Source organism: Aquabacterium sp. (assembly GCF_050725395.1).
Taxonomy (GTDB): Bacteria; Pseudomonadota; Gammaproteobacteria; order Burkholderiales; family Burkholderiaceae_C; genus Aquabacterium.
On sequence record NZ_JBOHHL010000006.1, the window covers coordinates 1 to 57671 of the forward strand.

Genomic DNA, 57671 nt, shown 5'->3' on the forward strand with positions numbered 1-57671 from the left:
CAAGCACGCCGTGGTCATCGGCCGCAGCAACATCGTGGGCAAGCCCATGGCCATGATGCTCTTGCAATCCAGCGCCACCGTCACCATCTGCCACAGTGCAACACCGGATCTGGCCTACCACACGCGACAAGCCGACGTGGTGGTGGCGGCGGTGGGCAAGCGCAATGTGCTCACTGCCGACATGGTCAAGCCCGGCGCCGTCGTCATCGACGTCGGCATGAACCGCGATGATGAAGGCAAGCTGTGTGGCGACGTCGATTTTGCCGGCGTCAAGGAAGTGGCCAGCTGGATCACCCCCGTGCCGGGCGGTGTCGGCCCCATGACCATCACCATGCTGCTGGTCAACACCATCGAAGCCGCTGAGCGCCTGTAACCGTCTTTAATCCAAACACGCCCATGACCACCCCCAACCCGCTGCTCGACACCTCCGGCCTGCCGGCCTTCTCGACCATCCAGCCGGCGCACGTCACGCCCGCCATGGACGTGCTGCTGAAGGAAGCCGAGGCGGCATTGGACAAGGTCACCGGCCCGGACGTGCCGCCCGACTACGACACCTTGTCGCTGCTGCTGGACGTGGCCACCGAGCGCCTGGGCCGGGCCTGGGGCGCCGTGGGCCACCTCAATGCCGTGGCCGACACGCCTGAAATCCGCGCCGCATTCAACGAGAACCTGCCCCGCCTGACCGAGTTCTACACACGCTTGGGGGCCGACGAGCGCTTGTATGCCAAGTACAAGGCCTTGTCGCTCACGCCCGAAGGCCAGCGCCTGAGCCCTGCCCGACACCGCGCACTGGAAAACGCACTGCGAGGCTTCGTGCTGGGTGGCGCTGAGTTGCAAGGCGATGCCAAGAAGCGCTTTGCCGAGATCCAGGAAAAGCAGGCCGAGCTGTCACAGGCTTTCTCCGAGCATGTGATGGACGCGACCGACGCCTACAGCTATTACGCTTCGGCGGACGAGCTGGCCGGTGTGCCCGCCGACGTGGTCGAATCCACCCGCGCCGCCGCGCAGGCCGAAGGCAAAGATGGCCACAAGCTGACCCTGCACATGCCCTGCTACCTGCCAGTCATGCAGTACGCCACGCACCGTCCCCTGCGTGAAACCTTGTACCGCGCCTACGCCACCCGTGCCAGCGAAACCGGCCCTGCCGAACGCGACAACACCCCTCTGATGCAGCAGATCGTGTCGCTGCGCCAGGAAGAAGCCGCCCTGCTGGGCTACGCCAGCTTCGCCGACGTGTCCCTGGTGCCCAAGATGGCGACCAGCCCGCAGCAGGTGATGGACTTCCTGCGCGACCTGGCCCGCCGCGCTCGCCCTTTCGCCGAAAAAGACATGGCCGAGCTGCGCGACTTCGCCCGCACCGAATTGGGCTTGGCCGACCTCCAATCCTGGGACATCGCCTTCGCCAGCGAGAAGCTCAAGGAGGCCCGCTACGCGTTCAGCGACCAGGAAGTCAAACAGTACTTCACCGAGCCCACCGTGCTGGCCGGCCTGTTCAAGCTGATCGAAACCTTGTTCGACGTGAACATCAAACTTGATGCGGCACCCGTCTGGCACGAGTCGGTGCGTTTTTTCCGCATCGAACGCGCCGGCAACCTGGTCGGCCAGTTCTACCTCGACCTGTACGCCCGCCCCGGCAAACGCCCCGGCGCCTGGATGGACGATGTGCGTGGCCGCTGGGCGCGCCCCGACAACCACCAGACCCAGACACCCGTGGCCCACTTGGTCTGCAACTTCGCCTCGGGCGTGGGCGGTAAACCTGCCCTGCTCACCCACGACGATGTGACCACCCTGTTCCACGAATTCGGCCATGGCCTGCACCACATGCTGACGCAGGTCGATGACATCGGCGTCTCGGGCATCAGCGGCGTCGAATGGGACGCGGTCGAGCTGCCCAGCCAGTTCATGGAAAACTTCTGCTGGGAATGGGACGTGGTCCAGCAACTCACGAGCCACGTGGACACCGGCAAGCCGTTGCCCCGCGAGCTGTTCGACAAGATGAACGCGGCCAAGAACTTCCAGAGCGGCATGGCCACATTGCGCCAAGTGGAATTTTCACTGTTCGACATGCGCCTGCATGCCGAGGCGGGCACCGACCAGCGCGTGCAAGCCATCGTGGACGAAGTGCGCCAGGAAGTGGCGGTCAACATCCCCCCCGCGTTCAACCGGTTTCAACACAGCTTTTCACACATCTTTGCCGGCGGCTATGCTGCGGGCTATTACAGTTACAAGTGGGCCGAGGTGCTGTCGGCTGACGCGTACGCGGCCTTTGAAGAAGCGGCATCGGGTCAGGGCGGCGTGCTGAACCGCGACGTGGGCCGCCGTTACCGTGAAACCATCCTGGAAGCCGGCGGCAGCCGCTCGGCCATGGATAATTTCAAGGCATTCCGAGGACGCGAGCCCAGCATCGACGCCCTTTTGCGCCACCAAGGCATGAGCTGATGAAACCAAAGGCGAACACCCCATGAGCCGTCACTTGCAGTCCTCTTCCCTGTTCGCCACGGCGGTGGGCCTGGCCCTTTTGAGCGCCGGCCCGGCCTGGGCCCTGTACAAGGTCGTGGCCCCGGATGGCCGCGTGACCTACACCGACCGGCCTCCCGCAGACCGGCCCGCGGCCACCCTGAAGACGAATGGCAGCGTGGTCTCAACCGCGGGCCTGCCGTTCGAACTGCAGAAAGTCGCCAACCAATACCCGGTCACCTTCTATTCTTCTTCCACCTGTGCGCCATGCGATGCAGCTCGGCAGATGCTGCAAAGCCGCGGCATTCCCTATGCCGAGAAAACGGTGGAAACCTCGGAAGATATCCTGACCTTGCAAAAACGGGAAGGCGTTCAGCAACTGCCCATCCTGAAGGTGGGCAGCAAGCAATTGGTGGGCTTTGCCCAGGCCGATTGGCTGGCCTACCTGGACGCGGCCGGCTACCCGGCCAAATCGGCCTTGCCCGCCAGCTACAAGCAGCCTGCCGCGACGCCTTTGGTGCCGCCAGAAATCAAAGCGCCCGTGCCTGATCCGCTGCGCTTGCAGGCCGACACGCCGAGCAACATCAGCCCGGCGCCAAACCCGACGCCACCTGCGCCTCCTGGCTTCAAGTTCTAGAAAGTCAGCGTCCTGACGCCATTCGGTGTGCCCAACAGGCACACCGAAGCGCGGTTGCGGGCAAAGATACCCACCGTCACCACGCCTGGCCACTGGTTGACGTCCGACTCCATCTTGCCGGGGTCGGTGATGGACAAGCCGGTCACATCCACGATCGCATTGCCGTTGTCGGTGACCACACCCTCGCGCACCTTGGCCTGTGCGCCCATGACCTCGAAGCGGCGGATCACCTGGGCCGTGGCCATGGGAATCACTTCCACGGGCAGCGGAAAGCGCCCCAGCGTTTCGACCAATTTGGTGTCGTCGGCGATGCAAATGAAGCGCTCGGCCAGGTCGGCCACGATTTTTTCGCGGGTCAAGGCGGCGCCGCCACCCTTGATCATGTCACCCTGGTGGTTGATCTCGTCGGCGCCATCGATGTAGACCGCCAGGCCATCCACCGACTCAGCTGGCAGCACCTTGATGCCCAGGCCGATCAGGCGCTCGGTGCTCCGCACCGAACTGGACACCGCACCGGCCACCCGCTGTGGATCGGTCTTGAGCGCGGCCCCCAGCGCATCGATGAACTTGTCCACGGTGGAGCCGGTGCCCACGCCCACGATGCTGCCGGGTTGCACATAGTCCAGGGCTGCGAGGCCCACCAGGGTTTTCATGTCGTCTTGGGTCATGGTGTGTGTCATCTCAAAAATCAAGGCAAAGGCCGACCGTTCAGCCACATCCAGGCACTCACCGCACCGATCAGGATGGGCTGGTGCAGCATGTAGAACGTCAGGCTCCAGCGGCCCAGGCCGGCCAGCGTGGCCCGGCACTTCACGGCCAAACCTGGATTGTCGCCGCTGTGGCCCAAGCCGGCCGAAGAGGCCATGCAAGCAGGATGCCTCGCCAGCAACCATTGCGTGGCCGCCATGCCCCACCACATGACGCCGATCCAGGGCAGCACCGGGACGTAGTCTTCGGTGATGGGTTTGTGGGTGACCAACCCCACCCAATCGGTGGCGCGGCTGTCGAAAAAGGGATGCTGGACCAGCTGGGGCAACAGCACGGCAAGCGCCCCCAGTGGCAGCAGCCAGGCCTTCAAGGGTGCGCTCAGTCGGGCCAGGACCAGCATCACGGCCATGCCATGCAGGACACCGAAAGAAATGTAGCTGTTCGGGAACATGAACCAGCTGCCCAGGGACACCAGCGCCGCACAGCCGACGATCTGCGCCCACCGGCGCCAGAAGCGCCGCCACGACTGGCCCTGCGCGGTCGCCACGGCCTGTCCTGCGCCCGCGCACAGCAGGAACAGCGACAAGATGCAGGTGCGCTGCGTGGTCCACCACGGGTCCTCGTAGAAGTTCGCGGCCAGCAGGCCGTGGTGGCTCAGGTCGAAGCAGAAATGGAACACCGCCATCCAGACCAGCGCGACACCCCGCAAGGCGTCCAGCCGGTCGAAGCGGCTCGGTGGTGACGACGATGAAGGGAAAGAAGATGCCACGCCCACTCAGCGACCGCGAACCAGTGGATTGGGCGTGGGCTCGGCCACCTTGCTCAACAGGTTGGTGTCCATGTGGTGAAAGGCTTCGGTCTGACCCTTGATCATCAGCACCGTGTCCTCGTCGTAGGCCCAGGTGCCGTCGTCGTTGAAGCTCACCTTGATGCGGAACTCCACCGTCTTGAAGGCGTGGTCGATGAACTCGCTGGAGCAGATGCCCTGGCCGTTGGTGGTCACCAGTTCGAAACTGTCGGCATCGGGCTTGACCTGGCCGGACACCATCACCGTCTGCGCGCGCGGAATGGTCAGGGTGTGAGTCACGGTTTGGGTGGCCGGTTCCCACAACCAGTAACCAACTTGTTCATGGTAGGTCTTGACTTGCTCGGGTTTGGTGATGAGGATCACGTAACGCAAACCATAGAGCAACTGCGGGCCGTTGGTCACCGGATCGATGGGCTGCAGTTCCATGTTTTCCACGTAGGCCTGCTTGCGGGGGCCGTCCGCCTTGGGCTTGATGTCCAGGCCACGCGTGCCTTTCCAGATGCCGGCCATGCGGCGCAAGGGTCCCAGGTTTGCCAAGGTGTCGAGGTCGACATTGGAAGGCTCGGTGTAGATGTCGTCCGAAAATTTGCTCATGGCTGGGGGCTCTCGTGCAATGGGTGAATGCCAGTCAATTATTAAGCAGTCCTTATGATTTTTTTGCACACGGGCATGCCAACTCATCGCTTCTCAACGCATGAATGAGTGCCTAAGGTGGAAACCTTCGCCACTGATATTGGAATCGACCCCCATGACCATCACCGCCATCAATGTCCGCAACCAGTTTCGCGGCAAAGTCAAAGAAATCGTCGATGGCCCCGTGGTCTCGGAAATCGACGTCGAGACCCCGTCCGGCCTGATCGTCACCTCGGTCATCACCACCCGGTCCGTCAAGGAACTGGGCCTCGTCGTCGGCAAGGAAGTCATCGCCCTGGTCAAGTCGACCGAGGTGTCCATCGCCGCGCTCTGACGCTGATTTTCACACTCAAAAACCAGGGAGCCCCATGGCCAACAACCCCGATTGGAAGTTCGAAACGCGGTCCGTGCATGCGGGCTACTCACCCGACCCCACCACCAAGGCGGTGGCCGTGCCGATCTACCAGACGGTGGCCTACGCCTTCGACAGTGCCCAGCATGGTGCCGACCTGTTCGACCTGAAGGTGCCAGGCAACATCTACACCCGGATCATGAATCCGACGCAAGATGTGCTTGAGCAGCGGATCGCGGCGCTGGAAGGCGGCATTGGCGCCCTGGCGGTGGCCTCGGGCCAGGCCGCGGTGACCTACGCCATCCAAACCATCGCCGAAGCCGGCGACAACATCGTCTCGAGCACAGCGCTGTATGGCGGCACCTACAACCTGCTGGCGCACACGCTGCCGCAGTTCGGCATCACCACCCGTTTTGCCGACCACCGCGAGCCCGGCAGCTTCGAACCCCTGATCGACGAGCGCACCAAGGCGATCTTCGTCGAATCACTGGGCAACCCCTCGGGCAACATCACCGACATCGCCAAAGTGGCCGAGATCGCACACCGCCACGGCATCCCTCTGATCGTGGACAACACGGTGCCCTCGCCTTACCTGAGCCGTCCCATCGAGCACGGCGCCGACATCGTCGTGCAGTCGCTGACCAAGTACCTGGGCGGCCACGGCAACAGCCTGGGTGGTGCCATCATCGATTCGGGCAAGTTCCCATGGGCGCAGCACAAGGCGCGCTTCAAACGCCTGAACGAACCCGACGTCAGCTACCACGGCGTGGTCTACACCGAGGCCTTGGGGCCGGCCGCCTACATCGGCCGGGCCCGCGTGGTGCCCTTGCGCAACACGGGGGCGGCCATCTCGCCGTTCAACAGCTTCCTGATCCTGCAAGGCATCGAGACGCTGGCCTTGCGCATGGACCGCATCAGCAGCAATGCCTTGAAGATCGCGCAGCACCTGAAGGGCCATCCTCGCGTCAAGTGGGTCAACTACGCCGGCCTGGAGGATCACCCCGACCATGCCTTGGTCAAGAAGTACCTGTCAGGGCAGGCCTCGGGCCTGTTGACCTTCGGCATCGACGGCGGCCGTGAAGCGGGCGCGCGTTTCCTGGACGGCCTGCAGCTGTTCACACGCCTGGTCAACATTGGCGATGTGCGTTCGCTGGCCACCCACCCGGCTTCGACCACGCACCGTCAACTGTCGCCCGAGGAGCTGGGCAAGGCCGGTGTCGCCGAAGACACCGTGCGACTGTCCATCGGCATCGAGCACATCGACGACCTGCTGGCCGACCTGGATCAGGCCCTGGCGGCCACCAAGGCGCTCTGAAGCGACACGGGCTTGATCACGACGAAAGCCTTGGTCTCGATCAGCCCGTGGTTGTGCCAGGTCAAGGCGTCGGTGCCTTCGAACTGCAGGGCCTCGCGCTGGCCCAGCTGGTAAAAGGTTTCGTCGATCCGCACTTCGAGCACGCCCTCGGACAAGGCCACATTGACGCGACGCGGTTTGGCCGGGGTGGTCAGGCTGAGGCGCGCGCCAGGGGCCAGGCGCAATTCGTAGAACTCGTCCCGGTGGCCTTCCGTGGGCATGTGCAGGGCACGCAGTTCGCCATCACCCGGATTCAGGGGCGAGGCCACATCCTTGGCCGGCTTGATGAGGAGCACGCTGGCGTCATGCTGAGACTCCAGGAACCAGGACACTGACACGCCCAACGCTTGGGCGGCCTGCCACAAGGTTCGGATGCTGGGCACACTTTTGCCCTGCTCGATCTGCCCCAACATGGCGCGCGACACACCGCTGTACAGCGCCAACTCCTCCAGCGACCATCGGTGCTGCTTGCGCAGCCGCCTCAGGTTGTGCCCGACGAGGGTGGACACGGCGCCATCGCTCACGGCGGGGCGGGGAATTTCGGTGATGCTCGGCTCGATCAGGGCGTCCAGTGAACTGCTCATTGCATTTTCTCCATGGAGCGCCACCTTAGGGGTCGCGGACATTCAAGGGAACGACACTTTTGACATGTGCATCCTCGTTATGCGCATTGGCGACGAAGGCATGCGCAAACATCGCTTCACGGGCCTGCCGGCCTTCTTTAAGGTTCACCCATCACGACGCCATCGCGCAGAACCGCCCATGAGCTTGACCGGCATCCAGACATTGAAAAACACCGCGGCGGAAGGCATCGCCAACCGCTACACCGGCTCCCAGGTCAGGGTGCTGGTCATCCCCGGCTTGCGCGACAGCGGACACGGCCATTGGCAAACCTGGTTGCAAGGACAGTACCGGGGCTCGGTTCGCGTCAGGCAGGCCAACTGGGAACAGCCCGACCTGGACCTCTGGTCAGCCCAGATCGCCCGGACCATCGAGAAGGCCCCGGCGTCGACCACCTGGGTGGCCGTGGCGCACAGCTTTGGCTGCCTGGCCCTCGCCCACCACCTGAACAGTTTGAATCCCACCTTGTCGCCTTCAGGCGGGGGCATCCGCTCGGCCTTGTTGGTCGCGCCGGCCGACCCGGTCAAATTCGAGGTGGTCGAGGCCTTGTCGGCGCCCGGCCTGGGCCTGCCCGCCACGGTGATCGGCAGTGAGAACGATCCCTGGATGCCCCTGGCCAGTGCACGCCACTGGGCCGAGCACTGGGGTGCCCGCTTTCTGAACCTGGGCGCCGTCGGGCACATCAACACCGAGTCGGGCTTCGGCCCCTGGCCCCTCGCAAGATTCCACGTGGACCAGATGATCCGCGACCAGCAGCGCCAGCGCCGCATCGAGCGCGTGCACCCCATGGAACTCAGCTACGCCATCTGAGCAAGCGCTTCACGTTTCATACCACCAAGAAAGGACCTCACACCATGCCAAGCCTGCGCTTGGGCGACACCGCCCCCGACTTCGAACAAGACTCGTCCGAAGGCCCGATCAAGTTCCACCAGTGGCTGGGCGACAGCTGGGGCGTGCTGTTCTCGCACCCTGCCGATTTCACCCCGGTGTGCACCACCGAACTGGGCCTGACCGCCAAACTGAAAGACGAGTTCGCCAAGCGCAACGTCAAGGCCATTGCGCTGTCGGTGGACTCGGTGGACTCGCACAGCCGCTGGATCCCGGACATCGAACGCACGCAGGACACCCGCGTCAATTTTCCGATCATCGCCGACGCCGACCGCAAGGTGTCCGAGTTGTACGACCTGATCCACCCGAACGCCAACACCACGCTGACCGTGCGCTCGCTGTTCGTGATCGATCCTGCCAAGAAAGTGCGCTTGATCATCACCTACCCGGCCAGCACCGGCCGCAATTTCGACGAGATCCTCCGCGTGATCGACTCGCTGCAATTGACCGAGTACCACAGCGTGGCCACGCCGGGCAACTGGAAGGATGGCGATGACGTGGTGATCGTGCCTTCGCTGCAAGACCCGGATGTGATCAAGCAGAAGTTCCCCAAAGGCTACACGGCGGTCACACCCTACCTCCGTTTGACACCGCAGCCCAACCGCTGAGCGCCCATGAACTAGGGGTACCGACCTAGGGATAGGTCAATGCGTTGATGTTTCGGAGAATCCAGGCAAGCCAACCATCCCTGAAAGGGAGTCAGCATGCCTGTTTCCACCGCGCGGCTCACCTGCCATGTCTCCGCGGGTGAGCAGCACCAGACACTGGCCCGTGAGCTGCAGGAACTGATCGCCACCAGCGCCTCGGACCTGTTCACGGTTCAGTCGATCGAACCACTGCCGCAGAACGCCAGGTGCGATTTGTGGATACCAGTGATCGATGCCACCAATGTGGCCCAGGCCCTGGCAAGCATCAGCGCCTGCCGCGCACAGCATCACCCTGGCGTCGTGCTGCCCGTGACGCTGGGTTTGACGCAAGAACAGCTGCTCGATGTGCTGTCGGCGGGCGTGTTCGACTTCGTGTCCACGCCATGGGACCAGGCCACGTTGCTGGCCCGGATCCGGCGCGCAGTGGGGGCCGTGCCCGTCACACCCCAGTTGCAGCAAAGCCAGGTGCCGTCACCCGCGCTCCGTGAATTGGTTGGATCGAGCCCAGCTTTTGTCAAGCAGCTGGCCATGCTGCCCACCATCGCCGGCTGCGATTCGGGGGTGCTCATCCTGGGCGAGACCGGCACCGGCAAGGAAGTCTGTGCCAGGGCCATCCACTACACCTCGGCCCGTGCGACCCGTCCCATGGTGGCGGTGAACTGTGGCGCCATCCCGGCTGAATTGCTTGAAAGCGAATTGTTCGGCCACGTCCGCGGCGCTTTCACCAGCGCGCACGCCACCCGCACGGGCCTCGTCCGCGAAGCCGAAGGCGGCACGCTGTTCCTGGACGAGATCGATTCGCTGCCCTTGCCGGCCCAGTCCAAACTCCTGCGCTTTCTGCAGGACATGGAGTACCGGCCCGTGGGGGCTGATGCCACCCACAAGGCCAACGTCCGGGTGATCGCGGCCTGCAATCAGAACCTGTCCCAACTGGTGGACCGCGGCGCCTTCAGGCGCGACCTGTTCTTCCGGCTGCACGTGCTGACGGTGCACCTTCCACCGCTGCGTGAACGTTCGGAAGACATCTGCACGCTGGCGCTGCGCTTCGTGCAGCAGTTCTCGTCCCAATCGGGGCGCCCGCCCATCGGCCTGTCGCCTCAAGCCGCCAAGCACCTGCTGACCCACGATTGGCCCGGCAATGTGCGCGAACTCAAACACGTCATCGAGCGCGCGATGTTGCTGGCCCAGGGCCCCAGCATCCAGCCCGAAGACCTTCAATTGACCGCCACTCATGACGCGCCTGATTCGGACGAGTCCTTCCACGCGGCCAAGACCAGGATGGTGGACGCCTTCGAGCGGGGCTACTTGGAACGCCTGCTGGCGGCCAGCGGCGGCAACATCACGCAGGCCGCCGAGGCGGCCCAGAAAAACCGCCGCGCGCTGTTCGAGTTGATCCGCAAGCATGGCATCAGCGCCGAGCGCTTCCGCCAGAAAGACGCGAGCGCACACTGACCAGGACATTTGCACGCAAGTGCATGGACAAAAACATCCAGGCGGCTTTTTCTCCGCCAACGCACCTGCCCACAGGCTTTGACGCACCGATGACAGGGACACATTTGTCCATCGATATCCAGGGATGACTGGCCCGCTCCCTCTGGTGGCATGGCTCGGAATACCTGGCACCGAGATTGCGATAGGAAGAAGCGCAAAGGGATTGCGTGTCGCCATGAATGTCGCTTCTTCGGTGCTCAGGATCGTGGGTGATCTGTCGTGGTATCTGCGGCTGAATCCCCTTGCCTCGGACACCCCTGAAGGCATCGCGCGGTGGTGGCTGAAGGCAGATGATTTTTCGATGTCGGATTTGACGAGCGCGCTTGAGCACATGGTGCAGGCGGGCGTTGTCGAAGCGACGAATGCGGCGGACGGTCAGGTGCGTTATCGGCGCACCGGGCTGAATGCCAGGATCGATGAACAGCTTGACCGCTTCATCGCCAACTCTCGAATGTTCTAGGAGGCACACATGGTGCAAGTGAGTTACCCAGGCGTCTACATCCAGGAAGTGTCGAGCGGCGTCCACACCATCACCAGTGTGGGCACATCGATCACCGCGTTCATCGATTTCTTCCGGGAAGGGCCCATGAACGAGCCGGTCGAGATCTTCGGCATGGCGGACTTCCAGCGCATCTTCGGGGGACTGGACGATCGCAGCGAGGCGAGCTATGCCTTGGCCCAGTACTTCCTCAACGGTGGAGGATCGGCCTACGTGATCCGCACGGCCACGGCCGATGGCACCCACCCGGTGTCACTGGCTGGTGTGGTCCTGAAGGCCGATGCGACGGGGGCAGGCGCGCCAGTGCTGGACGCGCGCGCCGCCAGCGAAGGCATCTGGGGCAACAACCTGCGCGTTGACGTGGACTACAGCACCGAGCCTGCCGGGCTGTTCAACCTGACCGTGACCCGCTACGACGGCCCCACGGTCAAGGCCAAACCTTTGGGCAGCGAGCGCTACCTGAACCTGACCATGGACTCGACCAAGCCACGCTACGCGGTGAAGGTCATCAACGACGGCTCCAAGCTGATCAAGGTGCTCGCCAGTGCGGGCGTCACCGCGACCAGCCGGCCTGCCGCCACGGGCACGATCAGCGGCGACCTGGCCGCCTTGGCCATCGGGGATTTCAACGGCTTCAGTGGCAAGAAGATCAGCGTCAAGATCGGCGCATTGGCCGCCGCCGACGCCACCTTGGGAACCTGGGCTGCGGGCACGGTCACCAGCCTCGCGCAGTTGAGGCCCAAGCTCGAGGCGGCCATCCGCTCGGCCAACCTCAACTCGCCGTCCTACACCGGCGCGAGCGTCGAGGTGGTGGGCTCGCGCTTGCGCGTGTTGTCGGGCAAAGGCAGCACCACCTTCGATCCGACCGAGGTCATCGTGATCGCCAATGCTGCGGCCGACACCACGGCCACGACATTGGCCCTGGTGACCGCGGCCAACACTAATGTGCAGCAGTACCCACTGGGTCTGGCTGCGGGCGCCGACGTGGCGGCCTTGAAGAAATCCACCGTGGGGGGCGACGGCATCGCACCCGACGCCACCGCCCTCATCGGCAACCCGGCCTTGTTCACCGGCATGCAGGCGCTGGAGCGGGTCGACCTGTTCAACATCATGTGCATCCCACGCGCGGTGGCCGACGGCTTTGCCGACACGCAAACGCGCGCGGTCTACAACGCGGCCCTGGCCTTCTGCGAGCGCAAGCGCGCTTTCCTGCTGATCGACATCCCGTCCGACAAGAACGAGGTGCAGGAGATCAAGGATTGGCTGGACGACCACAACGAGTTCCGCAACAAGAACTCGGCCGTGTACTTCCCGCGCACGCAGATCCCCGATCCGGTCAACGAGTTCCGCCTGCGCTCGGTCGCCGCCAGTGGCACCCTGGCCGGCATCTATGCGCGCACCGACAGCCAGCGTGGTGTCTGGAAGGCACCGGCAGGTGTCGAGGCGGTGCTCGATGGGGTGGCGCAACTCGACACCAAGCTGACCGACGCCGAGAACGGGGTGCTCAACCCACTGGCCATCAACTGCCTGCGCACCTTCCCCGTCTACGGGAACATCGCCTGGGGTGCGCGCACCCTGGTGGGCGCCGACCAGATGGGCTCGGAGTGGAAGTACGTGCCCATCCGGCGCCTGGCGTTGATGCTGGAGGAATCGCTGTTCCGCGGCACCAAGTGGGTGGTGTTCGAACCCAATGACGAACCCTTGTGGGCCAACATCCGGCTCAACGTGGGTGCCTACATGAACTCGCTGTTCCGCCAAGGCGCCTTCCAGGGCGCCACGCCCAAGGAAGCCTACTTCGTCAAGTGCGACGGCGAGACCACCAACCAGGACGACCGGAACCAGGGCATCGTCAACATCCAGGTCGGCTTTGCACCCCTGAAGCCCGCAGAGTTCGTCGTCATCAGCATCCAGCAGATCGCTGGCGATCTGTAACCCCATCGCATCCGCGCGGAGAACCTCGCCATGGCCAACACCGGTTTCGTCGTCAACGCCACACGCGTTGATCCTTACAAGAACTTCAAATTCCGCGTGCTGTGGGACGGCAAGGCCGTGCTCGGCGTGTCCAAGGTCAGCTCGCTCAAGCGCACCACCGAGGTGGTCAAGCACCGCAGCGGCGGCCAGAACAGCTACGACCACAAGTCGCCCGGCCGCTCAAGCTACGAAGGCGTGACGTTGGAACGCGGCATCACCCACGACCTGGAATTCGAGAAGTGGGCCAACGCCATCTCCACTTACGCGGGCGATTCCGCCATGGACCTGGCAGGCTACAAGAAAGACTTGACCCTGGAAGTGCTCAACGAGAAGAGCCAGGTCGCCATCCGCTATTTCCTGTTCCGCTGCTGGGTCAGCGAGTTCGTCACCCTGCCCGACCTAGACGCCAACGCGAACGCCGTGGCCATCGAACACATCAAGATCGAGCTGGAAGGCTGGGTGCGCGATGCCGACACCCCCGAACCGAATGAGGCGGGCTGATGATGGGGCAAGCACAGGATCATGCGCAGGCTTGGCGCGCGCGTCCTGTGGGCAGCGCAGCCTCGGACATCGACCTGGTCTTTGACCGGGCCGACCGCCCAGCCACGGTGACCGGGCTCCTGGCCGCCTGCGTGAGCGGCGCCGATGGGCTGGCGGTGGACGCCGATGAAGCCTGGTCCTGGAGCTTGAGCCAGCGGCTGCAGGCCCTGTTGGCGATGAGGGTGGCCTCGGGCGAGGTGAGCTTGGACTTGCAGTCGTCGTGCACCCGGTGCGGCGAGGCCATGGAGGTGCAGCTGGACTTGCGTGACTTCGCGGGCGAGCCCGCGTCACCGCGCTTCACCTGGCACAGCGACGACGGACTTGAATTGACCTTGCGGCTGCCCAATGGGCGTGACTTGCAGCGGTGGATGCAGGGGCCGCTGGCATCACCGGCTTCGCACGAGGCATTGGCCGCCTCCTTGATCGAGTCCGTCGTAGGCGTGCCCGCCGGGACGCAGCCGCCCGCACTGTCCGCTTTGCTGCCTGCACTGGACGATGCTTTCGAGGCCCATGATCCACTGACCGCGCTGCGCCTTCACGCGACTTGCCCAGCCTGCGCCCACGGCAACATCCTCGCCTGCGACCTCGAGTCCATGCTGATCGACGGCTTTGCGCGCGCGCAGGTCCGCATGCTGGACGACGTGCTGCGGCTGGCCCGGGCCTTTCACTGGAGCGAGGCGGAGATCCTTGCGCTGCCAAGTTGGCGGCGCGCGCACTACTTGAGCCAGATCGACCAAGGGAGCTGGGTGTGAGCGGCTATTTCGCCAGCTTGGCAGCGCAGGTCAGAGCGCCTCAAACACCCGGTGTCCCGGCCCGTGGCGGGATGACGCCAACTCCTCTGGAACAGCATGTCGAGGTCGAAGCCAGCCTGACGACACAGGCACGCGTGAACCACCGTGACGGCCCCAATGAACCTGCCCCTCCCGTGGCGCAGGCGCATGAGCCGCCGCGTTCGGATTCAAGCGCCCCGTTCAAGGCGCCATTCTCGGCGCCTGCGCAAACCGCACTGGCCCTTCGCACCCCCGTCACCCCAGACCTGCACGAGACGTCTGCGGTCGGCACACCGCCGCTTGAGCCCATGACCACACAGGCTCAACCCGCGACGCCGGCACCCATGGCCACCGACCTGCCCCACGCGCCGGCGATCGCGCCCCGCCCCGCCCGAGCATCCGCCGACCGCGTGGACGCGAACCATGTCAACGAGACCACGGCACCCACGTTGAACGTGCTGGCCGAAGCCCACCCCATCGCGGCACAAGGCGGACTGCCAGCTCACCAGCAAGGCACGCGTTCAGTGCCACCCGCTGTTCGCAATCTGCCTCCGTCGGCCTTCATTCAGCCCGACGCACGCCGCCAGCACGCCGAACAAGCGCCAGCGATCGCACCCCGGACGACCATGCCAGCCCCGTCTGCCTTGCAGAGCACCGTGCGCATCGGAACGATCACGCTGGAAGTGCACCCACCCGCCGTCGCGGCTCCAACAGCACCTCCGCCAGCCGCGGCCACGCCCACCCCGGCGCCGGCCCAGTTCTCGCTGCGGCGCCATCACGTGCGGTGGAGCTGAACCATGTCGCTCGCCGCCAGCAGCGAGGCCATCGGCGCGGTCAGCGATCTGCTGAAGGTGCAGCTCGCCTCATGGACCGGGATCAACGCCATCGCGGTCGGCCGACCTGAAGACGCCAGCAAGGCAGCTTCGGCGGGGGGCAGCTTCAACCTCTTCCTGTACCGCGTCGGCATCGACGGCAACCTGCGCAATCGGCCGCTTGACGCCGGCCAGTCGCCGCCGGTGTGGCTGGTGCTGCACTATCTGCTGACGGCCTTCGACGGTCAGGACAGCGATTCGATCGCCGCGCACAAGCTGCTCAGCCGGGGCATGCTGGCCTTGAACGCGATGAGCATCATCAAGCCCGATCCGACCATCACCGCGCTGTCCAGCAGCCCCGACCCACTGCGCGTGACTTTCGACGAAGCCGATGTCGAAACGCTGTCGAAAATCATGCAGGGCAGCGAAGAAAAGTACCGCGTCTCGGCCGCCTTCCAGGTGCGCCCGGTGATGCTCGCGCCCGTGAGCGAACCGCCCTCCTACGCCTTGCCGGTCAAGACCATTGGCAAGCCTTTGCCACCGCCGCGGCTGTATGAAGGCGTGACCGTGTTGCCCAGCATGGGACCGCAGATCCACCAGATCGAACCCGAGCGCTTCAGCGCAGGCCAGGCATTCGTGCTGCACGGCGACGATCTGGCAGGCTATGACCAGGTCATGGTGGGCGCCACGACTTACCCGGCCACCGGCACCGCCGATGGCGGCCTGACCGCGACCATCCCTTTGGTGGACACGGTGGCCGCGGGCATCCACCCAGTCTGCGTGGCGCGCACCTTGCCCGATGGCCACACCTTGACCAGCAACGCCGTGGCCGGCCAGTTGCTGCCACGCGTCACCGGGGCCAACCTGGCCGGGCCCTTGACGCCCGTGTCGGGAAAGCTGTCGGGCCAGTTCGTGGTCCACGGCACGCAACTGGGCGGGCCCACGGCGGCCATCTATGCCGCGCTGTACCGCCAGGGCCAGTCGCAGTTGCTGCTGGAACCCATTGCGGGCGGCACCGACACCACGCTCACTTTCGCGGTCGGTGATGCGCAGGCTTTGCCCGCCGACCCCAACTACCGCGTCATCCTGCGCGTCAATGGCGTGCAGGCGCTCGACGCGCCCGTGCTGAGCTGGACATGAACGCACAGCTCGCCCCCGCCCCCGCCTCGATGAACCCCGATCTGCGCATCGATGATCCGGTGTGCGCGCACTGGCTGGCCCAGGTCACCTGGCGCCTGCGCCGCGAGATCGCTTGGTGCTGGCACCAGCGCGGCGGCTCGCCGGGTCGAACCGGTGCACTGCCCCCCTTCTCCGACCCGGTGCAAGACAGCCTGGACCTCACGCGCTTTCGCGATGACAAGCGGGCTTTCTTCGCACAGGACGTGACGGCGCGCTATCTGAGCGATTGCATCGCTTCACCCAATGCCCCCACGCCGCCTCAAGCCGGTCGCCGAGGCGGCTGGCATTGGCTGGCCCATGAATGTGGTTTGCCCCCCGCCGCGCAGTTCGTGTTGGCTTGCGCGCTGGCCAGCCGCAGCGATGCCGCGATCGGCGCCGTCTGCGCCGCCTGCCTCAACGACCCATCCCGCCCATGGCCCACCCTGGCCCTGGCCCAGCGTCTGTGGGATGAGCCGCTGGCCGTGGCCGCCTGCGCCGACGCCGGCCATGCCTTGTTCCGCCACGGCTTGCTGAACCTGCCGCCAGGACGGGCGCTGGTGGACTGGCACCAGGCACTCGACATGCCGACCGCCGTGGCACAAGCCCTGCTGACGCCCGACCATCCGCCTCGGGGCATGATCCCAGCCACGGAGCTTGTGCCCCGCGACACACCGCTGGAAATGCAGCCTTGGCTGGCCCGCCTGCGCTCGGACCCGCCATCTGCCATGCAAGTGCTGCCGCTGCAGGCGCCGCAAGGCACGGACTTCCTGGCCTGGGCCCGGACCTTCGCATCCGCCACGGGCCGTGGCTTGGTGGTCATGGGCGATGAGGTCACGCCCGACCGCGGTCTTCAAGCCTTGGCCACGGCCAGTTGGCTGCATGGTGCCGACATCCTCTTGCCTGAACATTGGCAGGAGCGGTGCTGTGCGGCTGGTACCCAGGAGCACTGGACGGCTCCGTTGTCCGACTTGCCCCTGCGCTGGTACCTGCCAAGCAACGATGGCGGCCAAGCCACGCGTGGTCTGCCAAGCAAGCTGGTGCTGCCCACCTGCCACTTGCCACCGTTGGACATCGCGCAACGCACCCAACTGCTGTGCAGCGCGCTCCGACAGTCCCCTCCGGCTGTGCGCAACGCCATCCCCGAAGCTGCGAGGCGCTTCCGCCTGGCCGAGCGCCCGCTGGCTCGCGCCGCCTGCACCGCCTCCGCACTGGGCACGAAGGCGGAAGCCTCGGACCTCTTCAAAGTCTGCCGCGCAGAGGCCCGGCTGGAACTCGACGGCCTGGCCAACGCCGTCACACCCCGCTTCGATTTGAACGAATTGGTGCTGCCCACGGCGCAAGCGCAGCAACTGCGAGAAATCGTCTCGGCCATGCGCGTGCTGGGCCGCGTGCACCATGAATGGGGCACCGCGCGCGCCTGGAACGAGGCGGGCCTGTCCGTTCTGTTCTGCGGCCCACCCGGCACCGGCAAGACCATGGCCGCCGAAGCACTGGCCAACGAGCTGCAATTGCCCATGTACCGCATCGACCTGTCCCAGGTCGTCAACAAGTACATCGGAGAAACCGAAAAGAATCTGCGCCGAATCTTCGATGCCGCCGAGACCAGCGATTGCCTGATGTTCTTCGACGAGGCCGATGCCCTGTTCGGCAAACGCACCGAGGTCAAGGACGCCCACGACCGCTTCGCCAACATCGAGATCAGCTACCTGCTGGAACGCATGGAGCGCTTCAAGGGCCTGGCCGTGCTGGCCAGCAACCGCCGCAAAGACCTGGACGAGGCCTTCACCCGCCGTTTGCGCCACATCGTGGAGTTCCCCGTGCCCGGCGCGGCCGAGCGCGAGCAACTGTGGCGCCGCGTCTTTCCACAGCAGGTGGACATCCGCGAAGTCGACTGCGCCTGGCTGGCCCAACAGTTCGAAATGGCAGGCGGGCACATCCGATCGGCCGCCTTCAATGCCTGCCTGCTGGCCGCCTCTCAGCAGGCCGAGCTGGCCCCCGCGCGGGTCGGCATGCCACAGGTGCTCATCGCCATCAAACGCGAGCTGCAGAAGATGAACCGCGTGGCCGGACGCGAACAGTTCGGGCGCTACGCCTCGTTGATGGAGGACATGGCATGAACCTGGACATCGAGCACCTGGCCATCACGCTGCAAGGCGTCTCGCCCGACCTGGGCGGGCGCGTCAAGGACCTGCTGGCGGGCGAGCTGAACCGCCGCCTGTCCGAGCTGAAGCTGCGCACTGCCACCACCGACATCGCCCAGGCCGACCTGGGCCCCATCCAGGGCCCGGCGGGCGCCGATGCGCAAGCCTTGACCGACCTGATCGCCACCCAGTTGATCGGCTGGATCGAACGCCAGGAGACCCACTGATGGCCCTCTTCCCTTTGCGCGGCGTCCTGGTCGAGTACGGCATGAACATCCTCGGGCCGATCCCGAACATCGTCGTGTTCCAGTTCAACCCCGAGCAGATGACGCGCACCATCGTCATCCCGCAGCCGCCGGCCCCCACGTCGGGTCAGCCGCGCACGGAGACGCACGCCGCCGCCGCGCCACCGTCCGAAAGCTTCGACGTCAGCGCGCGCTTCTCGGCTGCGGACGACCTGGGGGCTGGCGGCGCGGTGTCGGCCATCCCGCGCCTTTTTGGCGTGGGTCCACAGATCGCCGCGCTGGAAAAGATGGTCTACCCCCAGGCCACGCCAGGCGGCCTGATCGGCGCCGCGATCGACGCAGTGGGCTCGGCGATCTCCGGCCCGAGCGCGACGCCGCCGTCGCAACCCATCCCCCGCGTGCCGCTGCCCCGAATCCTGTTCATCTGGGGGCCTTCGCGCGTGTTGCCGGTGACCATCACCTCCATGTCCATCGTCGAGCAGAAGTACGACGTGTTGCTCAACCCCATCCAGGCCGAAGTGAAGATCGGCATGCGAGTGTCCAGCCAGGCGCCCACGGACGACATGGTGGGCGCGGGCGCCTACAAGTACACGCAGATGGTCAAGGACACGCAAGCGACCTTGAACCTGGCCAAGGCCATCGAGTTCGCGCTCGACATCATCCCTTTCTGAGGAGCCGCCCATGTTCCTGAAAAACTCACGCTACTTCGGCCTGCCGACCGTCACCGCCACCGACCGGGCGGGCGACCCGGTCACCGCCGTCAAGCTGCGCACATTGCCCGCCACACCCGGCCACGAAGTCACCATCCGCGCGCACGACCAGCTCGACGCGATGAGCGAACAGCGCTACGGCGACGCCACGCGCTACTGGCACATCGCCGACGCCAACACCGAGCTGGAAGCGGCCTCCACGCTGCTGCCCGTCGGCCGCACCACCCACGTCCCCAAGGGCTGAGCACCATGGCCAAGGCTGAATTCCGCGTGTACTTCGACAACGCCCCAGCCTCGGCGGAGCAACTCGCCATGTTCACCGAGATCCGCATCGACCAAGGCATCGGCGTGGCCAGCGAGGCTGAATTGGACCTGCCCGTCGGCACCGACGTGGCGGGCCTTTGGTCGGGCATCGAGGAAGACTTCGCCCAGCCCTTCACGCGCGTGCGCATCGAGGTCAAGGTGGCCATGGCCGATTTCGAGCCGCTGATCGATGGGCCGGTGGTGGGCAACCGCTACGAGATGAAATCCTCGCCCGACCAGAGCACGATGACCCTGGTCGTGCAGGACGACAGCGTGCTGCTCAGCCGCGACGAGAAGGTCGCCCTGTTCGAAGACATGGCCCCGGCAGACATCGTGACCAGCCTGTTCACCGACGCGGGCTTGACCGCCGAGGTCGATGCCGCACCGAATGCAGGTTCAGCCCTGCAACGCGTCACGGTGCAGCGCGGCACCAGCCTGCAACTGCTGCGCGACCTGGCCAAGCGCCACGGCATGTTCACCTATGTGAAGCCGGGCGAAGCGCCTGGGGTCAGCGTGGGCGTGTTCAAGAAACCGCAGTTCGATGCCACCGAACTGCCCGAACTTCTGCTGGTTGGCGACCAGTGCAATGTGGCGAGCTTCTCGGCCCAGTTCGATGCGCTGCGCCCCATCAAGGCCCAGGCCGGCAGCGTCACCCTGGCGGACAGGAGTGTGCTCACCGCCACGGCTGATGCGGCCGACAGCGCGCCGCTGGGCGACGCGGCCACCCATGATTTCACCCAGCCTGCTTTGGTCCTGCTGACCGGCACGCGCGAAGAACAGACCGACCTGGACGCCGCCGCCATGGCCACGGTCGACCTGTCCTCCTGGGCCTATGCCGCCAACGGCGAGATCGACGCCGACCGGTACGAAGGGGTGATGCAGCCCCACCACCTGGTGCGCGTGCGCGGCATCGGCGGCCACCTGTCGGGCGATTACCTCATCGGCCGCGTCACGCACGTGCTCAACGACCACAGTTACCGGCAACGCTTCTCGCTGCACCGCAACGCGCGCTCATCAGGCGGTGCGGGCGGTGGCGGCCTGCCTTCGGGAGTCTTCTGATGGAAACCGGCACGCTCGAAAAACTGGTGGTCGAACTGGCCACGCAATCGCGCACGCGGCACTTTGGCAAGTACCGCGGCCTGGTCACCGATGTGCAGGACCCCTCGTCCATCGGCCGCATCAAGGCCCAGGTGCCCGAAGTTTTTGGCGACGTGCACACGCCCTGGGCCACGCCCTGTGCGCCCTACGCCGGCCCCGGCGTCGGCTTGCACGCCATCCCGCCCGTGGGCGCAGGCGTGTGGATCGAGTTCGAAGCTGGTGATCCATCGCGACCCATCTGGAGCGGTGGATGGTGGGGCACCAGCGACGTGCCCGCCAACGAAAAAGGCACCGCCGCCAAGCCGCCGCTCAAGATCCTGCGCAGCGAGCAAGGCCTGATGGTGGCGCTGGACGACGACGCCAACACGCTCACGCTGTCCGACGGCAACGGCAGCAACCTGATGACCATCAGCGTCAACGATGGCCAGATCAAGCTGCTGGCCACGTCCAAGGTCATCGTCGAAGCGCCCCTGATCGAACTGACCGAAGGCGCCACGCACCCCGTGCCCTTTGGCGATTCGTTGTTGCAGTACCTGAACCAGCTGGTCAGCATCTTCAACGCGCACATGCACGTGGGCGAGACCGTGATCGGCATCCCCGTGACGCCCATCGTGCCGGTCACGCCCTTCCCCCCCGCGACGCCTGTGCTGCTGTCCCAGCGCGTCACCACCGGTTGAGACCACCATGAGCAACGACCTCAAAGCCGGCACGGTCCATGACTTCGCGTCCAGCATGGCCGCCTACATCGACCGAGCCATGCAAAACGAATGGCAGGCCGTCAAGGGCGAGCCGCTGCCCTCCGGCGACCAGGGCGCCGAAGACCGGAAGATCCTGTTCGCGGCCATCGCCCAAGGCGTGCTGAAGTTTCTGGGCGATCACGTGGGCGACCTGGTCACCACCACCAACACCGGCGACGGTGGCCTGACCAGCCACCACCACGCGATGGCCTTCACCGTCGACACCTACAGGGCGCCGCTGCCATGAGCACCAACGGCCGCCACCTCGCCTTTCCCTTCCGCATCGGTGCCGATGGCCGCACGGCCACGCCGGCGGACCTGCCTGACCACATCCGGGGCGAGATCATCCAACTGCTGCTCACCGCGCAAGGCGAGCGCCCCTTCCTGCCCAGCTTCGGCGCTGGCCTGCGCCGCCTGGTCTTCCAGCGCAACGACGACGCCACGGCGGGCATCACCAAGGCCCTGGTCAGCCAGAACCTGTCGCGCTGGCTGGGCCAGCGCATCACCGTCGAGATGCTGGACGTGAGCGCCGAGGACTCGACCCTGAACGTGGACCTGCGTTACCGCGTCATCGCCACCGGCGAAGTGCGCAGCGTGCGCCTGCAGCGGCAAGGAGCGCATTGACATGGCCCTGCTGCGCAACGAGGAACGCCTGACCGACCGTGCCCGCGACCTGGACGGCAAAGGCCTGAACGCCTTCAAGCTGGCTTACGTCACGCTGGAGGCCGCACCCAAGCCCGGCTTTGCCTGGCTGGAGGTCGAGTTCTGGAACGACAACGCGCTGGCTTCCTTGCCCCCCAAGGAGGCTTTCAAGGTGCAGGGCGCCGAACGCCACCGGGCCGGCAACCCGGCCCGGCCGGTGGCGGTCACGCAGGTGCTGGCCGGCACCACTCCCCACACGATCAGGCTGAAGATCGCGCCCGTGGGCGACTACTCGACCTACTTGCTTTCGACCACGGCGGTGGGCCTGTCGTCGCCCGGCAACGCCTTGCCGCTGGCGATGGACCCGCTGCTCAACGCCCTGCCCTTCAAGTTCCGGCCGGGCTGCTTCAACCTCAACTGCACCCCAGCCGAGCGCCTCAAGCCACCGCCGCTTGAGCCCGAGATCGACTACCTGGCGCGCGACTACGACTCTTTCCGCCACGTGCTGATCGCAGCCATGATGAAGCGCGTGCCCGGCTGGACGCCTTCCAGCGAGGCCGACCTGGACCAGGTGCTGATCGACCTCATCGCCGCCGATGCCGACGAGCAGGCCGACTACCACGACCGCGTGCTGAGCGAGCGCTCGATCGCCACGGCGCGCAAGCGTGTCTCGCTGGCCCGCCATGCGCGCTTGATGGATTACCACATTCACCAGGGCAACCAGTCCAGCACCTGGCTGGCCTTGAACGTGGCCGCCACGGCCGATCTGCCCGCCACCACCAACGACGAGTTCGGCGCCTGGACCAGTCTGCATTGGAAAGACCCCGAGGCCGTGGTCTTCGCCATCCCCCGCGAAGGCGCGGCGTGGCGCCAACGCGTCTACGCGCAGCTGAGCACCTTGCGTCTTTACACTTGGGGTAACACCGTGTCCGCCTTGGCGCAAGGCAGCACCGAGGCCGACCTGACCGGTTTGAGCCCGCTCAACCAGGCGCAGGCCGAAGCCTTGCGCGACTATTTTCTGGGCGCGCACGCCGACCAAGTAATCGGCCCTGGCGAAGACGACGTGGACCCAGCCGTTGACGAACTGCTGGTGCAAGAGGCGCTGAATCCCGACACCGGAACCCCCAACGGCGCGCGCGTTTCGCAACGCCAGGTGCTGCGCCTGGTCCCTGTGGACGGCCCCACGCCCCGCGCCGAAGCCCTGCACGACCCCTTCACCGGCGAATGGCTGGTGCGCGTGCGCTGGCTGCGCGAAGACGCGCTAACGCAGAACTTTTGCTTCACCTGCGAATGCTCGGGCACGCTGGTGGGCGATGTCAGCCTGTTCCACGCCAACCTGGTCCGCGTCACCCAAGGCCGCCCGCGCATCACCACTTTCCGTGCCCCCGGACAGCCATTGGCGGGCTTGGACGAACACAGCCTGGTCGCCACCAGCGAAGCCCGCTACGCGGTCGTCACGCGCCAGCAAGGCAGCCTCTCGCCCTTGCGCGGCGTACTCTGTCCCTTCCCTTCCTCGCCCCTGGCTTACCGCGCCACCACGCCCGGCGGCGATCTGCCCACGCGCACCACCGCCCAGGTCACCGTGCAAGGCTTCGCCCAGCCCTGGCAGGAGCAATCCGACCTGGTCGAAAGCCAAGGCGAGCACAAGCACTTCACGGTCGAGACCGATGAACTCGGCGGCAGTTCGATCCGCTTCGGCGACGGCATCAACGGCGCCGCGCTGCCCTCCGGCGCCTTCGTGCGCTGCCGCTACCGCGTCGGCCAAGGCAGCAGCGGCAACGTCGGCGCCGACAGCATCGTCGGCTTCGATGACACGAGCGGCGCCGTGCTCGAGGTGTGGAACCCTTTCGACGTCACCAACGGTCGCGACCCCGAGCCCGTGGCCGACATCGTGCGCCGCGTGCCCGAGGCCTACCGCCAGCACCAGTTGCGCGCCGTCACTTTGCCCGACTACGCCAAGCGCGCCGAAGAGTTGCCCGGCGTCTCGCACGCCAAGGCCCGTTACGCCTGGACCGGGAGCTGGCGCACTGTGCGCGTGGCCATCGATCCCGTCGGCAGCACCGTGCTGGCCGAACCTTTGCGCCGTGCCATTGCAGACCACCTGGAAGCCGTGCGCCTGATCGGCGAAGACCTGGAAGTGCGCCCCGCCAGCTACGTGCCACTGGACATCAAGATGACCTTGTGCGCGCAAGCCGCCTACTGGCCCGAAGACCTGCGAGCCGTGCTGGAAGAGGAGTTCTCCGACGGCTGGACGCGCGATGGCCGACGCGGCTTCTTCCACCCCGATGTCTGGACCTTCGGCCAGCCGCTGCACGCCAGCCAGGTCATCGGCCGCGCCCTGGGCGTGGCCGGCATTGGCCGCGTCTTGAAACTGAGCATGCGGCGCTGGAACCCCGGCAGCGGCGGCGGCCTCATCGAGGTCGACATCGACCCCTCCGACCTGCCTGAAGCCCGCGTGGAGAAAGTCGAGATCGGCCCCTTCGAAATCCTGGTGGTCGCCAACGATCCGGACCATTTGGAGACCGGCCGCATCACCTTCGAGATCACCGGGGGCCGCCGATGAGCTGCGAAAACGATTGCCGCCAGCCGGCGGCCTTCCCCAAGGCCATCTTCAACCGGCCGGGCCTGTCCACCATCGGCTACCGCATCGGCAGCTACGCCGACCTGCGCGAGCACATGCTGTCCCTGCTGGACGCCAGCCCCGCGCTGGCCGAGTGGACGCACCGCCTGCCCGACGACCCCGGCATCGCCCTGATCGAAGCCGCGGCCGAAGTGGGTGACATCCTCAGCTTCTACCAGGACCTGTACGCCAACGAAGCCTACCTGCGCAGCGCCAAATGGCGCGACAGCGTGGCCGACCTGGTGCGCCTGCTGGGCTACCGCCTGGCCCCCGGCATCGGCGGACGCGCGCGCTTCGCCTTCGCGGTCAAGGGCACCCAGCCGGTGCTGCTGCCGAAGGGCCTGGGTGTGAAGGCGCAACTGGAAGGCGATGACAAGCCCGCCGTGTTCGAAACCAGCGCCGAGCTGCTCGCACAACCCGCGCTGTCGCAGTTCCACCTCTACCGCCCGCGGGTGGTACCGAACATCCACCATGGCACCGACACTTTCACCTTGGTCTTGAGCGCGGGCGCCAGCGTCTCGCTCAAGGCCGGTGACCGCGTGATGGTCGGCGTGCCGCGCGCCAGCGGCAACGCCCACGACCACTTGCAAGTGCTGGTGGTCGACAAGACTTGGGAATCTTTCGGCAGCACGGTGGTGAAGATGAAAGGCGGCGTCACCAGCCTGAAGAAGCTGTCGCAGGTGGTGCAGGTCAACTCGGCCTTCCAACTGTTGTCGTCCATCTCGTCCAACATGTCCATGGTCATCGCCGGGCCACAGATGTCGGTCAACTCACTGCTGGCGGCGGGCGTGGGCCTGGCCTCGCTGACGTCGACACCCCAGTTGCAAGCCTGGAAACTGGGCAAGACCCACCGTCACTTCGGGCACAACGCCCCGGCCACGCAGGTGACAGTCGATGACAAAGGGCGTGCCACCACCGCCGACGTGTCCTTTCTGCGCCGCATCAACGCGACCACGCCCAGTCCGGCCACGCCTTCCCTGAGCGCCACTCAGATGCCGCTGGAGGGCGAGGTCGCCAGCATCGTGGCGGGCACACGCGTTCTGATCGAGGCGAACCTCTACGCCGCCAGCAACGGCAGCCCGCGCAAGCGCCTGCTGGAGCGGCGCATCGCCCAGGTGGACCGCCAGTCATTGACCTGGGGGCCATTGACCGGCGCCAGCACCGTGCTGAGCCTGGACGAATCGCTCGCCATCAAGGAGGGCAGCGTCACCCTGGCCTATGCCGACATCCGTGGCGTCACCTTCCACGAGGTCGTGGGCGAGCCCTTCACCTTGCACGCCGATTTCGCGCCCAGCCTGGCCACCAAAGGGCATGAACTGCACTTCTTCGGTTCGGCCCAAGAAGCGCAGTCACTGGCCAAGCGCAGCCTGCTGCTGTCCGGCCCAGGTGATGCCTTGACCCAGGCCATGGCTTTGTCGGTCGAGACCGCCGGGGTCGATGCCAGGCAGCCCTCGTTCCACCGCGTGCAACTGGACCGTGAGTTCAGCTATGCCCAGTTCGGCCATGCCGCGCCGCAAGTCACCGTCCACGGCAACTTGGTCGAGGCCACGCAAGGCAAGACCGAGCAGCCAGTGGCGCTGGGCGATGGCGATGGCCGCGCTGCCTTCCAAACCTTCGCGCTGCCCAAGACGCCGCTCACCTACCTGCTGGACACCACCCAGGTGCCGCCGCAATTGCCGCAGCTTCAGGTGTGGGTGGATGGCATCGAGTGGACCGAGGTGAACAGCCTGTTCGGGCGCGGCCCCAAGGCGCGCGTCTACATCGTGCGCGAAGACGCCGAAGGCAAGAGCTGGGTGCAGTTCGGCGACGGCAAGACAGGCTCGCGCCTGCGCACGGGCCGGGGCAATGTCGTGGCTGTCTACCGCACCAGCCATGGCGCACATGGGCCTTTGAAGCTGGACGCCAAACCACAGACCGACAAGAAGCCCGCCGCACTGGAGAACGTCTTCATGCTGGAGCCCGTGACCGGCGGCGCCCAGCCCGAAAGCATGGACGGCGCCCGCACCGCTGCGCCGGGCACGATGCAAAGCCTGGGCCGCATCGTCAGCCTGGCCGACTATGAGGCCGAGGCCTTGTCCATCCCGGGTGTGCTCAAGGCCCGCGCCGCCTGGACCAGCGTGGACGGATCACCCCTCGTGCGCGTCACTATCCTGACCGAGAGCGCCCTGGAGGCCGATGCCAACGCCGCCGCCGACGCCCTGCGCGCCGCTGTGCGCACACGCGGCGCCGGGCGCTGCCCACTGCTGGTCGTGCAAGGCGCCCGCACACAGATCGCCCTGAAGCTGGTCGTCGGTTATGCACCCGATCGCCGCATCGACGATGTGCGAGCCGCCATCCTTACGGCACTGGGCGCCTCGGGCGAAGAAGGCAACGGCGTCGACTCGTCCAAGGGCTTGTTCAGCTGGCAACAGCGCCAGTTCGGCGAAAGTGCACACGGCTCGCAAATCGTGGGCGCGGTGCAAAACGTGCCTGGCGTGGCCTGGGTTCGCTTGAGCCTGAGCGGCCTGACCCCGCCCACGCAACGCTCGGTGCCCTGCGCGGGCGACCGTCTTCTGGCGTTGGCATCCACCTCCCTGCAATTGCAGCTCGCGGCCGACAAGGAGGCTTTGCCATCATGACATCGCCACGCCAACCGCTGTTCGAGCGGCTCCCCGAAATCTACCGCATCCGCGACACCGAGCAGACCCCGCCCGGCCAATTGCAGGCCTTCCTCGGCGTCATCGAAGACGCGATGAGCGCGCTGCACGCCCGCACCGATGCGCAGTACCACGACCTCTTCATCGAGCATTGCGACGATTGGGTCGTGGCCTACATCGCGGACCTGTTGGGCACCACCCGCCTGTCCGGCGACCCCTGGACCTTGCGCGCCGACGTGGCCCGCACCGTCTTCCACCGGCGCCGCAAGGGCACGCTGGGCGTGGTCGAGTCGCAGGTGTATGCGCTGTCGGGCTGGGCCGCGCACGCGGTCGAGATGCGCGAGCGCCTGGGTTGGATGCAACACCTCAACCACCAGCGTCCCGACGCGGGCGGCAAGCCGCCGCTCAAGCTGCGCACCGACCTCAGCACGCCAGTGCGTGGCGGCATGGCCAGCCTGCGCGATCCGGCCTTGCTGTCGCTGGTCAATGGCCCCTTCGATCCGTTCGCGCGCGTGGTTGACGTCAAGCCACCCACGCTGGGCATGTCGGGGTGGAACCTGCCCAACCTGGCCGTGCTGCTGTGGCGACTGGAGGCCTTCCAGACGCCATTGTCCCGCCCCGTGTTCCACCTCACCGCGCCGATCCCATCCACACCGGGCGCGGCCTCGCTTGCGGTGCGCTTCGACCTCCATGCCCAGGGTGAACCATGGCCCTTGTTCAACACCCACCGCTTCCACGCCGATGAGGATCCACCCCGCCTGGGCAGCGAGGACGAAGTCCCCGGGCCCATGCCCGAAGCACGCCTGACCGACGGCCGCCCCGCAGGCCGCTCGGACCAGTACGTGTCCGTGCAGACTTACGCCGACCCGCGCAACGCCCATCCCGGTGACGACGCCGTCGGCCTGGTCCTGCACCTGCCCGAAGCGCCCTTCCTGGGCCAAGCCTGGCAAATCCGTGGTGCCAACCTGTGCGCCTGGGAAACCGGCCTGGCACCCGCGCTGCGCGAATGGGAGATCGCCATCGATCCCGAGCGCGGCCGCATCGTCTTCGGCGTGCCCGACAGCAACCCCGCCACACAAGCCGTGCCCTTGGCCAATGGCCTGCTGGTCTCCAGCACATACGCCCTGGCAGGCCCCACCGGCGCGCAACCCATCTCACGCACCGCCTTGCCCGACACCTGGCCCGCCGAGCAACCCTGCGAGCTCAAGCGCATCAACTGGTTCGACGACGAATTCGCGCTGCGCCACGCGCTGGACAACCTGCCGGCTCGAACCCAGCCCCTGGTCATCGAGATCACCGACAGCCAGACCCATGTGCTCGACCTGAACGCCGTGCTGGGCATCGGCAACGATGCGGGCGTGCTGTCCCTGCGCCTGCCGCATTCGCTGTGGATCCGAAGCGCCCCGGGCGAACGGCCCACCATCCGCCTCCGCCAGCCTCTGCGCCTGCGGCCCACGCAGATCACCGGCCCCACCGCCGTCAACACCGAGCAGCTCGAAGTCACGCTTGAAGGCCTGTACATCACCCGTGATGCCGCTTTCCCCGCCAGCGAGGCCATGATCACGCAAGCCGCCATCGGCCAACTGAACATCCTGGGCTGCACGCTCGACCCCGGCGGCGGCAAGGTCCTGGACGGCAGCCCTGCGGGCACCCGGGCGCCGATGCGCCAGTCATTGCACCTGACGAACAGCCATGGCCTGTCTGGTGCCGAACTCACCGCCTTCGACCAAGTGCCCACGCTCACACTCCAGCGCAGCATCACCGGACCGCTGGCCATCGACACCGGCTACCTGCTGAACCTCGCCGACAGCATCGTCGACGCAGGCAGCGGCATCGCGGCATCAACACCTTTCGGGCTGGCCATCGGCGCCGCCACCGGCAACCCTGACATCGAATGGGGCCCTGACCTGGTCATCCAGGGTGTCACGGTCTTCGGCCGCACGCGCGTGCAAACCGCGCGCGGTGAAAGCGGCCTCTTCGTGCACCGCCTGGAAGTGCACGACAACCAGGACAGCCACACCACCGACGTGGGCGTGGGCCTGCGCGGCAGTTGCCTCAAATTCTGCTGGTTCAGCGGCGAACACGACCGCCTGCCCCAGCACTTTGGCTGCGTTTTTGCCCGCGAGGCACGTTTGCGCTTCACGGCCGAATGGTTCGGCCAGCCCGGCTACGCGCAACTGCGCCCCGACTGCGATCAACGCATCCGCGAAGACGGCAGCCACAACGACGAGATGGGCGCTTTCGGCCACCTGCTGAACACCCACAAATGGAAAAACATCGGGATCCGCCTGCGGGAGTTCATGCCGGTTGGCGTGCGCCCGGTGCTGATACCGATCACTTGAAGGACACGATCATGAAGGGCGATTTCTCATTCCTGCCAGCAGGTGCAGCGCCGCATTACAGCGGCGTGCTGCACCAGCAAGGCCGCGTGCTGCTGGACCGTGACTGGAACGAAGCCGCCGTCATCGCCGCTTCCTGGCGCTCGGCCGCCGGACGCGACACCTTTGGCGACGGTGTGCTGGCCGTGCCCATCTCCAACATCCAGGCCTTCAAGGTCCTGAGCGCCACCACCGACGGCACCCAGGTCCAACTCGAGCTGGACGCAGGACGCGCCTGGGCCGATGGCCTGTCACTGACGCTGGACGCCAAATCCACCTTCACCGCGACCTATTTCGCACCGCCTTTCCAATCGCCCCAGGCTCTGCCGTCCACCATTGCCGATGGCGTGCGCGACCTGGTCGTGCTGGATGTCTGGGAAGACACGGTCAGTGGCTTCCAAGACCCGCGCAACCTGATCGAACCCGCCCTGGGCGGGCCCGACACCACGGAACGCACGCAAGCCTTCAGCCACCTCAAGCTGTTGCGCCTGGGGCCCAACGACGATTGCAGCGCCGTCGCCAAGCTGGCCGACGATTTCAGCGCCAAAGGCAAGCTCACCGTCTCGCCCGCCCCCATCCTGAACATCACCGGCGACTGCCCGCTGGAAGCCGGTGGCGGCTACACCGGCCTGGAGCACTACCTTTACCGCATCGAAGTCGCCGACCCCGACGCCACCAACCGCGCGCGCTTCAAGTGGTCGCAGTGGAATGGCGGCCTGGTCGGACGCGGCCTTTACGCGGCGGGCGCGCCAGGCACCGGCACCGTGACCATCACGGCCAACGACCAGATGATCAACCACTGCGGGGTGACCGACTTCTACCTGGAAGCGCTGGCCTTCGACGCAGCCCTTGGCAGCTGGCGCATCACGATGACGGCCGATGCCACCGTCTCGCAAGACGGCATCCTGTCGCTCACCAATGTGCAGGGCCCCTGGCCGGCCTCCACTCCGGCCACGGGCTTCTTCCGTTTGTGGAATGGCATCGAACTGGTCGCCGATTTCCCCGTGGGCGGCCCGAACCCCGTCGAGTTGAAAGACGGCATCCGCCTGGAGTTCGAGCCCGCCACGGCCAGCAACGCCAATTACCAAGCGGGCGATCACTGGACCTTCCCGGTGCGCGCATCCGGCGCCGCCTTCGAGCCTCCGGTGTGGCCTGTCAACGCGCCGCCGCAAGGGGTGCACCACCACCGCGTGGCCTTGGCCATCCTCAACTGGGACGGCGCCCCGCCGGTCACCATCACCCAGGCCGATGGCGAGATCGATGATTGCCGCCGCATCTTCCGACCGCTCACCAACCAGAAGATCTGCTGCACCTACAACGTGGGCGACGGCCGCACCAGCCATGGCGACTTCGACTCCATCGAGGAGGCCCTGCAGCACCTCCCCGCCAGTGGTGGCGAAATCTGCCTGCTGCCCGGCCTGCACCAGACCAACACCGTGATCGACGGCCGCCGCAACGTCCGCATCAAGGGCTGTGACACCAAGACCAAGGTGATCCCCCGCAAGGAAGGCAGCACCCTGCCCATCTTCACCATCCGCGATTCGCTCAACATCACCCTGGAACACATGGACCTGGTGACCCTGGGCGGCACGGCCATCGTCATCGGCGCCAGCAAGCCCGATGGCTCGGTCGACATCGAGGTCGCGCACAACCGCATCCTGGCCTGCACCAACGCCATCCGTGCGCGCAACGTCAAAGGCGCCAATGTTCACCACAACCGGATCCGCATGCTGGACAAGCGCGGCAGCGACGTGGCCATCTACCTGGCGGGACACGATGGCCTGATCGAACGCAACGACATCCGCCTGGTGCCCGCGCTCTACATGCCGCCCATCGATGTGCCCACCGAGCCCGACCCGCTGGACCCCAACGACCCCTGCGCCAAGCTCGACATCGTCTACATCAATCCGCGCCTGTTCATCGGCTACGTCAACAGCGTGTGGGAGATCCTGCTGCCCATCTTCACGCTCCTGGTCCAGCCCTACCGCGCCCTGGGCGGCATCCAGCTGGGTGGTGGCAGCGAACACGTGCGTGTGCTGGAGAACACCGTGATTGGCGGTGCGGGCAATGGCGTCACATTGGGCAGCTCGGCCCTGCCTTCCCAGACCGAGCCCGAGCCGGACCACACCTTCGTGCTGCCCCGCGAATCCGGCGTCAACGGCCTGGTGCTGGGCCCCGATGGCAAGCCCCGGCCCAATGTCCAGGTCACCCTGACCGACACGGCCACGGGCCATGCCCGCGTGCTGGTGAGCGACGCCGATGGCCGCTTCCTGTTCGGCAGCAACCCTGCCACCTTCCGCGTGACCGAGGGCGAGCCCGACCTGTCCATTGGCAAGGTGGACCTGCAACCTTCGACCGGCGACCAACGCTTTTTGCTGACCATCACGCTCAAGGAAGACGAGAAGCCCACGGTGGAAGACGGCGGCTTCCTCTACGACATCACCATCGAGCGCAACACCCTGCAAGCCATGGGCCTGTCCGGCATCGGCGTGACCGCCGCCACCGCTCCGCCCGCCAGCCTCCGCGCCAGCAACGCCCTGGTGTCGGCGCGCAACCAGCTCGGCTCGCCCGTGGTCGGCTTGAACATTTTGGGCAACCGCATCGTCGGCAACCTGCTGAACGTTTTCGACAACGCCCTGCGCGCCACGGTGGCAAGCCAAGGCTTGGGCGGCATCTCGCTGGGCCTGTGCGAGGTCCTGTCCATCACCGACAACCAGATCGAGGACAATGGCGTGACCGGCGCCAACCCCGCTTGCGGCATCTTCGTGGCCTACAGCGAGGACGTGGCCATTCTGCGCAACCGCATCGTCAACAACGGCCCCTTGACGCCCGATGTCAACAGCGACCAGCTCGTGGCGGGCCGCCGTGGCGGCATCGTGCTCAAGCTGGTCAGCAACTTCAACATGCTGGACCGGCAGGCCTTGGCCCAAGGCCAGGCCTTCAACCAGCGGCCCGCCGCGCGCATCCACGAGAACCTGGTCGACCAGCCCGTGGGCCTGGCCCTGTTCGCCGTGGCCTTCGGGCCGGTGCAATGCAACGACAACGCCTTGTCCAGCGAACTGTCGGGCCCCAGCGCGCAGGAAAAGATGGCGGGCACGGTCTTCTTGTTCGACCTGGGCGGCGTCACCACGGCGGGTGCCGGCGTGCAGTTGCAGCGCGAGGGCAGCCTGAACCACAGCACCACGGCGCCCAACGCGGCAGGCGCCGAGGTCGAGACCCCCGCCACCGGCCTGCACGCCGCCCCCGCCGCGCTGACGCCCGCGCGTGACGCGGCCGTGGCCCGGCTGCTCCCTGGGGGCAACGTCATGTTCAACGACAACCAGTCGCGCACCGGGCCATCCAACACCAGCACCACCTGCCACCTCATCGCCACGCTGGACGACCTGGCCTACCAAAGCAACCAGTCCAGCAGCCTGCGCGATGGCAACCTCTTCGCCAATGCCCTGCTGATGGGCAACACCCTGCGCGCCACCAACAACCGCTTCAGCGAACGCGGGCCCGAAACCCTGCTCTCGCTGTTCGCGCTCGGGGTGAGGCTGGTCAACGCCAGCTTCAACCAGGGCGACCACTGCATCGTGGCCAACGACATGAACCCGGCCATGGCCGAGGTGAAAGTCGGCAACCAGGTGCTCAACCCCAACGCGCTCTGCGCCAGCCGCAGCGCCGTCTCGGGCATCCTTTTCAAACCCCACGGGTGATTTGCCATGGCCATCATTTCCAACACCGGACAGAAAACCTACAAGAGCGACTTGGCGGGCGCCTTCGAGACATTGCAGGAACAGCGCGGCGACTTGCTGAGCATGGTGCGAGACGTGCAACTCGCGTCGCGCCTGCTCGCTCTGGAAGAAGCCCGCCGCCTCAAAACCGACGTCTCGGCGGACGACCCGCGGGTGGCACGCTACACGCGCGGCGCGGACACCATCCTGCAACGCGCCGCCGCGCTGGACGTGGAAGTGCAGATCGCCCACATCCGCGTGCCCACCGTCACCAAGACCGAAACCTTGCTGCAAGGCCGCATCACCGATGAAGCCGCCAAGGCCGCCGCTCACCTGACCGTCACACTGGTCGACGAGAAGGGCAACCCCGTGCCCAATGTCGCCCCGGTCGAGACCGACGATTCCGGCTACTACGCCTTCCTCTTGCAACCCACGCAGGTCGATGCCCTCGCCAACCACCGCGCCCTGACCTTGCAGGTGGGCAGCGACAACGGTAAATTGGTGCCATCGGGCATCAAGCCCTTCACCTTGACCAAAGGCCAGATGACCGTCAGTGAAGCGCGCCTGCAGGCCAGCGAACTGGACCAGCTCACGGCCAGGGTCGCGACCAAAAGCAAGGCCAAAGCGCCGGCCGCCAAGAAAAAGACCTGAAGTCCCGTCCATCCCAGGAGGTGCACCATGTCAGCGCTCATGCTCAAGAAGCCGCTCAGACAGAACAGCCAGGATCAGCGATGGAGCCCCTCACCCAAGCCCAGCCAAGGCTTGCCGCCCGGGTGGCTTCAACGGTCCACCTCGTCGAGCTGCGCCTGCGGTGGATCGTGCCCGCGCTGCCAGGCCAAATCCACGCTCCAGGTCGGCGCGGCCAATGACCACCACGAGCAGGAAGCCGACCGCATGGCCGATGCCGTGATGGGTGGCGGCCCTGCCCAGGCCCTCCAGCCTGGTGCCACGGGGGCGGCCACCAAGCTTGCCCGGAAAGTGCTGGAACCCTTCGAGGTGCCCGACAGCGCGACCTCGTTCGACACGGAGCAGGCAACGCCATCGCCCGAAGAAGCGCCCGAGACCCTGCAACGCAGCGCCTTGGGCGAAGGCGGCGCCGTCACCTCCGGGTATGAACAATCTCTTCAGCGGGCCGTCCAGGGCGGTGGGGACCGTTTGCCCGCCGACACCCGCGCCTTCATGGAAAGCCGGTTCGGCCAGGACTTCTCTGGCGTGAAGGTGCACAGCGATGGCGAGGCCGGCAGCCTGGCCAGTCAGGTCAATGCAAGGGCCTTCACCGTGGGCAACGACATCTTCTTCGGGCAGTCCCAATATGCACCCGGCTCCCAGTCGGGGCAACACCTGCTGGCCCACGAACTCACCCACGTGGTCCAACAATCCAGTGGGCGCCTGTCTCGGCAGATCATGCGCGCCCCCTTGTTTGCTGGCGTCACGCCGTGCAGCAGCTACCCGGGCTACAACACCTCGGTCGACCGGAAAACCTACAACTGCGCGGGCCTCGCCTTGCGGACCTACCTCTACACCTCGCCGGCATCGGCGGTCTATGCCGACATCCGCAAGAACTTCTACAACCCGGTCTGCCCCGTCGGCAACTGCAAAGGCGGTCAGGTCAAGTTCTGGCTGTGGGAATACGACATCCAGATCGAAGACAGCAAGGGCACCGTCGTCAAGCCCAAATGGCGAGACTTCCACATCGTGGCCGGGCGCATGGACGCCGGCGGCGTCGACCCGACCGACGTCTACAGCAAGAACGGCCCCCGCCCCATCCATGGGCCGGGACCGGGCCCCAGCTTCAAGCCCGCCGCCAAGGACCAGGCCCTGGACGCCGACGACAAGCCCGGGACCATGCCCGACGGCAGCCCCGTCTACAAGGTCCGCAGCAACATGAGCGAAGTGGTCACGTGCGCAGATTGTTTCTGATCAACGGCAAGCCTCCATGAGTTTCAACCAGCCCCTGACCTTTCCCCCGGAATGCATCGAATGCGCCGCCGGGGACCACCTCATTGGCCGCATGGCCGAAGGCCGCTGGCAGGTCTACCGGGTGGACGACATCCTGGCGGTCCAGCGACTGGTGCCCGATGGTGGCTCACCACCCCGGCTCATCGCCGAAGCCGACCTGCTCGATTCGCTGAAGCCCGCTTACTTCGCCGAAGCACAACTGCTGCTCAGCCTGTGCGGCCCCACCTTCAACGACGAAAACGCCGCCCGGCAAGCCATCGAGCACCGAGCCCTGACCATCCAGGTGGAAGGCCTCTTGCGGCCGCTCCACAACTTCCTGAAAGCCGATTGCCGAGTCGTGCCACCAAGATGATGACGCCCAAGAAATCCGCCACGCCAGGTTCAACACGCGCCGCATCACCGGCCCTTCGGCCCCCTCTCCAGGCCCACGGCCACGCCTTGCCGGCCAGCCCGCCCTTGGCAAGCCGGCAGGCTTCGTCATGCGCCTGCGGTGGAGGATGTCCCCGTTGCCTCGCGGCGCCGATCCAGCGCCAGGCCAGCGCGTCCGATGGGCAGGACCTGGACACCGACACCGCCTTGCAAACGGCCCGACGCAGCGGGCAAGCCCTGCCCCAAGGCACGCGCGACTATTTCGAGCCGCGCTTTGGCCACGACTTCAGCCAGGTGCGCGTGCACACCGATGCCCAGGCCGCGCAAGCGGCGCAGGGTGTCCAGGCCCGGGCCTACACCACGGGCAGGAACATCGTGTTTGGCGCGGGCCAGTTCGCGCCCGAAACCGAAGGCGGCAAGCGCCTGCTGGCCCATGAACTGACGCATGTCGTGCAGCAAACCAGCCATGGCGCCATGCCCCCCGCCATCGCGCGCGACATTCACGAGACGGCGGAAGCCGAGCTTCAGGTCGAAGAAGAAATCAAGAACAAGCAATGGAACAGGGCCTACGGCAAGGACCCTTCTGCCCAATACGGCGCGGAGCGCGGCACCATCGACGAAGACGTGACCTTCCTCGACAAGAACAAACAGCAGAAAACACGCCACCAGCCTCGGTTGGGTGCTGCCAGCGGGGCCTTCAGCCCTCAAGGCCGGCAAGGCACGAAGATGGACATGGGCCAGCCTCTGCTGGATGCCGACGTCGAGGCCGTGATGATGGACAGCGGCTACGGCAGCAAGGACCAGGCGCAGATCACGCAAGCCGCCGCGGGCGCGGGAGCCCGCATCACCGAAGCCTTCCGCGTGATGGAGATCGACACGCTGGAAGCCCAGGCGCTTTACCTGGCCCACGCCGCCGTCGAATCGCGGGGGCTGCGTTCGATGACCGCGCAAGCCGACCCGTCGGTGGTCGGCAAGTTCCCCGGTCGGGGCCCCTTGCAGATCACCTTCCAGCAGCAGTACGTCAAGGCCTTGGCTTACCTTGATGAGCAGGTCCAGCGCCTGGAAGGACAAGGTTTGAAAGACGAAGCCGCGAAGGCGCGCGCCGCCTCGGCCGCCGTCAAGGCCGACCCTGCCGCGGCCGCCGATCCGCAGTACGCCTTCCTCTTTTCGGCGGCCGCCATGCACGCCAGCGGCGGTGTGCAGGCCTCGGCCGAGATGACCGGGAAGACTGCGAACTTCGGGGGCACCGGCCCCGAAGACCGCTGGGAAACCGGTGGCGACAACTTCGACGCGAAGATCGCTCACTGGACCGCCGAGAAGGCCAAGGGCAACGCCGCCGCCGACGAGCGCCTGGCCTTTTGGGGCGGGGTGAAGTCGGCCGGACAGCGCAAGGCCAACGCCTACAACCGGGCCTTGAGCACCCTGCAAAAAAACGTGCTCAAGGACGCACCGGCCGCCGCGCCCGAAACCGGTCCGCTGCAACGCCAGGCCTTTCACACCAGCATGCCGGGCGATGCCTCCGAGCGTGAAGCCGACGCCATGGCCGACCAAGTGCTGCGCATGCCGTCCCTGACGCCACTCCCCGTCCAGCCGGGCCACAGCGCCCCGATGATTCAGCGCGATCCCGCACCGACAACGCCCCCAGCGAACACCCCCGCCGAAGACAAAGACAAGGACAAAGACGCCAAGCTGAAGGAAGCCGCCAAGAAGGTCGAGGACCACCCCCTCATCGTCGGCCTCGTCAGCGACATCTACCAGGACCTGCGCCACGGCCAGGATTTCTCACTGGATGAGCGGTTCAAGCTCAAACTCAAAGGCACCGAGTCCGCCGCTTACGGCGCCTTGTTCAGCGCCGCGGTCCTGCCATCGGGCGGCGCGGGCGGGCTGCAGTATGGCGACAGCTTCGGCAGCAATCTGTCGACCTTCGGCAAGTACCTGGACGCGGTCGAACCGCTCACCCCCAGCAGCTCCATCAAGACCGACCTGGTCAGCCGCATCCTGGGTCTGCGCGTGGACGAGTACCTCGGCAGCCCCACCTTCATCAAGCGCCTGGGCGACAACGTCCAGACCGTGCTCTTCCTGGCGTCGGTCGCGCAGATTGGCATCCTCACCAAGGACCGCGCCGCGCCAGCCACCGCCGACGAAGGCGGCCTCGTCGATGAAACCTGGAACGCCGACTTGCTGATGGCCAAAACCATGGTGGGCCTCATCCTCAAGGAAAAACTCAAAGCGCCAGGCATCTTCGACGTCGGCCCGCTGCTCACTCCCACGCACCCCGGCTATGCCAGGGACAGCTACTTTGGCGGCAACCTGCCCACCGGCCTCAACGTCGATGCGGCGTCCGGCCCCCATGGCGGCAGCCTGCTGCACCTGGGCGCCACCGCCAACCTGGCCAAGTTCTTCGCGCCCGACGAGCAGAACAAGCTGGGCGCGGCCGACCTGGACGACCCGCGCAAGTACCGAGGCTGGCAAGGCAGCGTCTGGGGTGACTACCAGCACCTGCTGCCCACGCCCGAACTCAGCGGGCAAGGACGTGAGCCTGATCGGCGTTTCCGCGCGGGCGCCCTGTTTGGCAGCCAGGGGGTGTTCGTCCTGGCCGACGTCGGCGGCCACTACAGCGGCCCCGAAGCCAAGCAGCTCACCTCGATGTTCTTCACCGAAGGGCTGGCCTACGCGCCCGCCGAAGGCCCCTTGAAGAAAGTCGGTTTCAAGCTCACCCACCTGAGCTGGAAGGCCGAAGACAGCCTCGCCCCGACGGGCGCCGATGGTGCACCGGCGGCGGGTTCGGCCAACCGCTTGCAACCCTTTGCCGGCTTCGACTTCAAGCTCGGAAGTGGCGGCTCCCTGGCCTTGGGTGGCAGCGCGGGCATCACTTCGGCCACGGGCCAGTCCATCGACCTGTCGGACTGGCGCGGCGACATCGCCTACACCTACCTGGGCAAGGACGGCACCACCGACAAGCCCGCTTTCCGGCTGGAGCTGTCAGGCTCGGGCAGCCGGGTGGACTACTTCAGCAAGGACTCGCCGATGCTGTATGGCGTGCGCGGCAAGATGCAGATCGACAGCATCTTCTATGGCGCGCAAGTCAATGTCGGCGCCGACAAGATCGACCCGGCCAGGGCCGCGCAAATGAGCGACCCTCACGGCGGCGAAGGCCCCAGCCAGGTGCCCAGCGGCAACAGCGTGCTGATCGTCATCGGCGTGCTGCAGTAGCCTCGTCAGCCTCTCGCCCTCAAAGGTCGAACACCTTGCCCGGGTTCATCACGTTGTTCGGGTCGAACACCAGCTTGACCGCCTTCATGCAGGCCAGCTCTTCGGGCGAACGGCTGTAGCTCAAATACGGCTTCTTGGTCAGGCCCACGCCGTGCTCAGCCGACACCGAGCCGTCGTAGCGCGCCACAGTTTCAAAGATCTGCGTGTTCACGGTGGCGCACTTGCTGAAGAACTCCTCCTTGGCCATGTCGTCCGGCTTGAGGATGTTCAGGTGCAGGTTGCCATCGCCGATGTGCCCGAACCAGACCACGCGGAAGTCGGGGTACTGGTCGGCCACGATGCCATCGATGTCGGCGATGAAGGCCGGCACGTGCTGGATCAACACCGACAGGTCGTTCTTGTAAGGCGTGTAGTGCGAGATCGTTTCGGAGATGCCTTCACGCAGTCGCCAAAGGGTCTTGGCCTGCGTCTGGTTCTGGCTCATCACGCCATCGACCACCCAGCCTTGCTCCACGCACGACTCGAACAAGGCCATGGCCTCGTCCACCACCTTGTCGCTGGACGCCTCGAACTCCAGCAAAGCGTAAAAAGGCGTGGCGGCTTCGAAAGGCCGGGGCACGCCCTGGTGCTTGGTCACGAGCTGCGTCGACAGTTCCGAGAAAAACTCGAACGCCGTCAGGTCCAGCTGCTTCTGGAAGGCCGACAGGACCTTCATCACCGAGGCGAAATCGGGCGTGCCGAGCACCATCACACGCAGGTCGCGCGGTGCCCGGTCAAGCTTCATCATGGCCTCCACCACGAAGCCCAGCGTGCCCTCGGCGCCAATGAACAACTGCCGCAGGTCGTAGCCCGTGGCGTTCTTCATCATGCCCTTGTTCAGGTCCAGCAAATCGCCCTTGCCCGTGACCACTTTCAGGCCCAGCACCCAGTTGCGCGTCATGCCGTACTTGATGACCTTGATGCCGCCCGCATTCGTGCCGATGTTGCCGCCGATCTGCGACGAGCCAGCGCTGGCGAAGTCCACCGGGTAGTACAGGCCCTGCTCTTCTGCATAAGCCTGGAGCTGCGCGGTCACCACGCCAGGCTGGAGGCGAACCACCCGGTCTTCGGGGATGAATTCGAGGATGCGGTTCATGCGGTCGAAGCTGACCACGATTTCGCCATCGGCCGCCACGGCCGCGGCCGACAAGCCGGTGCGCCCCCCCGAGGGCACCAGCGCCAGCTTCTCATCGTTGGCCAGGCGCACGATGCCTTGCACCTCGTCGATCGTCGACGGGAGCACGATGGCCGAGGGCGCCGGCGTGCGCACCTTGGTCCAGTCGCAGCCCCAGTGCTTCAAGCTGTCGGCATCGGTTTTGACATGACTTTCACCCACGATGGCGTGGAGTCGGGCAAGGAGGTCTGGGGCGATGGGCATGACCATTCTTTCAGTGGAAAATCCCGCTCATGGTAGCGTCTGGGTTCAACACCCACCAGATGAAGGATTCAGGCATGCAGCAGCTTTCGCTCGACAAGGACAAGATTCGCTTTCTGTTGCTCGAGGGTGTGCACCAGAACGCCGTGGACGTGCTGCACAAGAACGGCTACACCAACATCGAGTACCTCAAGACGGCACTCGACGAATCCATCCTGCTCGAGAAGGTCCGCGACGTGCACTTCCTGGGCATCCGCTCACGCACTCAGGTGACCCCAGCCGTGCTGGAGGCCGCGCACAAGCTGGTGTCCATCGGTTGCTTCTGCATCGGCACCAACCAGGTCGCCCTGCAACACGCCATGCGCAAAGGCGTGCCCGTGTTCAACGCGCCCTACTCCAACACGCGCTCGGTGGCCGAGCTGGTGCTGGGTCAATTGATCTTGTTGCTGCGCGGCATCCCGCAGAAGAACGCGCTGGTGCACCGCGGTGGCTGGAGCAAATCGGCCGAAGGCTCTTGGGAGGCCCGCGGCAAGACCCTGGGCATCGTCGGCTACGGCAACATTGGCTCGCAACTGTCGGTGCTGGCCGAATCGCTGGGCATGCACGTGGTCTATTACGACACCGTCACCAAACTGCCCCTGGGCAATGCGCGCCAATTGGGCAGCCTGAGCGAACTGCTGGGCATGGCCGATGTGGTCACCCTGCACGTGCCCGAGATCCCATCCACCCAGAACATGATGGGGGCCAGCCAGTTTGCCAAGATGAAACCGGGCGCGATCTTCATGAATGCCGCCCGTGGCACCTGCGTGGACATCGACGCCTTGGCCGCCGCCCTGCAAAGCCAGCACCTGGGTGGCGCGGCCATCGACGTGTTCCCGGTCGAGCCCAAGGCCAACGACGAAGAGTTCCAGTCGCCTCTGCGCGCCTTCGACAACGTGATCCTGACGCCGCACATCGGTGGCTCGACCCTGGAAGCCCAGGCCAACATCGGGCTGGAAGTGGCCGAGAAATTCGTGCGCTACTCTGATTGCGGCACCACCTTGTCGGCCGTCAACTTCCCGGAAGTGACCATGCCCCTGGGCGCCGGCAAGCACCGCCTGCTGCACATCCACGAGAACGTGCCGGGCGTGCTATCGAACATCAACAGCGTGTTCGCCGAGAACAACATCAACATCGCGGCACAAAGCCTGATGACCAACGATGCCATTGGCTACCTGGTGATCGACGTGGACGCTGAATATTCGGAAGTGGCCTTGCAGAAGATCCAGAGCATCCCAGGCACCATCCGCAGTCGTGTCTTGTATTGATCATGACGGCCTTTCGGCACGCCATTTGCCCGATTTTGACATGTCCAACACCCTTTCAAGGAGCGGATCATGTCCACACACTACGGCAAAAAGGCGAGCGAGAAGGTCGGCAAGGCACTTCATGAGCTCAAGAAGGGCGAGCTGAAAAGCGGCACCTCCGGCAAAACGGTCAAAAGCCGCAAACAGGCCATTGCCATTGGCTTGTCGGAGGCTCGCAAAGCCGGTGGCAAGGTGCCACCCACCAAGCATTGACCTTGAGGTTTGCCCATGAAGAGCCCTTTGCGCTGCCAATGCGGCACCCTCCGCGGCCAGGTCGACCTGGACCAGTCCTATGGCCGGGCCACTTGCTACTGCAAGTATTGCCAGGCCTATGCCCGGATGCTGGAGCAGGAACGCGCGGTGCTGAATCGCCGAGGCGGCACCGAGCTCATCGCCATCCTGCCTGCCTCCATCCGGTTCACCGCGGGCCTTGAACAACTGGCCTGCGTGTCCTTGACTGAAAAAGGCCCATTGCGGTGGTACGCGGCGTGCTGCCATACGCCGATCGGCAACACACCCAAAGACCCCCGCGTGGCCTATGTGGGGCTGGTCAGGGCCTGCCTGGGCAGTTCTCCAGCGGCGCTGGAGCAGGCCATGGGCCCCGTGAAAATCGCTTTGAACACCAAGTCGGCGCGGGGGAAAGTGGCCAGCACCCCGGTGGCAACATTCCTGGGCATGGCCAGGATCTTCAAGAACATTTTGAAGGCCCGGTGGGCAGGCCGGAACAAGGCCAATCCATTTTTCTTGGCCAGCACCGGCAAGCCAATTCGGCAGCCGCAACCCGTCAAGAAATCACCGCCGGATGCGCTGAAACGCTCGGCCTGAGAGGCACTGGCCGTGCATTTGTGTTGAGGCGAAAAAAATGGAGGCATTGCCTCCATTCATTCGTGCCCGGGTTCTGGTTCATTTCTCGGAATTGCCCAAGAGAACTGAGTCTCTTGGTAGGCGCGATTGGACTCGAACCAACTTTTCTAGACCTGCTCTTGCCCCTCCATAGGAGGACGCGCGAGAACGGCGCCGCTTTGGGTGCCCCTGAACCGCCTCAATCTTCCCCGGAATCTTCACCGGCCAACTGTATAAAGACACAGTTTCATCGCGCGACCAAATGGGGCTGCGCTGAGGCATTTTGGCACGTTGTTTGCCCTCGGAAATGTATGAACAAGCCCATTCCCAAGGCGCTCTGGATCGACCGCTGTACCGCTCGCATGGGCGAGCACGGCACCGGCATATCACCAGCGGAGGCCGTCGAGCACGCCGAAGACCTTTGGGGCAATGTTGCCCAAGAGTTTTCGCCAGAAGTAGCCGCCGACATGGCTGTGGGCAGCATTGAGGCGCTCGAGCACCTCTTTTTCACTTCGAGGCCTGACCCGCTCCGGCTGCCACCGGCTTCCCCGTGACCAGGTCGACAGCGCGTGCGCGGCACCCATTGTTCTCCGCGATGAGCTGGTACCAGGTGGACGGGATGAGGCACCGGTACCCTTCTCTCCATGCCTTGGTGGCTGTGGAAAGCCGCTCGCGGTCGTCCAGGCGCTCGATGCGGGCGTTGTTGGTTGACTTCGCGCGCTTGGCCTTGGGTTTATTGCCTTCTTCAGGCTTGTCCTCGATCCAGTCGCCCCTCTCGGCTTGCCCCGGGCGGATCAGCGCCCACTGGCCTTCGTGGCCGACGAGGGGGTTTTCCCCCACGCGAGGGAAGACACCTGTTCCGAAGGGCGCCACGGGCTTCGTCACCTGGTAATCGGGCAGTTAGTATGGCTGACCCAACGACTGGATGTAGCGCTCCAGATCGCCCTTGGGCGTCATCGCGTAAAGGTTGCACATGTGGTGACCGGCTTAAATAGATTGTGAAGACCTGCCCGCTTGCCTTGTGTGAGTTCAATTCACAAACGTGACACGCTGTCTTGGTACCTTTCCAGAAACTGGAAGGACTTGCTGAGTGAATGCACTAGGCAACTGGGTCCGGATCTTAACTTTGAAATATGAAATCCTCCAAATGCATTGGATCACCTGGCACATGAAGGCACTTCCTCGCTTAGCTGCCCATTTTTTCTTCGGCATAGCCATTTTATCTTCGACCACTCTCTGCTTTGCACAGCCAGTCAATCTCGTGGAGACATTGGTCCCTGAGACTCTTGGGCTGGACAAAGGTATCTCGGATCGGCTAAAGCTAATACGTAAATCAAAGAGTGTTAAGTTGGCAATAGCTTTTAACGCCAGAGAATCCGCGCTTCTGTCTGACAGCATGAAAATCTCCACGCCAAATGGAAAAGTTTTAAGCCTTGTCAGAAGCAGGCTGGAGACCAGGACAAAGGGTGAGCTTAGCTGGTTTGGAAAAACATCAGACGGTGGTGATGCGACGTTCTATTCAACAGGCGGCCAAATATCTGGTCGCATCGTGAATCAAGGGAAGGTCTACGAGGTCAGAAATGTAACCAATAGAATGCACGTTCTCATCGAAATTGATACTTCACTTCTGCCTCCCGAGCATTCCGCTTCTCACCCGGATGGAAGCGCTCCTGAGTTAACTTCGCCTATTCAAATTGATGAAAATGAGCATGACGGCCTGAAAGACTCATCGAGTAGCGTTGAATCGGTTGGGGATTTTAAATATATTCGCGCCAGTTCCGCCTCAGCATCAGCATCAGCATCAACTATTAGCGGGGCATCCACAATTGACGTTCTAGTTGCCTACACGCCGCAAGCAGCCCAATATCTCGGAAATATAAATTCTGCGTCTCAGGCCGCGATCAACCTAGTGAATGAATCGTTCACGAACAGCGGTGTTAATCTCTTTGCCAACCTCGCAGGCACCACTCTTTTGAATGCGGAGTTTTCAAAGAGTGAGGAAGCTCTTCTGGGTCTATATACCGCTCCCGGCCCCGCCATATTACGCGACTACCTAAAAGCAGACGCAATTATCTTGATAGCGCACTCTGACACAAAAAAAGACTGTGGCTTGGCGAAAACATTTGGCGCCACACCGACTACGGCGTTTGCAATGGTGTTTGATGAGTGCCTGATAGCAAACATGTCAATGACGCATGAGTTAGGCCATCTATTCGGCGCACGGCACGATTTCGGCAATGATCAGACTAACTGGCCTTACGCCTATGGCCATGGATTTAGCATAAAAAAGCTCAAGCAAAATCAGCTGGATTATTACTGCCTTCACACCATTATGTCATACCCCGCTGGCTGCCCAGCTTTTACACCCGACCCCAGAATTAACTATTGGTCCGACCCTCAAAGGACTGTAAATTTGTACGGAGTCAACTGGGTCATTGGAGATTTTAATAGCAGCGCTGTAAGCGTCGTGCGTTTGGCGGGACCGGCATTCGCTCAATTTGGAGAGACGCAAATTGCATCCATATATATAAAACGGATGATTTCTGCAGTTACTACGATTTTGCTGCTCGACTGAGCTTATTTTTGCCGCGCCGTTGGCCTCGGCACTTTTCCTTTCTCTAAGACTCTCAACATGAAATTACTTACGTTTCGTCATATTTTAATTTCTTCACTTTTCTACGTTTGCGCTTGTTCTCAAGCTGCGGTGGACTGCACTGGCACGGTTAACTCGTTAGGTTTATCTCTTGGAGCCCAGGGCACCGTTGTGCTGAGTCTTTCCGATGGTCCCTCGGCTACATATCTTTGTGATGTTGATGGAGCGGGGAGAAACGGCGTTTCGCCTACTGTCTGCCGTGCGATGTATGCGTCCTTGCTTACAGCAAAGACCACTGGGAAAAAGATACTAATCCGCTTTTATGATTACTCAACGTGTTTGGCTGTCCCTGCTTGGGGAAACGCTGGAGCTTTAGGTTGGACTCAAGTGCAAGTCGATTAATACTGCCAATTTAAAAATTTAACCAAACAAATTATGCCTCAACAACGATTGTTAAGTATGTGTGCAGGCGGCTGCGCAATGCTGTTGATTGCTACTGCCTCGAAGGCCGGCACTTTTACAAATAAAAATATCGGAACCCTCCATTTACCAGATGATCGTCCGTGCACATTTTTCAAATTGGAAGGAGTTGACGCCTCAGATCCATCCACTCCTAGCATTCCCTGGTTTGCTATTCGGCAATCTAAGACCGGATATAAGGAGACGGTCGCCGCGGTAATAGGCGCAAAATTATCATCAAAACCATTGACAGTATTAACTAGTGGAGCATTTGCACCCGAATGCAGTGGAATTGCAGAAGTTCTTATTGTTGAAATTCCTTAGACCTTGAACTCAGCTGAGTGGGTTCCATATGTTTAACGGGAATCCCTCGAATCGGTTTTAAGTCTGCCGAGTAAAGGTGTCAGGTCAAGCAACTTTTCTGCGATCAAGCTGTGCACTCGGCCATCGGTCTGCCACTTCCCCAATACCGCCAAGAGTCGGGATTCCAACAACTCCTTGCGCTGGACCTTCTTGACATTACCCCAGCAGATTACTTGTCAACGCCTGTCTCATCCTCAAGGGACACGAAGATCACGCCTTTAGCGGTGTCGAGCTGCTGCCGGAGCGTCACCAGGCCGCAGTAGCGAGCCATCCGGGCACTCGAGCAGCTCGGCCGGGTGCGCATGCGCTTCTCGTTGAGCAGCGGCCATAGCAGGCCATCGGGTACCGGCGAAGGGTCAGGCCTGTGGCCGCGTAGTCGAAGACGATTTCCTCACCCTCGGGCGCATGGGGCAACTCGATGAGGTCTTCTTCCACCGGTGCATCCCGCAGTAGCACGGGCGTAGCCCGGAGGGCCGAGGCATCCCAAACCTGTTGCCGGCGGTGGCCACTGAGGCTCAGCAAGGCGTCGGCCGCGGCCAGCAGCGTCATTTCGCCCTGCTCCAGCCGGGCACGGCGGGCCAGGTCTTCGGCGCTGTCGAAAACGCCCTTGGCCCGAGTGGCCACGATGCGCTCCGCCGTGGCCTCTTTGAGCCCGGCGATCATGCGCAGACCCAGCCGCACGGCTGGGATGCCCACGCGCGTGGCCGTCACGACGTCCTGCAAGGCCTTGCGCGACCGCACGTGCATGTGCACGTCGCCGGTGATCACCAACGGGATGGCCGTCATCTCGCTGGCGCCACGCAGGCGGTAGAGCCAGGATTCATCGTTCAGCAGGCTCAGCAGCTCCACGCCCAGCCAGCACCTGCCAAGGAACTGGTCCAGCAGCCAGACAGCCACTTGCTCGATCTGCGCGAGCTCGCTCATCCGCCGTGGCGAGGCGATCACCACGCAATCCACCAACTCCGCGCCCGAGACTTGGTCGATGTCCAGCTGATAGCTGCCCTTCTCGTCGGACGCCCGGCGCAGCTTTCCAAGCAGCCGGCTGGCCTCCACGGCAGCGCTGTTGGCGTTCGTGGTCTTGAAGGCCCGCATGTAGGCCTGCGTCCCGTTCAGGTCAAGCAGGTACTCGTCCACGAAGAGTGCCTGCTTGGCGATCAGTTCCTTGAACGGGTCGGGCCCGGCCGCCGCTGGTTGCGGGTCGCCCTGCGGGTCTGCGGGCTCCGGGTTGGTGTCTGCCTTGTGGTCGGTGCTGTCCGCCCTGGGCGCGGCGCCCTTTTGCCAGCCTTCCTTCTTCAGTCTCTCGGCGACCGAACTGTGATGCGGCACCTTCTCGATGCCCAGTTCGGCTGATGCTTGCGCTGCCGCCTTTGCGGGGGAGCACTTGGGAGTTGATTCCCAGATTTCGCGGGTTCGAACCCAGAACTGCGGGGGCAACACATCCTTGCGGCCAGTCCTTCGGCCGGCTTCAGGCGTGGTTGCGCTGTTGACGCTTGCGTCTGCGGGCTTGCTGTCGTGATCTGCGGGCGCTTTTGATGCCATTACCCGCAAATTCTTCGGTCTGCGGGTAATGGCTGCTTGCAAGGTTTTCCCGTTCGCGCGCCTCTAGCGCGGCTCTGCCCTACCCTTTGCTGGACGAGCTTGAAGAACTAGAGGAGCTTGAGGAGCTGGATGCCTGCGCATCCGGTGCCGCGAAATGGTTCTCTATCGGGTTTTGAATGGACTCAGAAGCGTTATGTGTGTAGAACATTCCGGCTTCTGCAGGAGTGATGGCACGTCGGCTGACCAGCGCCTGCACTGTGGAGCTCGCGAAAAGCGGTTCCCTTGGGAGGGGGGCCATGAAGGCCGATGAAGAGACCGGTGCCGCCCGCGGGGTGGTAACGGCGTGCGCTTGCGATGCTGATAGTCCTATCGAGGACTGTGCCGCAAACTGCCGCTGTGCCGATGTGTGGAAGTGGCTAAACCGATCAGCGACTCGGTCCGCCGCCCTGGCCACGACCGTTGCGGCAGATCCCCCAACAGTGGGCTCGGTATTGACATTCGATCCCAAGACCCTATTCCCTGCTTCAACTCCCAGTCCTACAACAAAATCAGTTACGAGTTTCGATGGCATTTCTTCGTCCAATCAAGGTTTGCTGAGGACGTTGCAAACAAAGCCGCCTTGGGCGTCCTCAGACCCATGACGAACCGGCGCGGCCTGCGCTCGGATGCGGGAACTTCGATTTCACATTGTGATGTCAAGCGATCGGAAACGGCTCCCCCTAGGTCCTCACTTGACGATCGGAGGAATCGCGGTGTTGCTGTCCGCAAGATCCCAGACCCATTGACTATTGATGAGCGTGATCGAGTTCTCGCGCATTTCAAGAAGAAATATGACCTGCGCGTCTGGGCCTATTTCGCTTGGATGTTCTTCACTGGAATGCGGCCCGAGGAGGCAATCGCGTTGCGCTGGTCGGATGTGGACTTCGGCCGCCAAGAGGTTCTGGTCCAGCGGGTTCGAACCTTCCGAGGCTGCGAGCGGGACGGATCAAAGACCGATGACCAGCGGACGGTCGACCTCGTACCTGAGGCGCTTGAGGCACTGACGGCCATGAAGCAGTACACCTTCATGAAGCGGACCGAGCGGGAAGGAGACGACGACACCGCGTGCGACATCTTCGAGAACTCTGTCACCCAACGTACCTGGCATGACGAGCGCAGCCAACGGGACCACTACTGGGCACCTACCCTGCGCGCGTTGGGCATTCGCCGGCGTCGAGCCTATGCCACGCGGCACACCTACTGCACGACCGCGCTCATGGGCCGAGTGAACCCCGCATACATTGCCGCCCAGGCGGGACACAGTGTCAAGATGCTGCTTGAGGTGTATGCGCGCGGGATCCCGGGGAACGACAACGGTGCAGAGAGAGCGGTCATGGCCGCGGCGATGGCAAGGCGATCGGGGCCGACATCTTCCCCAGGCGGTTCAGGCTGAACGAAAAAGCCCGGTAAACCATTGATTTACCGGGCTTTTTTTCCTACCGTCTGTGGTAGGCGCGATTGGACTCGAACCAACGACCCCCACCATGTCAAGGTGGTGCTCTAACCAGCTGAGCTACGCGCCTTCAAGACCGCTACTATAGCATGAGTTTTTAGCTATTTTCGCCGCGCCTTCAAAACTCCGTTCACTTGTGCAACACGCCCCAGCACCGGGCCCAGTCTGGCGGTGTCTGAGGTCTGCACCGTGAGGGTGATGGTGGTGTGGTCGCGCAGGGTCTGGCTGTTCATGGCCACGACATGGGTTTTACCCTGCGCCAGGGCATCGCACACGTCGCGCAACAAGCCCGGCCGGTCGTGGGCTTCTACCAGCACATCGACCGCGTAATGCGCGCTCTGGTGGCCGGCGTCGCGGCCCCAGGTCACGGGAATCACGCGTTCGCCATGCCGCCCGGCCATCTGCCTGAAGTTGCTGCAATCCGACCGGTGCACGGCCACGCCCTTGCCACGCGTCACATAGCCCCCGATGGCATCCGGCGGCGCGGGTTTGCAGCAACGCGCCAGTTGCGTCAGCAGCGAATCCATGCCCACCACCAGCACACCGCCCTGCCCTGCGCCATGGCGGTCCAGTTCGGCTTCGCTGCGCGCGATGCGCTGGGCCACGACCTGATCCGGGTCCTGCTCGGGCGCGGCGGGGCGCAACAACTGCTCGATGTTGCGCAGTGAAAACTCGTCCTTGCCCACCACATCGAACAAGGCATCGGCGCTGCGGAAGCCCAGGTTGGACGCCAGCTCTTCGAGCTTGGTGGCGGTCTTGCCTTCGCGTTGCAGCAGCTTTTCGACGAGGTCACGGCCTTTGGCGATCGTGGCCTGCTGCGCCAGGGCATTGAACCAGGCGCGCACCTTGGCCCGGGCACGCGGGCTGCGCACATACCCCAGGTCCTGGTTCAACCAATCGAGCGAGGGGCCGCCCTCCCTGGCCGAGACAATTTCGATTGTCTGGCCACTGTGCAGCGCGGTGTTCAGCGGCACCATGACCCCATCGACCTTGGCACCCCGGCAGCGGTGCCCCAGGTCGGTGTGCAGCGAATACGCGAAGTCCACCGGCGTGGCGCCGTGGACCAGGTCGATGATCTTGCCATCGGGTGTGAAGACGTAGATGCGGTCGTCGAAGTAGCCGTGGCCGGCCGGCCCGCCACCTTCGGTTTCATCCGCAGCGGCCAGGTCACGCTCCCAGGCCAGCAGCTGGCGCAGCACTGTCTTGCGGGCGGCCGCCACGCGGCTCTCGAACTCGCCCACCACCTGCACGCCGGCATAGCCCTTGGCGCCTGCCTCCTTGTAGGCCCAGTGGGCAGCCACGCCGCTGTCGGCATGCTCGTGCATGGCCTGGCTGCGGATCTGGATCTCGATGGGCTTGTCGTCGTCGCCCAGCACCACGGTGTGCAGCGACTGGTAGCCATTGGGCTTCGGGCGGGCGATGTAGTCCGAGAACTCGTCAGGCATGGGCCGCCAGATCTCGTGCGCGCGGCTCAGCGCGGCGTAGCAGGCCGGCACATCGTCCACGATGACGCGCAGCGCGCGCACGTCGAACACCCGCTCGATGGGCAGGTTCTTGCCCTGCATCTTTTTCCAGATGCTGTAGAGGTGCTTGGGACGGCCCTGCACCTGCGCGTTGAGCCCCGCCTGCGCCAAGGCGGTGGCCAGCGCCTGGCGGACTTGCTCAACGCTGCGCTCCCGCTCCAGGCGCTTTTCGTCCAGCGCGCGGGCGATCGAGTGGTAGGCATCGGGCATCAGGAAACGGAAAGCAAGGTCTTCCATCTCCCACTTGATCTGGCCGATGCCCAGGCGGCTGGCCAGCGGCGCGAACACCTGCATGGACTCGCGCGCCAGGGCCTTGGGGCACGGAAGCTTGGTCTCGGCGTAATGCCGCAGGGTTTGCAGGCGCGAGGCCAGGCGCATCAGCACCACCCGCAAATCACGCGAGAAAGCCAGCAGCATCTTGCGGATGCGCTCCACCTGCTCTGCCCGCAGCGGGCCATCGGTCTCGTCGCCCAATGAATCGCGCGCATTGCGCTGAATCTGCACCAGCTTGCGGGTGTGGGCCACCAGCGCGGCCGCGTCGGCACCAAAGGCCCGCCCGATGACGTCGTCGGGCGTGGTCAGGTATTCGCTGGCGTAGACCAGGTAGGCGGCGGCGCGCAAAGACGGTGGCGCGCCAATCCCCAGCAGGATCTGTGAGACGCCGTCGGCATGCGTCAGGGCGTTTTCGCCCGTGTCGAACAACTGCCCGGCCAGCAAGGGCTCGGCGAAGACACGCGCGCGTGCCAAGGCGTGGGCCGCGCTGCCATCGGCCACGGGCAGAGCCAGGTCGACCAGGTCAACGATGGCCGCATGCTGGGTCTCGAGGAGGCCTGTCTTCATGCCAACAAGAAGTCCTTGACCGTGGCGATCTGGTCAGGGGCGATCAGGGTGGGCGCGTGGCCCACGCCTTCGAACTCGACCAGGCGCGCCTTGGGACCACGCTGCGTCATGCTGTGCGCGGTTTCGGCGTCCAGCAGGTCGGAATGCTGGCCGCGCAGCAACAGCACCTCGCACTTCAGACCGTCGTAAACGCCCCACAAGGCAGCCTCGCCGCTGGTGGCGGCGTCGGCCGAGATCGACTTGAAGGGCTCGGCGATGGCCGGGTCGTAATGCAGCTGCAAGCCCTGGCCATCGGCCGCTGGGCGCAGCAAGGGGCGGGACAGGGCCAGCCATTGCTCGGGTGTGTGCGGGCCAAAGCCGGTGGAAATGGTCCAGAGGTAGTCGGACGCCTCTTGCTCGGTGGCGAAGCGCTTGGGCAGGCCCAGGTAGTCGCCAATGCGCACCAAGGCATCGTGGCGCAGGCGGGGCCCCACGTCGTTGAGCACCATCTTGCGCACGCGCACACCGGTCACTTCCGGCGGCAAGGTGGAGAAGCCCAGGCCGATCAGACCGCCCATGGAGGTGCCCACCCAGTCGATGTCCAGCGTGGCTTCGGTTTTGAGCGCGGCGCGCAGTTGCTGCACCAGCGCCACCATGTCCGACACGTAGGAGAAGACCTGGTAACCCCCGGGCGATGCCAGCCAGTCGGAATGGCCCCGCCCGACCACGTCCGGGCAGATCACCCGGTAGTGCGTGCTCAGGGATTGGGCCAGCGCATCGAAGTCGCGCCCCTGGCGGCTCAGGCCATGCACGCAAATGAGGATCCGTGGGTTGGATTCATCGCCCCAGGACCAGTAGGCCATGCGGTGGGTCTGAGCATCGGTCTTGCTTGCACCCGGGCACACCACGTGGTTCAAGCTGGGGGTGGCGAGATTGTTCTGATCCTGGGTGCTCATGAGGGTGCCTCGGCAGATAATTGGAATCGGTACGACATTGTGTTTCTACTTGGCACCGGAGGCCTGCATGTTGAATGGAAAAACCGCCCTCGTCACTGGCTCGACCAGCGGCATTGGCCTGGGCATTGCGAATCAACTGGCCGCCCAAGGCGCCAACGTGATTCTGAACGGCTTTGGCGACGTCGAAGAGCCCAAGGCCGAAGTCCTGGCCACCGGCAAGGCCCATGGCATCCGTGTGGGCTACCACGGCGCCGACATGAGCAAGCCCGCCGAGATCGAAGCCATGATGGCCTATGCCACGGCGGAATTCGGCGGGGTGGACATCCTGGTCAACAACGCCGGCATCCAGCACGTGGCCAATGTCGAGAATTTCCCGGTCGAGAAATGGGACGCCATCCTGGCCATCAACCTGAGTTCCGCGTTCCACGCCATGCGCCTGGCAGTGCCGGGCATGCGCGCCAAAAACTGGGGCCGGGTCATCAACGTGGCCTCGGCCCATGGCCTGGTGGCCTCCGCCGGCAAATCGGCCTATGTCGCCGCCAAGCACGGGCTGGTGGGCCTGACCAAGTCGGTGGCGCTGGAGACGGCCACCACCGGCGTCACCGTCAACGCCATCTGCCCGGGCTGGGTGCTGACGCCTCTGGTGCAAAAGCAGATCGAGGCCAAGGCCGAGCGCGAAGGCGTCAGCGTGGCCGACGCCCAGCGAGGCTTGCTGGGTGAAAAGCAGCCCTCCCTCCAGTTCGTGACACCGGCACAGCTGGGTGACCTGGCGGTGTTCCTGTGTTCGTCGGCCGGCGACAACGTCCGCGGCGTGGCCTGGAACATGGACGGCGGCTGGCTGGCGCAATAAGCCGATGACCTTGCCAGCGGTCGTGGCCGCCTTGTCCGACCGCTGGGCCCATCGAGACGATTTCGTCATCCTGGAGGCCCACTTTGGCACGGGAGACCGCTTTTTGCGCACCTGGGCGGCTTGGCGTGCGGATCCTGAGCGATGCGGACGCCTGTTCTACCTGGCACTGGGGGTTCATCGGGCACCCAGCCACACCGGGCTGACCGTTGCCGAGCAAGACCTGGCCCAGCGCCTGGCACAAGCCTGGCCAGTGCTCACCCCTGGTTTGCACACCCTGGTCTTCGACGAAGGCCCCGCCAGCCAGCTCACCCTGCTGCTGGGCGTGGGTGACGCAGCAGGCCTGGTGCCGCAACTGGTGGCCCGGGTCGATGCCTTTTGGCTGGACGGCGTGCCTGCAGGCCCCTTGGCGCCCAACGGCGACGAGGGATGGTTGGCGCGCCTGGCACGCGTGGCCGCTCCCGAGGCCACCGCCATCGCCACAGACTCTGCCTTGAACGTGCTGGCGGGCCTGGCGCAATCCGGTTTCAAGCCGCTGGCCATGAACAGCGCAGAGGCCGACGAGCACCTGGTCAGCCTGCAGTTTGCCCCGCACCACACCCTGCCGCCCCTGCACGGTGGCCTGTGGCCGACGCGGCTGGCATCACAGCAGCGGCACGCCTTGGTCATTGGTGCCGGCTTGGCGGGTTGCGCGGCCGCTTGGGCCTTGGCCCGCCAGGGCTGGCGCATCACACTGGTTGACGCACAAGCGGGCCCTGCCCAAGGTGCCTCGGGCAACCCGGGGGGCCTGTTCCACAGCATCCTCCATGGTGAAGACGGCCTGCACGCCCGGGCCCACCGCGCGGCGGCCTTGCGCACCGCCAGCTTGGTGGCACCCTGGCTGTCGGAGGAACGCTTCGCGGGGTCTTGCCAAGGTTTGCTCAGGCTGGAGGCCGGCACGGCGGAAACCGAGGCGCTGCAACTGGTGCGACGCCTTGGCCTGCCCCCCGAGCACGTTCAGTGGCTTGGCCAAGCCGAGGCCAGCACCGCCGCGAACATCCCAATGCCCCATGGCGGCTGGCTGTTTCAGCAAGGGGGCTGGCTTGATCCGGCCGGCTATGCACAAGCCCTGCTTGACGAGGCCCGCCGACATGCGGAGGTGCTGTTCCTGCCCGACAGCCAGGCCCACCAGCTGGAACGCACGGCGCAGGGGTGTCAACAAGCCCTGTGGCAAGCCACGGACGCGCAAGGCCGGGCCATCGCCGCGGCCCCCGTGGTCGTGATTGCCGGGGCAGTGGCCAGTCCGGCGCTGATCCAGTCATTGCCCGGAGCGGCTGCCCTGCCGCTTTCACGTGTGCGAGGGCAGATCAGCAGCCTGCCATGGCAAAAAGGGGTCATGGCGCCCAGCATCCCCGTCGCGGGCGCAGGCTATGTGTTGCCATTGCACCAAGGACGTCTTTTGTTCGGCGCCACCAGCAACCTGGAAGACCCCGACCCCCGTGTGCGAGACACCGACCACGCGCACAACCTGGCCCAGGCCCGGCAACTGGGCAGCTTGCCCGAGCTTGACTCAGACAGCTTGCCTCCTGGCCTTCAAGGCCGGGTGGGCTGGCGTGCCGTCACCCCGGATCGTCTGCCCTACATCGGTCCCTTGCCGCTCGATGGCACGCCCAAAGCCACCCACGGGCCAAGAACGCCGAGGACGGATCAAGCCCGCTTCGTGCCCCGACTTCGAGACGAGCAAGGCGGCGTTTACGTCATCACGGGATTTGGTTCGCGCGGCATCACCTGGGCCGCGCTGGCGGGCGAGCTGCTCGCCTCGTGGGTCACCGGCAGCCCCAGCCCCGTCGAGGCCTCACTGCGCGATGCCCTGGACCCTGCCCGCATCGTGACGCGGGCCAAAGCCAAGGGAAACTCAGGCTGAAGCTTCGGCGGCCGGAGGGGCCGAGCCAGTGTCTTCGCCCGATTCGGCGTTGTCAGGGGTCGCGCCTTCGCCATCGGCGCCTTCTTGGTCGGCGTCAGGAGCGCCAGGCTCACCGGTACCGCTGCGGCGCTGCTGGATTTTTTCTTCTTTCTTCTTCTTTTTGGCCAGCTCGCGCTGACGCTTTTCAAACTGATAGTTGGGTTTTGCCAATTTGGGTCCTCTTGGCCCCCGCTGTGGACGCCACTGGGCGACATTGTCGTCGCAAAACTGACGCGCCGAGGTGGGTACACTGGCGGGCCGGAAAAAAACTTGAGACATGAGCGACAAACTGCGTCTGGACAAATGGCTGTGGGCTGCGCGCTTCTACAAGACGCGCAGCCTGGCCGCGGACGACATCGACAAAGGCCGCGTGCAAGTCAACGACATCGTTGCCAAACCTTCACGTGACCTGAAGGTGGGTGACCGCATCGACCTGCGCCAGGGCACCCTGGTGCGCACCGTCCTGGTCAAGGCCCTCAGCAGCATCCGAGGCGGCGCCCCGGTGGCCCAGGCCATGTACGAGGAGACCCCCGACAGCATCGCCCGCCGCGAGCGCCATGCCGAGGAACGCCGCACCCAGCCCGACCCCGCCCTGGCCATCGACCAGGGCCGCCCCACCAAGCGCGACCGGCGCCAACTGGCCGACTGGAACCGCTGGAGCGCCGGCGTCGACGACTGAGAAAATATTTTCGCAACAGGGTCTTGAAACCCTCTTGCCCGCCCCGAGATCTGTGGGGCTTCGATTGACTCACCCTCATTTATCAAAAAAGACACCATGAGCGACACGCCTGCGAACGCCGACAACCTCGATCCGGTCGACCCTCCCGTTTCGACCGAGCCGCTGGAGGCCAGCATCGAGCAGCAATTGGCCGAACTGAGCGCCAAGCACACCGAGGTCTCGGACGCCTACCTGCGCGCCAAGGCCGAGGCCGAGAACACCCGCCGCCGTGCCGACGAAGAGATCTCCAAGGCCCGCAAGTTTGCCGTCGAGTCTTTCGCCGACAGCCTGCTGCCCGTGAAAGACAGCTTGGAAGCCGCCCTGGCCGCCCAATTGGCCAAGCCCGACACCCCGGTCGAAACCGTGCTCGAAGGCGTGCAGGCCACCCTGCGCCAGTTGGGCGCCGCCCTAGAACGCAATAAGGTGATCGAGATCAACCCCGCTGCTGGCGCCAAGTTCGATCCTCACCAGCACCAGGCCATCAGCATGGTGCCCGCCGATCAAGAAGCGAACACCGTGGTGGGCGTGCTGCAGAAGGGTTACCTGATCAACGACCGCGTGCTGCGTCCCGCCCTGGTGACCGTCGCCGCGCCGAAGTGATCCAAAAAATCGCAGGAATCAAGGCCTGAGGCCTTGAAACCCCGTCAGGTAGACATAACTACTGACCAACTGAATTGAATTGAAGTTTCCAAGGAGCTAGAAACATGGGCAAGATCATCGGTATCGACCTGGGCACCACGAACTCGTGCGTGTCGGTCATGGAAGGCAACACCCCCAAAGTGATCGAGAACAGCGAAGGTGCGCGCACCACGCCATCGATCATCGCCTACCAGGAAGATGGTGAAGTGCTGGTGGGCGCCTCGGCCAAGCGCCAGGCCGTCACCAACCCCAAGAACACGCTGTACGCGGTGAAGCGCCTGATCGGCCGCAAATTCACCGAAAAGGAAGTCCAGAAGGACATCGAACTGATGCCTTACAGCATCACGGCCGCCGACAACGGCGACGCCTGGGTGGAAGTGCGCGGCAAGAAAATGGCGCCTCCCCAGATCAGCGCCGACATCCTGCGCAAGATGAAGAAGACCGCCGAGGACTACCTGGGCGAAGCCGTGACCGAGGCCGTCATCACCGTGCCCGCCTACTTCAACGACGCGCAGCGCCAGGCCACCAAGGACGCCGGCCGCATCGCGGGCCTGGACGTCAAGCGCATCATCAATGAACCCACGGCGGCGGCCCTGGCCTTCGGCCTGGACAAGACCAGCACCGGCGACCGCAAGATCGCCGTGTACGACCTGGGCGGTGGCACCTTCGACGTGTCCATCATCGAAATCGCCGACGTGGATGGCGAAAAGCAGTTCGAAGTGCTGTCGACCAACGGCGACACCTTCCTGGGCGGCGAAGACTTCGACCAGCGCATCATCGACTTCATCGTGGCCGAGTTCAAGAAGGAACAAGGCGTCGACCTGACCAAGGACGTGCTGGCCCTTCAACGCCTGAAGGAAGCCGCTGAAAAGGCCAAGATCGAACTGTCGAACAGCTCGCAGACCGACGTCAACCTGCCTTACATCACGGCCGACGCCACGGGTCCCAAGCACCTGAACGTCAAGCTCACCCGCGCCAAGCTGGAGTCGCTGGTCGAGGAGTTGATCGAACGCACGATCGCGCCTTGCCGCATGGCCATCAAGGACGCTGGCGTGAACGTGGCCG

General features: G+C 64.7%; 49 protein-coding genes, 1 tRNA gene and 1 pseudogene (1 of these 51 running past the window's edge). 40 read left to right on the forward strand and 11 right to left on the reverse strand.

Features of this window, described 5'->3' with window-relative positions:
* The 3 genes and pseudogenes from ACREB4_RS05685 to ACREB4_RS05695 all read left to right on the forward strand — a co-directional run.
* Positions 1-373 (forward strand): annotated as a pseudogene (locus ACREB4_RS05685) (bifunctional methylenetetrahydrofolate dehydrogenase/methenyltetrahydrofolate cyclohydrolase); the annotation flags it as partial.
* 23 nt (positions 374-396) lie between these two features.
* Entirely contained in the window at positions 397-2439 is a 2043-nt protein-coding gene (locus ACREB4_RS05690) for a M3 family metallopeptidase (protein WP_431587232.1), read from the forward strand.
* A 22-nt stretch (positions 2440-2461) separates the two neighbouring features.
* Positions 2462-3094, forward strand: a complete 633-nt coding sequence (locus tag ACREB4_RS05695) for a glutaredoxin family protein (RefSeq protein WP_431587233.1) — start codon at positions 2462-2464, stop codon at positions 3092-3094.
* Here the strand turns inward: ACREB4_RS05695 and rpiA are convergent.
* From rpiA to ACREB4_RS05710, 3 genes are all read right to left on the reverse strand, one after another.
* On the reverse strand, positions 3091-3762 hold the full coding sequence (gene rpiA / locus ACREB4_RS05700) for a ribose-5-phosphate isomerase RpiA (RefSeq protein WP_431587234.1): 672 nt from the start codon (positions 3760-3762) through the stop codon (positions 3091-3093). The genes ACREB4_RS05695 and rpiA overlap by 4 nt on opposite strands.
* A 20-nt stretch (positions 3763-3782) precedes the next feature.
* Complete coding sequence (locus ACREB4_RS05705; protein ID WP_431587372.1) at positions 3783-4487, reverse strand: DUF1624 domain-containing protein; 705 nt, start codon at positions 4485-4487, stop codon at positions 3783-3785.
* Between the two features lie 90 nt (positions 4488-4577).
* Positions 4578-5204, reverse strand: coding sequence for an FABP family protein (locus ACREB4_RS05710; protein WP_431587235.1), 627 nt, complete (start codon positions 5202-5204; stop codon positions 4578-4580).
* A gap of 154 nt (positions 5205-5358) precedes the next feature.
* Between ACREB4_RS05710 and ACREB4_RS05715 the strand changes: the two genes are divergently transcribed.
* Entirely contained in the window at positions 5359-5577 is a 219-nt protein-coding gene (locus ACREB4_RS05715) for a TOBE domain-containing protein (RefSeq protein ID WP_230180943.1), read from the forward strand.
* 34 nt (positions 5578-5611) lie between these two features.
* Positions 5612-6910 (forward strand): O-acetylhomoserine aminocarboxypropyltransferase/cysteine synthase family protein, encoded by a 1299-nt coding sequence (locus ACREB4_RS05720; protein WP_431587236.1) that lies wholly within the window; start codon positions 5612-5614, stop codon positions 6908-6910.
* On the opposite strand, the gene ACREB4_RS05725 is transcribed toward ACREB4_RS05720, so the two are convergent.
* The gene (locus ACREB4_RS05725) at positions 6880-7533 is read right to left on the reverse strand and encodes a helix-turn-helix domain-containing protein (protein ID WP_431587237.1); all 654 of its coding nucleotides are present in this window, start codon (positions 7531-7533) and stop codon (positions 6880-6882) included. The two genes, ACREB4_RS05720 and ACREB4_RS05725, sit on opposite strands and share 31 nt — an antisense overlap.
* Positions 7534-7711: 178 nt before the next feature.
* Here ACREB4_RS05725 and ACREB4_RS05730 point away from each other — a divergent pair, with 178 nt between their 5' ends.
* The 25 genes from ACREB4_RS05730 to ACREB4_RS05850 all read left to right on the forward strand — a co-directional run bounded on the left by ACREB4_RS05730 (position 7712) and on the right by ACREB4_RS05850 (position 39113).
* Positions 7712-8380, forward strand: a complete 669-nt coding sequence (locus tag ACREB4_RS05730; RefSeq protein WP_431587238.1) for an RBBP9/YdeN family alpha/beta hydrolase — start codon at positions 7712-7714, stop codon at positions 8378-8380.
* Positions 8381-8424: 44 nt separating this feature from the next.
* A complete protein-coding gene (locus tag ACREB4_RS05735) occupies positions 8425-9066 on the forward strand; it encodes a peroxiredoxin (protein ID WP_431587239.1) in 642 nt (213 codons plus the stop codon).
* Between the two features lie 96 nt (positions 9067-9162).
* A complete protein-coding gene (locus tag ACREB4_RS05740; RefSeq protein ID WP_431587240.1) occupies positions 9163-10557 on the forward strand; it encodes a sigma 54-interacting transcriptional regulator in 1395 nt (464 codons plus the stop codon).
* 214 nt (positions 10558-10771) lie between these two features.
* Positions 10772-11056: a hypothetical protein gene (locus ACREB4_RS05745; RefSeq protein ID WP_431587241.1), complete on the forward strand. Its 285-nt coding sequence runs from the start codon at positions 10772-10774 to the stop codon at positions 11054-11056.
* A gap of 9 nt (positions 11057-11065) precedes the next feature.
* The gene (locus tag ACREB4_RS05750) at positions 11066-13027 is read left to right on the forward strand and encodes a phage tail sheath family protein (RefSeq protein ID WP_431587242.1); all 1962 of its coding nucleotides are present in this window, start codon (positions 11066-11068) and stop codon (positions 13025-13027) included.
* Positions 13028-13057: 30 nt separating this feature from the next.
* Positions 13058-13567: a phage tail protein gene (locus tag ACREB4_RS05755; RefSeq protein WP_431587243.1), complete on the forward strand. Its 510-nt coding sequence runs from the start codon at positions 13058-13060 to the stop codon at positions 13565-13567.
* Positions 13567-14358: a hypothetical protein gene (locus tag ACREB4_RS05760; RefSeq protein WP_431587244.1), complete on the forward strand. Its 792-nt coding sequence runs from the start codon at positions 13567-13569 to the stop codon at positions 14356-14358. The genes ACREB4_RS05755 and ACREB4_RS05760 overlap by 1 nt, the downstream gene beginning before the upstream one ends.
* Before the next feature lie 71 nt (positions 14359-14429).
* Complete coding sequence (locus tag ACREB4_RS05765; RefSeq protein WP_431587245.1) at positions 14430-15170, forward strand: hypothetical protein; 741 nt, start codon at positions 14430-14432, stop codon at positions 15168-15170.
* A gap of 3 nt (positions 15171-15173) precedes the next feature.
* Positions 15174-16328 carry a DUF4255 domain-containing protein gene (locus ACREB4_RS05770; protein WP_431587246.1) on the forward strand — a complete coding sequence of 385 codons (1155 nt, stop codon included), beginning with the start codon at positions 15174-15176 and terminating at the stop codon, positions 16326-16328.
* Positions 16325-18463, forward strand: a complete 2139-nt coding sequence (locus ACREB4_RS05775; protein ID WP_431587247.1) for an ATP-binding protein — start codon at positions 16325-16327, stop codon at positions 18461-18463. The genes ACREB4_RS05770 and ACREB4_RS05775 overlap by 4 nt, the downstream gene beginning before the upstream one ends.
* Entirely contained in the window at positions 18460-18714 is a 255-nt protein-coding gene (locus tag ACREB4_RS05780) for a hypothetical protein (RefSeq protein ID WP_431587248.1), read from the forward strand. The genes ACREB4_RS05775 and ACREB4_RS05780 overlap by 4 nt, the downstream gene beginning before the upstream one ends.
* Complete coding sequence (locus ACREB4_RS05785) at positions 18714-19403, forward strand: hypothetical protein (RefSeq protein ID WP_431587249.1); 690 nt, start codon at positions 18714-18716, stop codon at positions 19401-19403. Before ACREB4_RS05780 ends, ACREB4_RS05785 begins: the two co-directional genes overlap by 1 nt.
* Before the next feature lie 10 nt (positions 19404-19413).
* Positions 19414-19686 carry a hypothetical protein gene (locus tag ACREB4_RS05790; RefSeq protein ID WP_431587250.1) on the forward strand — a complete coding sequence of 91 codons (273 nt, stop codon included), beginning with the start codon at positions 19414-19416 and terminating at the stop codon, positions 19684-19686.
* Between the two features lie 5 nt (positions 19687-19691).
* Positions 19692-20804, forward strand: coding sequence for a hypothetical protein (locus ACREB4_RS05795; protein ID WP_431587251.1), 1113 nt, complete (start codon positions 19692-19694; stop codon positions 20802-20804).
* Complete coding sequence (locus ACREB4_RS05800; protein WP_431587252.1) at positions 20804-21520, forward strand: phage baseplate assembly protein V; 717 nt, start codon at positions 20804-20806, stop codon at positions 21518-21520. Before ACREB4_RS05795 ends, ACREB4_RS05800 begins: the two co-directional genes overlap by 1 nt.
* A 7-nt stretch (positions 21521-21527) precedes the next feature.
* Positions 21528-21827: a hypothetical protein gene (locus ACREB4_RS05805; protein WP_431587253.1), complete on the forward strand. Its 300-nt coding sequence runs from the start codon at positions 21528-21530 to the stop codon at positions 21825-21827.
* Positions 21824-22204: a GPW/gp25 family protein gene (locus tag ACREB4_RS05810; RefSeq protein WP_431587254.1), complete on the forward strand. Its 381-nt coding sequence runs from the start codon at positions 21824-21826 to the stop codon at positions 22202-22204. Before ACREB4_RS05805 ends, ACREB4_RS05810 begins: the two co-directional genes overlap by 4 nt.
* A gap of 1 nt (position 22205) precedes the next feature.
* Complete coding sequence (locus ACREB4_RS05815; protein ID WP_431587255.1) at positions 22206-24785, forward strand: putative baseplate assembly protein; 2580 nt, start codon at positions 22206-22208, stop codon at positions 24783-24785.
* Entirely contained in the window at positions 24782-27460 is a 2679-nt protein-coding gene (locus ACREB4_RS05820; protein ID WP_431587256.1) for a hypothetical protein, read from the forward strand. The genes ACREB4_RS05815 and ACREB4_RS05820 overlap by 4 nt, the downstream gene beginning before the upstream one ends.
* Positions 27457-29820, forward strand: a complete 2364-nt coding sequence (locus ACREB4_RS05825) for a hypothetical protein (RefSeq protein WP_431587257.1) — start codon at positions 27457-27459, stop codon at positions 29818-29820. The genes ACREB4_RS05820 and ACREB4_RS05825 overlap by 4 nt, the downstream gene beginning before the upstream one ends.
* Before the next feature lie 11 nt (positions 29821-29831).
* Complete coding sequence (locus tag ACREB4_RS05830; RefSeq protein WP_431587258.1) at positions 29832-33554, forward strand: DUF6519 domain-containing protein; 3723 nt, start codon at positions 29832-29834, stop codon at positions 33552-33554.
* Between the two features lie 6 nt (positions 33555-33560).
* Positions 33561-34223, forward strand: a complete 663-nt coding sequence (locus ACREB4_RS05835; RefSeq protein WP_431587259.1) for a hypothetical protein — start codon at positions 33561-33563, stop codon at positions 34221-34223.
* Between the two features lie 27 nt (positions 34224-34250).
* Positions 34251-35492 carry a DUF4157 domain-containing protein gene (locus ACREB4_RS05840; protein ID WP_431587260.1) on the forward strand — a complete coding sequence of 414 codons (1242 nt, stop codon included), beginning with the start codon at positions 34251-34253 and terminating at the stop codon, positions 35490-35492.
* Between the two features lie 16 nt (positions 35493-35508).
* Entirely contained in the window at positions 35509-35883 is a 375-nt protein-coding gene (locus tag ACREB4_RS05845; protein WP_431587261.1) for a hypothetical protein, read from the forward strand.
* On the forward strand, positions 35859-39113 hold the full coding sequence (locus ACREB4_RS05850; RefSeq protein WP_431587262.1) for a DUF4157 domain-containing protein: 3255 nt from the start codon (positions 35859-35861) through the stop codon (positions 39111-39113). The genes ACREB4_RS05845 and ACREB4_RS05850 overlap by 25 nt, the downstream gene beginning before the upstream one ends.
* 19 nt (positions 39114-39132) lie before the next feature.
* On the opposite strand, the gene ACREB4_RS05855 is transcribed toward ACREB4_RS05850, so the two are convergent.
* On the reverse strand, positions 39133-40530 hold the full coding sequence (locus ACREB4_RS05855) for an FAD-binding oxidoreductase (RefSeq protein ID WP_431587263.1): 1398 nt from the start codon (positions 40528-40530) through the stop codon (positions 39133-39135).
* A 74-nt stretch (positions 40531-40604) separates the two neighbouring features.
* Between ACREB4_RS05855 and serA the strand changes: the two genes are divergently transcribed.
* From serA to ACREB4_RS05870, 3 genes are all read left to right on the forward strand, one after another.
* Positions 40605-41834: a phosphoglycerate dehydrogenase gene (gene serA, locus ACREB4_RS05860; RefSeq protein ID WP_431587264.1), complete on the forward strand. Its 1230-nt coding sequence runs from the start codon at positions 40605-40607 to the stop codon at positions 41832-41834.
* A 69-nt stretch (positions 41835-41903) separates the two neighbouring features.
* Positions 41904-42086 (forward strand): DUF6496 domain-containing protein, encoded by a 183-nt coding sequence (locus tag ACREB4_RS05865; protein ID WP_431587265.1) that lies wholly within the window; start codon positions 41904-41906, stop codon positions 42084-42086.
* Positions 42087-42101: 15 nt separating this feature from the next.
* Entirely contained in the window at positions 42102-42698 is a 597-nt protein-coding gene (locus tag ACREB4_RS05870; RefSeq protein WP_431587266.1) for a DUF6151 family protein, read from the forward strand.
* Positions 42699-43223: 525 nt separating this feature from the next.
* On the opposite strand, the gene ACREB4_RS05875 is transcribed toward ACREB4_RS05870, so the two are convergent.
* Positions 43224-43601 carry a hypothetical protein gene (locus tag ACREB4_RS05875; protein WP_431587267.1) on the reverse strand — a complete coding sequence of 126 codons (378 nt, stop codon included), beginning with the start codon at positions 43599-43601 and terminating at the stop codon, positions 43224-43226.
* A 205-nt stretch (positions 43602-43806) separates the two neighbouring features.
* Between ACREB4_RS05875 and ACREB4_RS05880 the strand changes: the two genes are divergently transcribed.
* Complete coding sequence (locus ACREB4_RS05880) at positions 43807-45291, forward strand: M12 family metallo-peptidase (RefSeq protein WP_431587268.1); 1485 nt, start codon at positions 43807-43809, stop codon at positions 45289-45291.
* 1086 nt (positions 45292-46377) lie between these two features.
* On the opposite strand, the gene ACREB4_RS05885 is transcribed toward ACREB4_RS05880, so the two are convergent.
* The gene (locus ACREB4_RS05885) at positions 46378-47457 is read right to left on the reverse strand and encodes a terminase small subunit (RefSeq protein ID WP_431587269.1); all 1080 of its coding nucleotides are present in this window, start codon (positions 47455-47457) and stop codon (positions 46378-46380) included.
* A gap of 994 nt (positions 47458-48451) precedes the next feature.
* Between ACREB4_RS05885 and ACREB4_RS05890 the strand changes: the two genes are divergently transcribed.
* Positions 48452-49102, forward strand: coding sequence for a site-specific integrase (locus ACREB4_RS05890; RefSeq protein WP_431587270.1), 651 nt, complete (start codon positions 48452-48454; stop codon positions 49100-49102).
* Positions 49103-49155: 53 nt separating this feature from the next.
* Here ACREB4_RS05890 and ACREB4_RS05895 read toward each other — a convergent pair.
* From ACREB4_RS05895 to ACREB4_RS05905, 3 genes are all read right to left on the reverse strand, one after another.
* Positions 49156-49232, reverse strand: a tRNA-Val gene (locus ACREB4_RS05895).
* Positions 49233-49263: 31 nt separating this feature from the next.
* Positions 49264-51525, reverse strand: coding sequence for a RelA/SpoT family protein (locus tag ACREB4_RS05900; protein ID WP_431587271.1), 2262 nt, complete (start codon positions 51523-51525; stop codon positions 49264-49266).
* Entirely contained in the window at positions 51522-52460 is a 939-nt protein-coding gene (locus tag ACREB4_RS05905; protein ID WP_431587272.1) for an alpha/beta fold hydrolase, read from the reverse strand. Before ACREB4_RS05905 ends, ACREB4_RS05900 begins: the two co-directional genes overlap by 4 nt.
* 67 nt (positions 52461-52527) lie before the next feature.
* Between ACREB4_RS05905 and ACREB4_RS05910 the strand changes: the two genes are divergently transcribed.
* Positions 52528-53310: a 3-hydroxybutyrate dehydrogenase gene (locus ACREB4_RS05910; protein ID WP_431587273.1), complete on the forward strand. Its 783-nt coding sequence runs from the start codon at positions 52528-52530 to the stop codon at positions 53308-53310.
* Between the two features lie 4 nt (positions 53311-53314).
* Positions 53315-55210 (forward strand): FAD-dependent 5-carboxymethylaminomethyl-2-thiouridine(34) oxidoreductase MnmC, encoded by a 1896-nt coding sequence (gene mnmC, locus ACREB4_RS05915; RefSeq protein WP_431587274.1) that lies wholly within the window; start codon positions 53315-53317, stop codon positions 55208-55210.
* On the opposite strand, the gene ACREB4_RS05920 is transcribed toward mnmC, so the two are convergent.
* On the reverse strand, positions 55202-55528 hold the full coding sequence (locus tag ACREB4_RS05920; protein ID WP_431587275.1) for a hypothetical protein: 327 nt from the start codon (positions 55526-55528) through the stop codon (positions 55202-55204). The two genes, mnmC and ACREB4_RS05920, sit on opposite strands and share 9 nt — an antisense overlap.
* Between ACREB4_RS05920 and ACREB4_RS05925 the strand changes: the two genes are divergently transcribed.
* From ACREB4_RS05925 to dnaK, 3 genes are all read left to right on the forward strand, one after another.
* On the forward strand, positions 55527-55928 hold the full coding sequence (locus ACREB4_RS05925; protein ID WP_431587276.1) for an RNA-binding S4 domain-containing protein: 402 nt from the start codon (positions 55527-55529) through the stop codon (positions 55926-55928). The two genes, ACREB4_RS05920 and ACREB4_RS05925, sit on opposite strands and share 2 nt — an antisense overlap.
* A gap of 96 nt (positions 55929-56024) precedes the next feature.
* Positions 56025-56567 carry a nucleotide exchange factor GrpE gene (gene grpE / locus ACREB4_RS05930; RefSeq protein WP_431587277.1) on the forward strand — a complete coding sequence of 181 codons (543 nt, stop codon included), beginning with the start codon at positions 56025-56027 and terminating at the stop codon, positions 56565-56567.
* 104 nt (positions 56568-56671) lie between these two features.
* On the forward strand, positions 56672-57671 hold the 5' portion of the coding sequence (gene dnaK, locus ACREB4_RS05935; protein ID WP_431587278.1) for a molecular chaperone DnaK. Its footprint extends 950 nt past the window's final position; 1000 of the gene's 1950 nt are visible here — the first part of the coding sequence; its start codon is at positions 56672-56674; the stop codon falls past the right edge of the window.

What these genes read in the sequence shown, in the direction of transcription:
- grpE (WP_431587277.1), top strand. Translation starts at nt 56,025, where the DNA reads ATGAGCGACACGCCTGCGAACGCCGACAACCTCGATCCGGTCGACCCT.
- ACREB4_RS05735 (WP_431587239.1), top strand. Translation starts at nt 8,425, where the DNA reads ATGCCAAGCCTGCGCTTGGGCGACACCGCCCCCGACTTCGAACAAGAC.
- ACREB4_RS05715 (WP_230180943.1), top strand. Translation starts at nt 5,359, where the DNA reads ATGACCATCACCGCCATCAATGTCCGCAACCAGTTTCGCGGCAAAGTC.
- ACREB4_RS05830 (WP_431587258.1), top strand. Translation starts at nt 29,832, where the DNA reads ATGAAGGGCGATTTCTCATTCCTGCCAGCAGGTGCAGCGCCGCATTAC.
- ACREB4_RS05925 (WP_431587276.1), top strand. Translation starts at nt 55,527, where the DNA reads ATGAGCGACAAACTGCGTCTGGACAAATGGCTGTGGGCTGCGCGCTTC.
- ACREB4_RS05910 (WP_431587273.1), top strand. Translation starts at nt 52,528, where the DNA reads ATGTTGAATGGAAAAACCGCCCTCGTCACTGGCTCGACCAGCGGCATT.
- ACREB4_RS05765 (WP_431587245.1), top strand. Translation starts at nt 14,430, where the DNA reads ATGACGCCAACTCCTCTGGAACAGCATGTCGAGGTCGAAGCCAGCCTG.
- ACREB4_RS05730 (WP_431587238.1), top strand. Translation starts at nt 7,712, where the DNA reads ATGAGCTTGACCGGCATCCAGACATTGAAAAACACCGCGGCGGAAGGC.
- ACREB4_RS05790 (WP_431587250.1), top strand. Translation starts at nt 19,414, where the DNA reads ATGTTCCTGAAAAACTCACGCTACTTCGGCCTGCCGACCGTCACCGCC.
- ACREB4_RS05755 (WP_431587243.1), top strand. Translation starts at nt 13,058, where the DNA reads ATGGCCAACACCGGTTTCGTCGTCAACGCCACACGCGTTGATCCTTAC.
- ACREB4_RS05865 (WP_431587265.1), top strand. Translation starts at nt 41,904, where the DNA reads ATGTCCACACACTACGGCAAAAAGGCGAGCGAGAAGGTCGGCAAGGCA.
- ACREB4_RS05855 (WP_431587263.1), bottom strand. Translation starts at nt 40,530, where the DNA reads ATGCCCATCGCCCCAGACCTCCTTGCCCGACTCCACGCCATCGTGGGT.
- ACREB4_RS05695 (WP_431587233.1), top strand. Translation starts at nt 2,462, where the DNA reads ATGAGCCGTCACTTGCAGTCCTCTTCCCTGTTCGCCACGGCGGTGGGC.
- ACREB4_RS05825 (WP_431587257.1), top strand. Translation starts at nt 27,457, where the DNA reads ATGACATCGCCACGCCAACCGCTGTTCGAGCGGCTCCCCGAAATCTAC.
- ACREB4_RS05750 (WP_431587242.1), top strand. Translation starts at nt 11,066, where the DNA reads ATGGTGCAAGTGAGTTACCCAGGCGTCTACATCCAGGAAGTGTCGAGC.
- ACREB4_RS05920 (WP_431587275.1), bottom strand. Translation starts at nt 55,528, where the DNA reads ATGTCTCAAGTTTTTTTCCGGCCCGCCAGTGTACCCACCTCGGCGCGT.
- ACREB4_RS05710 (WP_431587235.1), bottom strand. Translation starts at nt 5,204, where the DNA reads ATGAGCAAATTTTCGGACGACATCTACACCGAGCCTTCCAATGTCGAC.
- ACREB4_RS05905 (WP_431587272.1), bottom strand. Translation starts at nt 52,460, where the DNA reads ATGAGCACCCAGGATCAGAACAATCTCGCCACCCCCAGCTTGAACCAC.
- ACREB4_RS05725 (WP_431587237.1), bottom strand. Translation starts at nt 7,533, where the DNA reads ATGAGCAGTTCACTGGACGCCCTGATCGAGCCGAGCATCACCGAAATT.
- ACREB4_RS05795 (WP_431587251.1), top strand. Translation starts at nt 19,692, where the DNA reads ATGGCCAAGGCTGAATTCCGCGTGTACTTCGACAACGCCCCAGCCTCG.
- ACREB4_RS05900 (WP_431587271.1), bottom strand. Translation starts at nt 51,525, where the DNA reads ATGAAGACAGGCCTCCTCGAGACCCAGCATGCGGCCATCGTTGACCTG.
- ACREB4_RS05705 (WP_431587372.1), bottom strand. Translation starts at nt 4,487, where the DNA reads ATGGCGGTGTTCCATTTCTGCTTCGACCTGAGCCACCACGGCCTGCTG.
- ACREB4_RS05745 (WP_431587241.1), top strand. Translation starts at nt 10,772, where the DNA reads ATGAATGTCGCTTCTTCGGTGCTCAGGATCGTGGGTGATCTGTCGTGG.
- ACREB4_RS05720 (WP_431587236.1), top strand. Translation starts at nt 5,612, where the DNA reads ATGGCCAACAACCCCGATTGGAAGTTCGAAACGCGGTCCGTGCATGCG.
- ACREB4_RS05870 (WP_431587266.1), top strand. Translation starts at nt 42,102, where the DNA reads ATGAAGAGCCCTTTGCGCTGCCAATGCGGCACCCTCCGCGGCCAGGTC.
- ACREB4_RS05845 (WP_431587261.1), top strand. Translation starts at nt 35,509, where the DNA reads ATGAGTTTCAACCAGCCCCTGACCTTTCCCCCGGAATGCATCGAATGC.
- ACREB4_RS05740 (WP_431587240.1), top strand. Translation starts at nt 9,163, where the DNA reads ATGCCTGTTTCCACCGCGCGGCTCACCTGCCATGTCTCCGCGGGTGAG.
- ACREB4_RS05775 (WP_431587247.1), top strand. Translation starts at nt 16,325, where the DNA reads ATGAACGCACAGCTCGCCCCCGCCCCCGCCTCGATGAACCCCGATCTG.
- ACREB4_RS05820 (WP_431587256.1), top strand. Translation starts at nt 24,782, where the DNA reads ATGAGCTGCGAAAACGATTGCCGCCAGCCGGCGGCCTTCCCCAAGGCC.
- ACREB4_RS05800 (WP_431587252.1), top strand. Translation starts at nt 20,804, where the DNA reads ATGGAAACCGGCACGCTCGAAAAACTGGTGGTCGAACTGGCCACGCAA.
- ACREB4_RS05805 (WP_431587253.1), top strand. Translation starts at nt 21,528, where the DNA reads ATGAGCAACGACCTCAAAGCCGGCACGGTCCATGACTTCGCGTCCAGC.
- ACREB4_RS05785 (WP_431587249.1), top strand. Translation starts at nt 18,714, where the DNA reads ATGGCCCTCTTCCCTTTGCGCGGCGTCCTGGTCGAGTACGGCATGAAC.
- ACREB4_RS05690 (WP_431587232.1), top strand. Translation starts at nt 397, where the DNA reads ATGACCACCCCCAACCCGCTGCTCGACACCTCCGGCCTGCCGGCCTTC.
- serA (WP_431587264.1), top strand. Translation starts at nt 40,605, where the DNA reads ATGCAGCAGCTTTCGCTCGACAAGGACAAGATTCGCTTTCTGTTGCTC.
- ACREB4_RS05780 (WP_431587248.1), top strand. Translation starts at nt 18,460, where the DNA reads ATGAACCTGGACATCGAGCACCTGGCCATCACGCTGCAAGGCGTCTCG.
- ACREB4_RS05810 (WP_431587254.1), top strand. Translation starts at nt 21,824, where the DNA reads ATGAGCACCAACGGCCGCCACCTCGCCTTTCCCTTCCGCATCGGTGCC.
- rpiA (WP_431587234.1), bottom strand. Translation starts at nt 3,762, where the DNA reads ATGACCCAAGACGACATGAAAACCCTGGTGGGCCTCGCAGCCCTGGAC.
- mnmC (WP_431587274.1), top strand. Translation starts at nt 53,315, where the DNA reads ATGACCTTGCCAGCGGTCGTGGCCGCCTTGTCCGACCGCTGGGCCCAT.
- ACREB4_RS05815 (WP_431587255.1), top strand. Translation starts at nt 22,206, where the DNA reads ATGGCCCTGCTGCGCAACGAGGAACGCCTGACCGACCGTGCCCGCGAC.
- ACREB4_RS05835 (WP_431587259.1), top strand. Translation starts at nt 33,561, where the DNA reads ATGGCCATCATTTCCAACACCGGACAGAAAACCTACAAGAGCGACTTG.
- ACREB4_RS05760 (WP_431587244.1), top strand. Translation starts at nt 13,567, where the DNA reads ATGATGGGGCAAGCACAGGATCATGCGCAGGCTTGGCGCGCGCGTCCT.
- ACREB4_RS05840 (WP_431587260.1), top strand. Translation starts at nt 34,251, where the DNA reads ATGTCAGCGCTCATGCTCAAGAAGCCGCTCAGACAGAACAGCCAGGAT.
- ACREB4_RS05770 (WP_431587246.1), top strand. Translation starts at nt 15,174, where the DNA reads ATGTCGCTCGCCGCCAGCAGCGAGGCCATCGGCGCGGTCAGCGATCTG.